We start from the raw sequence: 54,734 nt of genomic DNA, 5'->3' as shown, positions 1-54,734 counted from the left end.
CTCTTTGGACTCTATTGCTTCACCTGATCACGGCGATCATCCGGGGCGAAAGGACCCATCACCGCCATGCAGTGGCCGCCTGAGGAGTTGTTCAGAGCCGACTATGTAACGAAAGGACCCAGCATGAAAAGTTCTCTTTTAAGCGGTGCAGCCGGCGCAATCCTTCTTGCAATGGCGTCGCAAACCCAAGCAGCGACGATCGTCCTCGACTTTGAAGGCATCTATGAAACCTATCCATCCAACAGTTCTGCAACTGTAGGCGGCTTCTATAACGGCGGGACCAGTAGCGTCGGCACCTCGGGGACGAATTATGGAGTAGAGTTTTCGGGCAATGCCCTGGCGGTGTGCCTGAATACGCTTGAAACCTCATGCTCCAATGGCTCTCGGGGAGGTTTGGGCAACCCCGCCTCACAGCAAACCGCCCTGTTCTTCGTTGAAGGAACGGAAACCTTCATGAATGTGGCAGCGGGTTTCACGACCGGCTTTTCATTTTTCTATTCTTCCGTCAACGTCGCCGGTTCAATCAGCGTCTATGATGGTCTGAACGGCACTGGGGCCCTGCTGGCAACGCTGGCCCTTGGTGTGACCGCCAGCAACTGCAGTAGTGAATACAATGCCCCTTTCTGTCCTTTCGCCGCCTCCGGCATCGGGTTCGAGGGACTTGCGAAGTCGGTAAGCTTCGCAGGGGCGGGCAACCAGATCGCCTTCGACGACGTGACTTTCGGCAGCGTGACGCCGGATCCAGATCCCGACCCCTCGCCGGTTCCGGTGCCTGCGGCATTCCCGATGCTGGCGGGCGGCCTGGGGCTGCTGTCGATGCTTCGCCGCCGCAAGGTGAAATAGGACCAGGCCCGACCCCGCCGCAGCCGCGCGGCGGGGTTTCTCAGCCCCGGCTGGCGCTTTCGGGCAGGATCACCGTGAAGGCGCTGCCCTGGCCCTTGCTGCTGTCGATGCGCAGCCTGCCCCGATGGCGGTTCACGATATGCTTGACGATGGCCAGGCCAAGTCCCGTTCCGCCCTGCGCGCGTGATCGGTGGGTGTCCACGCGATAGAAGCGTTCGGTCAGGCGCGGCAGGTGCATCCCCTCGATCCCTTCGCCCCTGTCGCGGATCTCCACCGCCCAGGCGGGGCCGCGCAATTGCGGTTCGTGGTCGATCCGGCGCATCGTCACGCCCAGGTATCCGCCAGAGCCGCCGTATTTCAGCGCGTTCTCGATCAGGTTCTGGAAGACCTGCACCAACTGGTCGGGATCGCCGGGCACCATCTGGCTGCCGTCGAGGCCCCGGACCTCTGCCGTGACCCCGGCGGTCTGGGCCGCATGGTCCATAGTCGCAAGCACCCCCCGCAGCAGCAGGGGCAGATCGACCTGGCCGCCGGGGCGGCGGCGTTCCTCGGCCTGGACGCGGCTCAGCGACAGAAGGTCGCTGACCAGGCGGTTCATGCGGGCGGCTTCGCGTTCCATGATGTCCAGGAAGCGGTCGCGGGCCTTGGCATCGTCGCGGGCCGGGCCGCGCAGGGTCTCGATGAAGCCGATCATCGCGGTCAGCGGCGTCTTCAGTTCGTGGCTGACATTGGCGACGAAATCGCGCCGCATCTGTTCCGCCTCCTCGGCCGCCGATCGGTCGAGAACCGCGATCGTCGCCCCCTTCCCCAGGGGCGAGGGCAGGCGCGCCACTGTGATTTCAGCCGCGATGTCGCGCCCGTCCGCCCCGATCACGGCGTTCAGCCGGACCCCCCCCTTGGCCGAGGCGGGCAGCGAGGGGTCGGGCACCGGCGCGGGGTGGCGGTCGGGATCCAGCACCCAGTCCAGCGCCGCGACGACGGCCGGATGGCGCAGGATGGTGACAAAGGGCCGGTTCAGCAGATCGCCGCCGCCGAACAGGGCCACCGCCGCGGGATTGGCGGCAATGGTGCGCGCCCGGTCATCGACCGCCAGCATCGGCACGGGCACCCCGTCCAGCAGGTCGGACGCCCGGCGATGCGCGTCGGGGATCATCCGGCCTGCCGCAGGCCCGCGCGGAACCGCGCGGCATTGGCGCGGTATCGGGCGGCCGACTGCCGCAGGCCGTCAAGCGCCGCCTCGTCCAGCATCCGCACGACCTTGCCGGGCGCGCCCATGACCAGGGCGCCTGGCGGGATCTCCTTGTTTTCCGCGATCAGGGCGCCCGCGCCGATCAGGGCGCCCGCCCCGATCTTCGCGCCGTTCAGGATCGTGGCGCCCATGCCGACCAGGGCGCCGTCGCCGATGGTGCAGCCGTGCAGGATCGCGCGATGGCCGATGGTGCAATCTGCGCCGATGACCAGCGGGCAGCCCGGATCGGTGTGCAGCACGCACAGATCCTGGACATTGCTGCCCCGGCCCAGGCGGATCTCCTCGGTGTCGCCGCGCAGCACGGCCCCCCACCAGACCGAGGCGCCTTCTTCCAGCACCACCTTGCCCATCAGTTGCGCGTCGGGCGCGACCCAGGCGTCTGCCGCGACCTGGGGTGCGATGCCGTCCAGTTCCCAGATCATGCGTCCTCCTCCATCAGGTGCTTGACGAAGCGGCCAAGCCCGCCCTGCCGGTCGCGGCGCAGCCGTTCGGCGGTCAGGATGGCGCGCAGACGGCCTTCCGTCTCGTCCAGGTCGTCGTTGACCAGGACATAATCGTATTCGGCCCAGTGGCTGATCTCGGCCCGGCTTTTCGCCATCCGCGCCGCGATGACCTCGTCGCTGTCCTGCCCGCGTCCGCGCAGGCGGCGTTCCAGTTCGGGAAGCGACGGCGGCAGCACGAAGATGGACACGACATGCCCCCCCAGGGCCGAGGCGCGGATCTGCTGGCCGCCCTGCCAGTCCACGTCGAACAGCGTGTCGCGCCCGTCGCGCATCGCCGCCTCGACCGGGGCGCGGGGGCTGCCGTAAAGGTTGCCGAACACCTCGGCATATTCCAGCATCTGCCCTTGTTCGACCATCTGGTGAAAGGCGCCGGGGGTGGTGAAGAAGTAATGTTGCCCGTCCACCTCGCCCGGCCGGGGGGGACGGGTGGTGGCCGAGACCGAGAACCGCAGGCTGGGATCCCAGTCCATCAGCCGCCGGGCCAGCGTCGATTTCCCCGCGCCCGATGGCGATGACAGGATGATCAGCAGGCCGGTCCGGTCCATGGGTCGTCTTTCCTTGGCAATCTGACGGCGGGATGGACCAGCGGTGCCCGACGGTCAAGTCCCCTGCCTCCGGTCGGAGCGGGACTGCAGATGCCTTAACCATTCGTTAGGAAACGACTCGGCATGTGGCGAAGTTATGTTTATCATGATCTTGCAGTAATGGCGTATCTGCGTTCCTGGATGCGCGTGGTAACGAGGGTAAAGCAGTGTCGGAATGGAAGGACGACAAGATGTCGTGTCCGCCCGAAGCGGATCGGACAGGCCGGATTGTGCATCTTGCCGATTTCAACCTGACCCAGCCTGCCCGCATCATGGCCGACATGCGCGCCTATTGGGACAGCCTGCGACAGGGTCGGGCCGTGCCCGCCCGGTCCGACATCCAGCCCCAGGGGATCCGGCGCGCGCTGGATTACGCCTTCATCCTGGAACGGATCGCCCCCGGCGCCGCGCGGTTCCGCCTTGCCGGGCAGCACCTGATCGACCTGATGGGGATGGAGGTGCGCGGCATGGCCTTCTGTTCGCTGGCCCATTCAAGCTCGCGCGGGCGGTTGTCGGATGTGCTGGAATCGGTGTTCCGCGCCCCGCAATTGGCCCAGATGACGTTGCACGCGAAAGCCGAATATGCCCGACCCGAGCTTTCGGCGCGGATGCTGCTTCTGCCCTTGTCCTCGGATCTGGGCGACGTGACGCGCGCCTTGGGCTGCATCATCGCCGAAGGCCAGATCGGCGTCGCCCCCCGCCGGTTCGACCTGACCCATGACGAGGTTCTGCCCATCATCGAAGGGGGCAAGACCCTGGCGCCCTCCGCCTCGGACCCCGGACGAGAGGGATGGTCCGCCGGAAGCGCGCGGGCGGGAAAGCTTGGCCGACCCGCGGGCCTGGCCGCGCCGGAACGCAGCCTGGGGCGCGACGACAGCGAAGGCAGGCGGTCTCAGTTTCAACTGATCACCCTGCCCGGCCCGTCGCGTCCAACAGGCCGGACCGAATGATCAGGGCCTAATAATCACGCCAGCAGCCAGGGGCGCATCTTGCGTTGCCAGCGATAGATCGCGGCTGGCGCAGCCTCTCCGCGCCCGGCCGAGAACAGCATCTGGTCTTCCTCTCGCTGGAAACCGAGGTTCTTCAGCAGCCTGCGGGACGGCAGGTTGTCCAGGAACACGTCGGCCAGCAGTTCGGGCGGGTCGAAGCGGGCGATGATCTCGTCCAGGAAGGCGCGCGCCATCTCCTCTCCCAGTCCCTGCCCCGCCAGGGCGGGATCGAGGAAATAGAAGATGCGCCAGGGATCGCCCGCGCTGATGCCGATGGACCCGGCAACCCGCCCGCCATGCCGCACGGTCAGGCGCATGGGCGGCAGCAGGCCGTCTGACCGGAACAAGGGTTCCATCTCCTCGGGCGTCATGTGGGGATGGAACACCAGCAGCTTCGACGCGACCTGGGGGCTGGTGGCAATGCGGTGCAGATCGGGCAGGTCGGCGGGCCGGAATGGCTGGATCAGCAGGCGCGGCGTCGTCAGCACGATGGGATGACGGCGGGCGAAATCCTGTCGGGACAGGCGCAGCGACAGTCCGGGCAATTGCTGCTGCCGTGGCTGCGACCACAGCGTGACCGGGCCGGATGGCCGGAAACCCAGCCGCGCCAGCAGCGCGGCACAGCGGGTGTTGCCCTGGACATGGTTCGCCTCGGTTTCATCGGCGCCGCCGCGGAAACGGCGGGACAAGGCAAGGACCGACGCCCGTTCCGCAAGCCCCTGCCCCTGCGCGGCCGGCGCCATCCAGATCCCGAAGCTGGCCGAGGCGCGGACCATGCCCACCAGGCGGCCCTCGTGGCGGACGGCATGTTCGTCAAGACCCGCACCGGCAATGAAGGCCGCCGCATCGTCCGGCCGATAGGGCCAGGGCACGGCGGTCAGCCATTGGGCCAGATCCCAGCCGGACAGGGCATCGGCGATGGCGGCGGCATCCTCGGGCCATGGACGGGTCAGGACCAGGGCCGCCACCGCGTTCATCCCACCGGTATGACGCGCACCGCGCCGCCCTTGGCCGACAGCGCGATCTCTCCCTGCGCCAGGCGCAGGGCGTCGTGCCCGAACACCTCGGCCCGCCAGCCCTTCAGCGCGGGCAGGTCGCGTTCCCCCTGGGCGATGGCGTCCAGTTCCGACGACGACGCGATCAGCTTGGGCGCGACCCCCGATTCATCCGCCTTGGCCTTGAGAAGAACCCGCAGCAGGTCGGACAGCGCGGCATTGCCGGGCTTGCCCGGTTCCTCGGCCTTGGCCTGGGGCAGGTCCTTCGTCTCGATCCCGGCCTTGACGGCGGCCAGAATGCCGTTGGCGATGTCGCCCTTGCGCGCCTCGCGCAGCAGCAGGCGGGACCGGCCCAGATCGGCCTCGGTCAGGGGTTTGGTCGAGGCGACCTCGATCATGGCGTCGTCCTTGAAGACCCGCGACCGGGGAATGTCACGTTCCTGGGCGTAGGCCTCGCGGAAGCGGGCCAGTTCGCGCAGGATCGCCAGAAAGCGGGGCGAATTGGTGCGCGTGCGGATCTTGAGCCAGGCTTCTTCGGGGCGGGTGATATAGGTTTCGGGGTCTTCAAGGACCGCGATCTCCTCGGCCAGCCAGCTTTCGCGATTGTTCTTGCGCAGTTCGGCCGCCAGGAATTCATAGATGACGCGCAGATGGGTCACGTCGGCCAGGGCATAGGCCGCCTGCGCGTCCGACAGGGGACGGCGCGACCAGTCGGTGAAGCGCGACGACTTGTCCAGGTTGGCCTTGGCGATCTTGCGCACCAGGGTCTCGTATCCGACCTGCTCGCCAAAGCCGCAGACCATCGCGGCCACCTGCGTGTCGAACAGGGGCTGGGGGAAAAGGCCCGCGTCATGGAAGAAGATCTCGAGGTCCTGGCGGGCGGCGTGGAACACCTTGACGGTGCCCTCGTGGCGGAACAGGTCGTAAAGCGGCTCCAGCGACAGCCCTTCGGCCAGGGGATCGACCAGCACGGCCTCTCCGCCCGGGGTTTTGGGGGTCGATGCGGGCGGAATGGCAAGCTGGATCAGGCACAGCTTCGACCAATAGGTCCGTTCGCGCAGGAATTCCGTATCGACGGTGACATAGGGGGCTGACTTTGCGTTCTCGCAAAACAGCGCGAGGTCGTCGGTCCGGGTAATGGTGATGATGTCGTCGCTCATGAGGGCTTTCGCAGGGCGGTTCGTCCGCCGGATCCGGTTGACATAAGACCAAGACTTCGCCTTGGAAAGTCTTTTTGGTCAGCCAGCCTGACGGATCACAAGGCCAGGATGTCGCCCTCTGCGCGCATTGCGTGAAAATCAGCCACGAAATCGTCCAGCCGCCCTTGGGTGATCGCGTTGCGCAGGCCTTCCATCAGTTCCTGGAAATAATGCAGGTTGTGCCAGGTCAACAGCATCCCGCTGATCATCTCGCCCGCGCGGAAGACGTGGTGCAGATAGGCGCGGGAATACCCCGTGCAGGCCGGGCAGGTGCAATCCTGATCCAGCGGGCGCGGGTCGTCGGCATGGCGCGCATTCTTGATGTTGACCTGTCCCCGCCGCGTCCAGGCCTGCCCCGTGCGGCCCGACCGCGACGGCAGCACGCAGTCCATCATGTCCACGCCCCGCTGCACGGCACCCACGATGTCGTCTGGCTTGCCCACGCCCATCAGATAGCGCGGCTTGTCGGCGGGAAGGAAACCGGGCGCATAGTCGAGAACGCCGAACATCGCCTCCTGCCCCTCGCCCACGGCAAGGCCGCCGATCGCATAGCCGTCGAAGCCGATGGATTTCAAAGCTTCGGCGGACTCCTCGCGCAGATCACGCGTGACGCCGCCCTGCATGATGCCGAACAGCGCGTGTCCCGGCCGGTCGCCGAACGCGTCGCGCGACCGTTGCGCCCAACGCATGGACAGGCGCATGGACTGCGCCACGGCCTCCTCGGTTGCGGGCAGCGCGGGACATTCGTCGAAGCACATCACGATGTCGCTGCCCAGCAGGCGCTGGATCTCCATGCTGGTTTCGGGCGACAGCATGTGCTTGGACCCGTCGATATGGGACGAGAAGGTGACACCGTCTTCCGTCAGCTTGCGCAGGGCCGCCAGCGACATCACCTGGAATCCGCCCGAATCCGTCAGGATGGGCCGGTCCCAGTTCATGAAGCGGTGCAACCCGCCCAGCCGCGCGATGCGTTCCGCGCCCGGCCGCAGCATCAGGTGATAGGTATTGCCCAGCAGGATGTCGGCCCCGGTGGCGCGGACGGATTCCGGCAGCATCGCCTTGACGGTCGCGGCGGTGCCCACCGGCATGAAGGCGGGGGTGCGGATCTCGCCGCGCGGCGTGTGGATGGTGCCGGTGCGGGCTTGGCCGTCGGTCGCGTGAAGGGTAAAGTGGAAACGCTCGCTCATCGGGGGGCCTGTCGCTGGAACCGGGCGTGTCTAGCCGCTGCGGGCGGGGACCGCAATGCGGCCCGTCTCTGGACCTGAAGGGGGCAGAAGCCTATATCAGGGCAAATTCGACAGGAACACGCCATGACCGAACCGCAGGAAGGTGCGCCGCTGATCGCGCCCTCGACCACCGAGCATCCGCTGTATGAAAGCGTCGTCGAGGCTTGCAAGACGGTTTACGACCCGGAAATCCCGGTCAACATCTTCGACCTGGGCCTGATCTATACCATCGCGATCAACCCGGAAAACGAGGTGCGGGTCGTCATGACCCTGACCGCGCCTGGCTGCCCCGTCGCGGGCGAGATGCCGGGTTGGGTCGCCGACGCCGTCGAGGCCATTCCGGGCGTCAAGCAGGTCGATGTGGAAATGACCTTCCAGCCGCAATGGGGCATGGACATGATGTCCGACGAGGCGCGGCTGGAACTGGGCTTCATGTAGGCCGCCCTTGGCGGCGGTGGCCGGGGGACTTCACGTCCCCCGGACCCCCTGTGGGATATTTGACCCCAAGGCAAAGAACCTGCCCGTCTTGATGGAGGCAGGCCGGGGGATTATGTTCAGGGTGAACAGAAGGAACGCGCCCATGTTTGCCATTCCCGGATCCGTGCCCGTCACGATCACGCCTGCCGCCGAGCGCCAGATCGCCCGACTGATGGCGGGCAAGAACGCCTTCGGCCTGCGGATCGGGCTGAAGAAGGGCGGCTGCGCGGGCATGGAATACACCATGGATCTGGTCGAGACGGCGGAATCCAATGACGAGATCGTGGAACAGGGCGCAGCACGCGTGCTGATCGCGCCCAAGGCGCAGATGTTCCTGTTCGGGACCGAGATCGACTATGAGACCGGGGTGCTGGAATCCCAGTTCCGGTTCCGCAACCCGAACGTGACCGATGCCTGCGGCTGCGGCGAATCCGTGCGGTTCGAGCCGCTGGAAGGAAGCCGCGCCGCCGGTTGATGGGGCAATTTGCGCGGGGTTTCGTCGCTATCATCATTGCGAAGCCCGGACCCTGCCCCTAAGCCTCTGCAAACGCTTGGAGGAACAGCATGGCACCGCGCAAACTGGCTGCTGGAAACTGGAAGATGAACGGCGACCTGGCCGCCTTGGCCGAGATCGACGCCCTGGTCACGGCCCATCCGGCCCCCGGCTGCGAGGTCGTGATCTGTCCGCCTGCCGTCCTTCTGCATCCGATGAAGGCAAGGGCGGGCGATGCCATCGCCCTTGGCGGGCAGGACTGTCATGCCAACCGCTCGGGCGCGCATACCGGCGACATCGCGGCAGGCCAGCTTAAGGATGCGGGCGCGGCCTATGTGATCCTGGGACATTCCGAACGCCGCGCCGACTATGGCGAGACCGATGCGATGGTGGCGGCAAAGGCCGCGGCCGCCCATGCCGCCGGGTTGACGGCGATCATCTGCGTGGGCGAAACCGAGGCGCAGCGGGACGGCGACGAGACATTGACGGTCATCGCTTCGCAACTGGACGGGTCGATCCCCGAGGGGGCCACGGCTGCCAATACCGTCATCGCCTATGAACCCGTCTGGGCCATAGGCACAGGGCGCACCCCCACCGCCGACCAGATCGCCGAGGTTCATGCGCTGATGCGGGAACGCCTGGCGGGCAAGGTGCAGGACGCGGCGCAGGTGCGCCTGCTTTATGGCGGCAGCGTCAAGCCGGGCAATGCGGCCGAGATCTTTGCCGTTCCCGATGTGGACGGCGCCCTGGTCGGCGGGGCAAGCCTGAAGGCCGTCGATTTCGGACCGATCATCGCGGCCCTGGCAGCGGCTTGACGGCGGCGTCCACCGGCAGGGGCGCGATCGAGACGCGACCCTTGCCGGCCCGTTTCGACCGATAAAGCGCCACGTCGGCATCATCCAGCATCCGCTCGATGCCGTCCGGGCCATAGCCTGCGGACAGCACGATCCCCAGGCTTGCCGATACAGCGCAGTCTTCGGGCGAGACGGCCTCGATGCCCTGGACGATCCGCATGCCGATGGCGGTCAGCGCCTGGCAGGTCCAGCTTCCCCCCAGGATCAGCACGAATTCGTCCCCGCCGATCCGCGCGACGTGATCGCGCGACCGGACCGCCCGGCCCAGCACGCGGGCGACATTGCCCAGCAAGCGGTCGCCCGCGCCATGGCCCAGCCGGTCGTTGACCTGCTTGAAATTGTCCAGGTCCAGATGAACCAGGGCGAAACCCTGCATCCCGCCCTTGGGATCCAGGGCATTGCGCATCACTGCCTGCAGGCCCCGGCGGTTGAGCAGACCTGTCAGGGCATCGGTATGGGCCTCTCGCTCGGCATCCTGGCGGGCCAGCATCAGGTGGCGGTTGAAGCGGGCAAGTTCCTGCTGGATGGCCCGGTTCGCCTCTTGCAGGAACATCAGTTCAAGCGCGAGTTCCGTGGGGGCGAAGTCTCCCTCGGTCAGGCCGAAGGCGGCGACCGCGTCCGACAGCGACACCCCGAAGCCGAAATTCAGCAGCAGCCCACCGAACCCCGGCGCGACGACATGGCCGCGCAGCATCAACTGCCCGTGATGGCGCAGGCGCAGGGCCAGGCGGTCGCCAGGTTCCGCCGCGCGGATGGCGCCGATGACATGGCCGGTCGCGATGCCCCTTGCCTCGACGAAGATATCCTCGACGCCCTGGGCGCCGGGCGGCATCAGCTTGCGCATGGTCGGACCGGCAAAATGGATCTGCCCGCAATCCGCGATGCACAGATGCATGGGCATCAGGCGGTCCAGGGCGGCTTGCCCAAGGGTCAGGGCATGGGTCATCGCCCCTGCCCCCTGGCCGACAGGTGGAAGGTGCGCGCGGCGGCGAAGGCCAGGTCCGACACGTCGATGCACAGGCCCCCGTCCTGCCGGAAGATCACGCAAAGCGTGCCATAATCGTCGGCCATGGCCCGCAGCAGCCCGGCCAGCAGGGACGTCCAGATGGGCGATCCATCCGTGAACGTCACCCAGAGCAGCCCGTCATCGCCGCGCGACAGGCCGATTTCAGGAATATCGACATCATCCGTGATCAGCCGGATGCGGTCCGGCAACTCCTCGAGCCGCAGAAGGAAATCCAGGAAATCCCGGCCGCAGAAACGCAGCAGGCGCCAGATTTCCTCTTGCTGGACCAGCCATGCCCCCAGATCCTCGGCCAGTTCGTCGACGGGCTTGTCCAGGTTGCGCGCAGCATCATGCAGCAACTGGCCCGGAGGCAGGGTGCCCGCCCGGTCTTCAAGGGAAACCGATTGCTCGGTCAGGAATTTCTCGATCGCGCGGCTGACCAGATCGTGCATGTGTCACCTCCGCCGCCCGTGATAAGGGCAAGAGGTGAAGAAATTCCCAACGTCAGATTTCCCATCCGTAGCTGCCAGGGCCGGCCAGGGCCGTGCGGGCCTGCATCAGGTCGCCCGGCACGACCTGCAAGTCCGCCGCAGCTTCCAGCACCCGCTGGTCGTCTTCCAGCAGATAGTCCAGGACATGCAGGGCGATGTCGGGATTGCCGGCCGCCTGGCGCAGATCCTGGGGTTGAAGGCCGGTCGCCCCCAGAAAGCCGCCCAGCAGTTCGGGCCGTTCCACCATGTAGAGAAGAACGCCCATGGCCAGGTCCTGCGCGGATTCTCGCGTATATGTCATCACATGTTTCCCCGATGCGGCCAGTGATGCCTGTTTGGAAACCCTTTGTTAAGGAATCAATGCAATTCTTTGGAAAATTGTCGTAAAGGGGCGTTATCTGTGACTGCGCGTATCCTTATCGCGGAAAGCAGTGCAACCAGCCGGATCAGCCTCAAGGTCAGGCTGTCGGGCGCCTGTTACGATGTGCTGGCGGCCGCTTCGGCAACCGAACTTCTGTCGCAACTGCGCCTTGGGCGCCCGGATCTGATTCTGCTGGGACCGGGCTTCACCGATGTGCCGCTGCCCGATTTCTTTCGCATGGTGTCGGTGGAACGCCCCCGTACACCGGTCCTGGTTCTCGCCAACGGGCAGCGCCGGGTCGAGGCGCTGGAGGCGGGCGCGGCGGCCGTTCTGGATCCGCGGGTCGATGAACAGATGCTGCTGGCCCGCGTCCGCGGCCTTCTGCGGGACGCCGAGGCGGAGGATCCGCCGGACTTCGCCATGGCCGAACAGGCGGCGGGCTTTGCCCACGCGCCGTCGGGGAATGTCGTGCTGGTGGCCGACCAGCCCGCGCGGGCGCAACGCTGGCGCCATGCCCTGCAACCGCGCCTGAACTGCCGATTCGCCATTTCCAGCCCCGATGAAACGCTCAGCGCGGCGGCGCAGGGCGATGGCGCGGATCTCTACATCATCGCCGCCGACATCGACCGCAAGGGCGACGGCCTGCAGCTTCTGTCCGAACTGCGATCGCGCAACGGATCGAAGGAGGCGGGCTTTGCCGTCCTTGTCGCGCCCGAGCGCGAGGAGCTCTGCGCCATCGCGCTGGATCTGGGCGCGGGCGAGGTGCTGCCCCTGGACCCGGCCGAGGACAACAATGCCGAAATCGCCGCCCTGGCCTTGCGCAACCAGCTTGACCGCAAGCGCCGTGCCGACACCCGGCGCGAGGAGATGAAGCGCAACATGGCCTGGGCTATGTCCGATCCGCTGACCGGCCTTTACAACCGCCGCTATGCCCTGCCCCGCCTGGTCGAGATCGCGCGCGGCGCCATGCGGCGGCAATCGGGATTTGCCGTGATGGCGCTGGATCTGGACCGCTTCAAGGCGATCAACGACAGCTTCGGCCATGCGGCGGGCGACGCCGTCCTGTGCGACATCGCCCACCGGGTCGAGGAGATCGTGTCCAGCCGCGGCCTGACCGCCCGCTTGGGAGGAGAGGAGTTCCTGGTCGTGCTGCCCAACGCGACCGAGGCCGAGGCGCTTCGGATGGCCGAGGAAATCCGCCGCGCCGTCGAAGCGCAGCCCACGCTGTTGCCCCGCATCTCGGGCGGAGGCGAGGTTCAGGCCACGCTGTCGATCGGGGTGGCGCTGGAACAGACGCCCTTCTGCATCAGCCGCCCCGACATCCTGGCGGAAATCGCGCTTGAACGTGCGGACCGCGCGATGATCGCCGCCAAGTCGCTGGGGCGCAACCGCGTGCTAATGGCGCCGACGCAGCCGGTCTGCTGAGGCGTCGAAAGGCACGGGAACCGGTCTGGTATCCCGCCCGATCAGCCCCTACATTGGCAACGCCCGACCAACCCGGAGATTGCCATGTCGTCCCAAGCCGCACCGTCCGATATGTCCGAGCGTCCGACCGGACAGGCAGTGCTTCGCGGTTCCCGGGGCCGCTGCCCCGCCTGCGGCGAGGGGAAGCTGTTCCGGTCCTTCCTGAAGGTCGCCGATCATTGCCCGTCCTGCGGCGAGGCCTTGCATCATCAGCGTGCCGATGACGGCCCGGCTTATCTGACGATCCTGCTTGTCTCGCATCTGGGCGCGCCGATCCTGCTGGCCAGCTATGTCGCATGGCGGCCATCCGCGATGACGATGATCTGGACCTTCAGCCTGGGCGCCGTGATCCTGTCGCTGCTGCTGTTGCCGCGCATCAAGGGGGCCTTCGTGGGCCTGCAATGGGCCCGGCGGATGCACGGGTTCGGCGCGCGACCCGTGACCTCGGCGTGACCGACCCCACCCCCATCCGCGACGCGGCGACCGTCATCCTGCTGCGCAGGACGGGCGGCGGGACGGGGGGCGGCAGTTCGGTCCTGATGGGGATGCGCGGCGCGGGGGCGGTCTTCATGCCGTCGAAATACGTCTTTCCAGGGGGCGCGGTCGATGCCTCGGACGCGGCCGTGTCGCTGGCGGCGCCCCTTGCGGAGCCGCATCGAAGCCGCCTGGCACGGGAACCCCGCCCCGATTGCACGCCCCACCCCGATGCCATTGCCGCCGCCGCCCTGCGCGAACTGGCCGAGGAAACGGGCCAGTTGATCGGCCGTCCCGGCCGCTGCGACTGGCCGGGCTTTGCCGAGGCGGGGCTTGCCCCCGACGCCGCCTCCCTGACCTATCTGTTCCGCGCCATCACCCCGCCGGGCCGCCCGCGCCGGTTCGATGCGCATTTCTTCGTGGCCGACGCCGCCTGCCTGGCGACCGACCCCGACGACTTCAGCCGCGCCTGCGACGAGCTTTCGCACCTGCACTGGGTGCCCCTGGCCCAGGCGCGCGCTCTGGACCTGCCCTTCATCACCGAGGTCGTGCTGGCCGAACTGGCCGACCTGATCGCGGGCTTGGCGCCCGACGCGCCCTTGCCGGTGCCTGACACGGTGCCCTTCTTCGACAACCGGACCCCTGCCCCGCGTTTCGCGCAGATCGCCTAGCGTCCGGTGAACCGCGCCGGGCGCTTTTCCAGGAAGGCCGTCACCCCTTCGACGAAATCCGCTGTCCGGCCCGCCGCACCTTGCAGCCGCGCCTCCAGCGCAAGCTGCGCGTCCATGTCGTTCTGGGTGGATGCCGCGACGGCTTCGCGGATCGCCAGATAGGCGGCCGTCGGTCCTTGCGCCAGTTGCCGCGCCCGGGTGGCGATGCCTTCGGCGAAATCCGCATCCGGCAGCGCTTCCCAGATCAGCCCCCAATCGGCGGCCTGGCGGGCGCTGACGGGTTCGGCGAACAGCATCATACCCATGGCCCGCGCCATGCCCACGGCGCGGGGAATGACGAAGGTGCCGCCTGCATCCGGGACCAGCCCGATCCGCGCGAAGGCCTGGATGAAGCTGGCGCTTTCGGTGGCGATCACCACGTCGGCGGCCAGGGCCAGGTTCGCCCCCGCCCCCGCCGCGACTCCGTTCACCGCCGCGATCACCGGCGCGCGGCAGGCGCGGATCGCCCGCAGCATGGGTTCGTATTCGTCGCGCAGCGTGCCTTCCAAATCGGCTGCCGCGGCCCGATCGGTCAGATCCTGCCCCGAACAGAAGCCCCGCCCGGCGCCGGTGATGACCAGGCAACGCGCTTCGGGGGGCAGGGTCGTCACCGCCTCCGTGATCTCGGCCCGCATCCGACTGCTGAGCGCGTTCATCACCTGCGGGCGATTCAGGGTCAGCGTGGCGACGCCTTCGCTGACGGCGAATTCGATGGTTTCGTAAGTCATGGCGGTCCCCCTTTTGGCGGCATCATGACCGAAACCGCGCAGGGGGAAAGCGCGACCCGGCGTCAGTCGCGCATGATCTGGTCCAGCCGGTCGCGCTCGGCCTGGCTCAGCGCCGTGGTTTCCTCGGGGCGGGCCGTCGCGCGGGACCGCAGGAAGCGCCAGGCCCCCAGCAAGGCCAGCAGCGCCATGACCGGCCCGGCCAGCCACAGGACCAGGTTGCCGCCCCGGGCGCGGGGTTCGAACAGCACGAATTCGCCGAAGCGGTCCACGACGGCGTCGATTACCTCGTCGTTGCTGTCGCCCGCCACGATCCGTTCGCGCACATACAGCCGCAGATCGCGGCTGATCGGTGCGTTCGATTCGTCGATATTCTCGCCCTGGCAGACCGGGCAACGCAGTTTTTGGGAAATCTCGCGCGCCCGCGCCTCGGCCGCGGGATCGGGCAGCACCTCGTCGGGCTGCACCGCGAAGGCCGCCATGGGCAGCAGCAGGGCGAGTGCCAGGGCAAGCCGCCTCATTCCGCGGCCACCGTTCTGGCGGGCGTGCGCCGGGCGCCTGCGGCCACCCGATAGCGACGGTCGGACAGGCTGACGATCCCGCCAAGCGCCATCAGCAGGGATCCCGCCCAGATCCAGTTGGCGAAGGGCTTGATATAGGTGCGCACGGCCCAGCCCCCATCCGCCTGGGCATCCCCGATCACCAGATAGATGTCGCGGAAGATGCCGTTGTCGATCGCGGCCTCGGTCGTGGGCATGGCCTGGACGGGATAGACCCGCTTTTCAGGATGCAGCACCGCCACCGGTCGCCCATCCCGCGCGACCTCCATGGTGGCCGTAGTCGAGACGTAGTTCGGCCCCTCGACCTCATCGACGCTGGCAAGGGTGATGTCGTAATCGGCGACCCGGAACGGCTGGCCGATCTGCGCGACGCGGATATCCTCGACCTGCCAAGCGGTGAGAAGGGCGACGCCGATGAAGGTGACGCCCAGTCCGCCATGGGCGATGGCCTTGCCCCAGTCGGCGCGTGGCAGGCGCGCCAGGCGCGACAGGCCCGACTGGCCGGTGCGGTGGACCAGTTCGGCCACCGCGCCGAAGACGATCCAGGCGCCAAGCCCCGCCCCGATCACCGCAATCGCCGACCGTCCGGTCGAGACGGCAAAGATCAGCGCCATCACCGCCCCGGTCAGCAGCAGGGCCGGCCACAGGGGGCGCATGATCCGGCCGAGCGTCGCGCGTTTCCAGGGCAGGATCGACCCCAGGGGCAGCACCATCGCCAGCACCACCATGAAGGGCGTGAAGGCCTGGTTGAAGAAGGGCGCGCCCACCGACAGCTTGCGGTCCCACAGCATCTCGGCGATCAGGGGCCACATGGTGCCGATGAAGACCACGAAGGCCGACACCGCCAGCAGGACGTTGTTCAGGACCAGGGCGCCTTCGCGCGACACCGGCGCGAAGATCCCCTTGGCGGTCATCTGCCCCGCCCGCGCGGCGTAAAGCGTCAGCGCGCCGCCGGTGAAGAACACCAGGATCCCCAGGATGAACACGCCCCGCGCCGGGTCGCTTGCGAAGCTGTGGACCGAGGTGATGACGCCCGAACGCACGATGAACGTGCCGATCATGGAAAATCCGAAGGCCATGATCGCCAGAAGGATCGTCCAGCTTTTCAGCGCCTCGCGCTTTTCGACGACGATGGCGGAATGCAGCAGGGCTGCAGCCAGCAGCCAGGGCATGAAGCTGGCGTTTTCCACCGGATCCCAAAACCAGAAGCCGCCCCAGCCAAGCTCGTAATAGGCCCACCAGGATCCCAGCGCGATGCCGATGGTCAGGAACATCCAGGCGGCCAGCGTCCAGGGACGCACCCAGCGCGCCCAGGCGGCGTCCACCCGCCCCTCGATCAGGGCGGCGACGGCGAAGCTGAAGGCCATCGAAAGGCCGACATAGCCCAGGTAAAGGAACGGGGGGTGGAAGGCCAGGCCAGGATCCTGCAGCAGCGGGTTCAGGTCGCGCCCGTCGAAGGGCGGGCTTGCCAGCCGCAAAAACGGGTTCGAGGTGAAGATGATGAAGGCATAGAAGGCCGCGCCGATCGCCGCCTGCACCGCCAGCACCCGCGCCCGCAAGGCCGGGGGCAGGTTGTCGCCGAAGATCGCAGCCGCCGCCCCGAACAGCGCCAAGATCAGCACCCACAGCAGCATCGACCCTTCGTGGTTCCCCCAGACGCCGCTGATCTTGTAGATCATCGGCTTGGCGGTATGCGAATTCTCGTACACCAGCTTCACCGAGAAGTCCGAGGTGACAAAGGCCACCGTCAGCGCCGCGAAGGACAGCCCGACCAGCAGGAACTGCGCCACGGCGGCCGGGCGGGCGCTGTCCATCCAGCCCCCCCACCCTTTCGAGGCGCCGACCAGCGGCACGACCGTCTGATACAGCGACACCGCAAAGGCGAGGATCAGGGCGAAATGGCCGAATTCAGCTGTCATGGCGGCGATCCTTCCGTGTCCGCCCAGCATAGAGCCATGCAAAAGGGGGGAAAAGTCCCCCCTTGGTCGCCTTGGTCAGTTTTGCGTGCGCCGGGCTGCGGCCTATTCGCGCAGGCCGGCCACCCAGTCGCGCAGCGCGGCATTGTCGGCAAAGTCGTCGTTGGGCTTGACCGCCGTGACCTGCTGGGTGGTCGTCACGCTGGTCTTGACCTCTTGGGCGGGCCAGACGCGATGGCGGAAATGATGCGCCTCTCGCGCGCCGAAATAGAAGCCCACGATGGCCCCAAGCAGCCACCACAAGGGTTCGGGCACCTGTTGCAGGCCCATCATGCGCAGGCCGAACCCCTCGGGCTCGATCATGGCATAGACGAACAGGGCCATGGTCCCCAAGGCCAGAAGCGGTCGGGGAAGGCGGTTCAAACCGTTGACGAAGCTGTCGAAAAATCCCGGGCGGACGGTCTGGAATTCCTGTCCCAGCTGGTTGATCGCGCGGGCATAGGCTTCCTCCTCAAGCTCCATCTTGCGGGTGGCGTTCTGGGTGAAGACCTCGGCCATGCCGGTGGCGGCGCTGCCCAAGGCGGTGACGCCTTGGCCCAGGCCGATGAAGCGGTCGATCATGCCCATTTGGCGGTCCTTTCGCGATGCTCGGCCTCGGTCAGGTGATAGCGGGGGCTGATGAATTCCTCGGCCCGGGTGATCCAGCCGCCCTTCCCGCCTGCCTTGCTGCGCGCATATTTGCGGCTGGCGGGGCGCTGATCGGCCAGCGAATAGTAATAATTCCGCCGCGCGATCCCATAGGCATCGGCGAAATGGTCGGGCGCGGCGGCGGCGGCGTCATGGGCCGCGGCGATGGTCTGCGGGCCGATGACGCCGTCGGCCGTCGCGGCAAATCCCATGCGCGCGACCAGCCTTTGCAGGATCTTCACGGCATTGGTGCCCGCGTTCACATACATGTCGAAGACGCTGGCCTGCACCGCAGGGGGCAGTTCGGCCAGTCGCGGACGGCGGAAATAATGTTCCACGAAAATCTGCTGAGCCTGGGCGCGGGTCAGCATCTTGACGTCGGTCGCATCGACCCGCCCGTCCTTGTTCAGATCCAGACCCAGGGACTTCATCGTCCCGACCGTGACGCCGTAATTCGTGGCGCCGCCCGGATCGTCGGGATCGTTCACATATCCGCCTTCCCGCGCGACGATCTGCGCGGCGACTTCCTCAACGCTTGGCATGGATCACCCCCGTCCTGAACATCAGGCGGCAAGGGTGGCGGGCCTGCGTTAACGGGCCGTTAACCGTCCGTGCGTTGCTAGTCGCGCAGGGCGTCCATCAGCATCTGCAAGGCGTGATCCACGGTCGCGGCGCGGACATTGCTGCGGCCGATGGCCCCGAACTCGACCGTTTCGGTGCGGGTGCCGAAAGGCTGCGCGATGCCGAAGCAGACGCGGCCTTCGGGCTTGTGTTCGGAGCCGCCGGGGCCAGCGATGCCGGTGACGGAAACGGCGATGCCTGCCTGGGACAGGCGCAGGGCGCCCGCGGCCATTTCCGCCGCGACCTGTTCGCTGACGGCGCCATGGGCTTCCAGCGTTTCAGCGCGCACGCCCAGCATCTGCTGCTTGGCGGCGTTGGAATAGGTGACGAAGCCCCGGTCCACGGCGTCAGACGATCCCGGCACCTCGGTCAGGGCGCCCGCGATCAGGCCGCCGGTGCAGCTTTCGGCGGTGGCGATCATCACGCCGCGCGCGCGGGCGGCGTCCAGGATATCGGCGGCAAGGCTCACAGCATCGGCTCCAGCAGGGCGTGATACAGACCGGCAAGCGCGACCGATCCCAGCCCGGCGAACAGCCCGGCCCACAGATCGTCCATCATCACGCCGACGGCCCCGCCCTGCCGGTCGGCGCGGCCCACCAGCCAGGGCTTCCAGATGTCGAACAAGCGGAACAGCAGGAAGGGCACCACAAAGGCAGGCCAGGCGTCCAGGATCGAGATCCCGTGCCGGGACAAGGGAATCACCGTGAAGGACATGGCAAGCCACTGGCCCGCCACCTCGTCGATGACGATTTCGGACGGATCCTCGTCGGTCGTCATCCGCAGCGCCTGCGGCACGGCCCAGAACCCGATCAGTGCGGCGAGAACCGCGCCAAGGGGGATCAGCAGCGCCCCGCCCGCCTCATAGACCAGCACCGCCAGCAGGACGGCGGCCGCCGACCCCCAGGTGCCGGGCGCGGGGCGCAGCCTGCCAATGCCGAAGAAGGTCGTGATCATGGCGATCATCGCGTCACGCCTTGATCAGCGCGGCGGTGGCGATGGCCGCGATGCCTTCGCGCCGCCCGGTGAAGCCCAGCCGTTCCGAGGTGGTGGCCTTGACGCTGATGCGGCTGGCGTCAACGCCCATGATCTGGGCCAGGCGGGCCTGCATGGCCTGGGCATGGGGGCCGATCTTCGGCATCTCGCAGATGAGCGTGACGTCGGCATTGCCGAAGGTGAAGCCGCGCTCACGCGCCAGATCCGCCGCATGCGCCAGGAAAATCGCGCTGTCGGCGCCCTTCCATTGCGGATCGCTGGGCGGGAAATGGCGGCCGATATCGCCTTCGGCCAGCGCGCCATAGATCGCGTCGGTCAGCGCGTGCATTCCCACGTCGGCGTCGGAATGGCCGACCAGCCCGGCTTCATGCGCGATCTGCACGCCGCACAGCCAGACATGGTTGCCCGGCCCGAAGGCGTGAACGTCATAGCCATTGCCAAGGCGAATATCCATCGCAGTCCCCAGTATCCGTTCGGCCCGCGCGAAATCTGCGGGAAAGGTGATCTTCAGATTGTCCTCGGACCCCGGCGTGATCGCAACCGGGATCCCCGCCTTGAGCGCCAGTTCCACATCGTCGGCGGCGTCGTGGGGGTGGAGGCGGTGCGCATTGGATATTTGATCCAAGGCAAAGCCCTGCGGCGTCTGCGCCCGGAACAGCCCGTCGCGCGGGGTCGTGCCGGTGACAGCCCCGCCCGCACCCTTCCACAAGGCATCGCTGACGGGCAAGGCCGGGGCGGCGGCGGGCGCGCCGCCTTGCAGCGCGTCGATCACGCCCTGGATGACGGCATCGCCGACCAGGGGGCGGGCGCCGTCATGGATCAGGACGTGGGTCGCCTGCCCTTCCAGCGCGTGAAGCCCCGCCATGACGCTGGCCGCGCGGGTGTCGCCCCCGGTGACGATGGTCACGCCGCCCGCAAAGTCACGGATCGCGCGGGCCATGTCGTCGGGATGGACCACCAGCACCACGCGGTCAAAGCCTGCAAAGGCATCGAGCGAGCGCGCCAGGATGCTGCGCCCGGCCAGGTCGCGCCATTGTTTCGGCTCGCCCCCGCCCGCGCGGGTGCCGCGACCGGCAGCGGTGACGATGGCGGCATAGCCCGGAGGCGCCGTGACCGTCATGCGTGATCGGGCATGTCGCCCCGGATCGCTTGGGCGAAGGCGGTGCGGTAAAGCTGCGACAGATCCGCCAGATCGCCCGCGTCCTCGCCCATCTGCACGGCAAGGCCGCCGAAGACGCCCACTTGCGCAGCGGGCACGCCAGCGGCATCGGCCGCCTTCAACAGTGCCTCGGCCCCGGCGGCGTCGCAGGCGACCAGATAGCGGGCTTGGTCTTCGCCGAACAGCTGCGCGATGTCGCCGCTGTCCAGGCGGATGCCGATGCCCGCGGCCTCGGCCATCTCGAAGGCGGCAAGGGCAAGGCCGCCGTCCGACAGGTCGGTGGCGGATTTCAGATGGGCGCGGTTGGCGCGCAGGAATTCGCCATGCTTGCGCTCGGCCTCCAGATCGACATGGGGGGCGTCGCCCTTCTCGATGCCGAAGGCCTCGGCGGCGAGCGCCGACTGGCCCAGGTGGCCGCGCGTTTCGCCGATGACGATGGCCACATCGCCTTCGCTCGGCAAGCCCGCGATCAGGTTCGACAGGTCGTCGATCAGGCCCACGCCACCGATGGTGGGTGTGGGCAGGATGCCCTTGCCGTCGGTTTCGTTATACAGCGACACGTTCCCCGACACGATGGGGAAGTCCAGGGCCTTGCAGGCCTCGCCGATGCCTTTGATGGCGCCGACGAATTGGCCCATGATCTCGGGCTTCTCGGGATTGCCGAAGTTGAGGTTGTCGGTGGTGGCCAGCGGCAGCGCGCCCACGGCCGAGAGGTTGCGATAAGCCTCGGCCACGGCCTGCTTGCCGCCCTCGAAGGGGTTGGCCTTGACGTATCGGGGGGTCACGTCGCTGGTGAAGGCCAGTGCCTTGTTGGTGCCGTGGACGCGGACCACGCCCGCGCCCATGCCGGGGCGGCGGATCGTGTCGGCGCCCACCTGGGTGTCGTATTGTTCCCAGACCCAGGCCTTGTGCGCATAGGAAGGCGATCCGATCAGCGCCCGCAGCGCCTCGATGGGCGTGATCGCGGGCAGATCCGGCGCAGGACCGGCGGCGGGGGTTTCCACCCAGGGGCGGTCGTATTCCGGCGCGCTGGACGACAGCTTCGACAGCGGCAGGTCGGCCTTGACCTGATTGCCGTGCAGGATCAGGAAGCGGTCCTCGGCGATGGTCTCGCCCACGATGGCGAAGTCCAGATCCCATTTCTCGAAGATGGCGCGGGCCTCGGCCTCCTTCTCGGGCTTGAGGACCATCAGCATCCGTTCCTGGCTTTCCGACAGCATCATCTCGTATGCCGTCATGGCGGTCTCGCGCTGCGGGACGTTGTCCAGGATCAGCTTGATGCCAAGCCCGCCCTTGTCGCCCATTTCCACGGCGGAACAGGTCAGCCCGGCCGCCCCCATGTCTTGGATGGAAATGACGGAATCCGTCTGCATCAGTTCAAGGCAGGCTTCCAGAAGGCATTTCTCGGTGAAGGGGTCGCCCACCTGCACGGTCGGGCGCTTTTCCTCGATGCTGTCGTCGAATTCGGCGCTGGCCATGGTCGCGCCGCCCACCCCGTCGCGGCCGGTCTTGGCGCCCAGATAGACCACCGGCATGCCGATGCCCGAGGCGGCGGAATAGAAGATCCTGTCCGCATCGGCCAGGCCCGCCGCAAAGGCGTTGACCAGGCAGTTGCCGTCATAGCTGCGGTGAAAGCGGACCTCTCCGCCCACGTTCGGGACGCCGAAGGCATTGCCATAGGCGCCGATGCCTTCCACCACGCCCTTGACCAGATGCGGGGTCTTGGGATGTTCCGGGCGGCCGAAGGACAGCGCGTCCATCGCGGCAATCGGGCGCGCGCCCATGGTGAAGACGTCGCGCAGGATGCCGCCCACGCCGGTCGCGGCGCCCTGGTGCGGCTCGATATAGCTGGGGTGGTTGTGGCTTTCCATCTTGAAGACCACGGCCTGGCCGTCGCCGATATCCACCACGCCCGCATTCTCGCCCGGACCGCAGATCACCTGGGGGCCGGTCGTGGGCAGCGTGCGCAGCCATTTCTTCGACGACTTGTAGGAACAATGCTCGTTCCACATGGCGCTGAAGATGCCCAGTTCGGTGAAGGTGGGTTCGCGTCCGATGATGTCCAGGATGCGGTCGTATTCGTCGGGCTTCAGCCCGTGCGCGGCGATCAGGTCGGGGGTGATCGTCGGTTCCTGCATCGTGGTGCCTTCCTGCGGGGGTGGATGTGGCGCCTTTTAGGCACAGACGGCGCGCATGGGAAGGCCCGCGCCGACCCCTGTCGGAAGCGGGCCAAAAAAAAGCCGGGCACAAGGCCCGGCCTAAGTCCAACAGGGAGGTAGAAGGTGATGAGCGATTACGCTGATCATCGCCTTCGACGCCTGATCTATGGGCAGGTTGTTAACGATTCAAGGCCATTGACCCCATCCAAAGGTCATAGCGGCCATGCAGTTGCGGAATGGCTACACGCCAAAGTTGCAGATTTGCCCCAGCCTCTGCGACTTTAGTCGTTGCTTATGGCCTCTGACAGCAGGGCTTCGCTTTGCCGGCGGCGGAATGCCTGGATTTCCTCCAGCACGAAATCGCGGAACACGGCGACCCGGCGGGTTTGGCGCAATTCCTCGGGATAGGCCAGGAAGACCGGCACCTCGCCGGATTCGATGTTGGGCAGGACGCGGACCAGGCGCTTGTGATCGGCTGTCAGATAATCGGGCAACACGCCGATTCCCAGGTTCGCCAGCACGGCCTGCAGCACCCCGAAATAGTTGTTCACCGTCAGGGTCGATCCAATGTTCTGGGCCATGATCTCCTGCACCAGGCGCGCGCCGGCCGTCACCTGGGGCTGGTCGGGACGCTGGCAGATCAGGCGATAGGGGGACAGGTCGGCCATGGTTTCGGGCACGCCCGCCTTGTCCAGGTATTCCTGCGTCGCATAAAGCCGCATCCGCACGGATAGCAGGCGGCGCCGGATCAGGTCGGACTGGCTGGGTTCCTTCATGCGGATCGCCACGTCGGCCTCGCGCATGGGCAGGTCCAGGACCCGTTCCTCCAGCATGAGGTCGATCTTGAGGTCGGGATACTTGTCGTAAAGCTTGACCAGCTTGGGGGCCAGCCACAGCGTGCCGAAGCCCACGGTGGCCGTCACCTTCAATTCGCCGAAGACATGTTCCTCGCTGTCGCGGATGCGGGCCGATGCGGTATCCAGCTTGCGCGCCATCGAGGAGGTGGCCTCGAACAGCAGTTCCCCTTGTTCGGTCAGAATCAGCCCCCGCGCATGGCGGTGGAAAAGGGTGGTCCCAAGTGATTCTTCCAGGGCGCGAATCTGCCGGCTGACCGCCGACTGCGACAGGTGCAACGTGTCGCCGGCATGGGTCAGGCTGCCGGCATCGGCAACGGCGTGAAAGATTCTGAGCTTGTCCCAGTCCATGCTGTTACAATCCTGCCGTGGCTGCCATGCAATTTTTGCAGACCTAACCTGAATGCCCCATCTCGGCAAGCGAAAGGCAAACACGAAGTTTTTCCTTCGTCGGTCAGCAAAGCTGACCTATAATGCCCCAAGGCGGAGGAGACCACAGAATGAGCAAGCAGGAATTTTCGCTAGCCGACCGGTTCGACCTGACCAAGCCCCAGGTGCTGTTGAACGGCACGCAGGCCTTGGTGCGGCTGATGCTGATGCAGGCGGCGCGCGACAAGGCGGCGGGGTTGAACACGGCGGGCTTCGTGACCGGCTATCGCGGATCGCCGCTGGGGGGCGTCGATCTGCAGATGATGCGCGAAGGCAAGCGGCTGGGGGAACAGAACATCCTGTTCCAGCCGGGCCTGAACGAGGATCTGGCCGCCACCGCCATCTGGGGCAGCCAGCAGGCCGAGTTGCGGGGCGAGGGCAAATACGACGGCGTCTTCGCGCTGTGGTATGGCAAGGGGCCGGGCGTGGACCGGTCGGGCGACGTGATGCGCCATGCCAACATGGCGGGCACGTCGAAATTCGGCGGCGTGGTCATGGCCATGGGCGACGACCATACCGGCGAAAGCAGTTCCGTGCTGCACCAGTCGGACTGGGCGATGATCGACCGCTATATCCCCGTGCTGTCGCCCGCGGGCGTCCAGGAAATCCTGGATTACGGCCTTTACGCCTTTGCCTTGTCGCGTTTCGCGGGCGTCTGGACGGGGCTGAAGACCATGAAGGACACGGTCGAGGCGACCTCGGTCGTCAATGGCGATCCGTTCCGGCTGTCCTTCGTCACGCCCGACTTCCAGATGCCGGAAGGTGGGCTGAACATCCGCCTGCACGACACGCCCGTCGCCTCCGAGGCGCGGATGATCGACTATAAACGCTGGGCGGCCGAGGCGTTTTCGCGCGCCAACAAGATCGACCACAAGGTCTGGGGCAAGCCCGGCGCCAAGATCGGCTTCGTCGCGGCGGGCAAGAACTGGCTGGATCTGGTCCATGCGCTGTCGCTTCTGGGCATCGACGAGGCCGAGGCCGAACGGCTGGGCCTGTCCACCTACAAGGTCGGGCAGACCTGGCCCCTGGACATGAAGTCCTTCCAGGAATGGTCCGAGAACCTTGAACTGATCGTCTGCGTCGAGGAAAAGCGCAAGCTGATCGAGGTGCAGCTGAAGGAGGCGATCTTCGACAACCGCCACGGCCGCCGCGTCCATGGCTGGAAGCACGACCGCACCGGGGCCGAACTGTTCCCCACGCGCTACGCCCTTGATCCGGTGATGATCGCCCAGAAGATCGGCGAAATCCTGATTGAGGAAGGTCGCGGCACCGACCACATCAAGGCGGGCCTGACCCGCCTGGCCGAGGTGCGCCGCGCCGACAACGCCCCGGAAATCGCCACGCGCACGCCCTGGTTCTGCTCGGGCTGCCCGCACAACACCTCGACCAGGGTGCCGGACGGCAGCCGCGCCTATGCCGGGATCGGCTGTCACTACATGGTGCAGTGGATGGACCGGGAAACCACCGGCTTCACCCATATGGGCGGCGAGGGCGTGAACTGGGTGGGCGAGGCGCCGTTTTCCAAGACCAAGCACGTCTTCCAGAACCTGGGCGACGGCACCTACAACCATTCGGGGTCGCTGGCGATCCGCGCGGCCATCGCGGCGGGGACCACGATCACCTACAAGATCCTGTTCAACGACGCGGTCGCCATGACCGGCGGGCAGCCCAACGAAGGCGGCCTGACCGCCCCCCAGATCGCCGAGGAACTGGTGGCGATGGGCGTCAAGCCCCTGGTCGTCGTCTATGACGAAAAGGAAGACATCGACCGCAAGCAGTTCCCCACGGGCCTGCGCTTCGAGGAACGGTCCGAACTGATGGCCGTGCAGCGTGAACTGGCCGGGACCGAGGGCGTCAGCGCGATCCTTTATATCCAGACCTGCGCGGCCGAGAAACGCCGCCGCCGCAAGAAGGGCACCTTCCCCGATCCCGACCGCCGCGTCTGGATCAACCCCGAGGTCTGCGAGGGTTGCGGCGATTGCGGCATCCAGTCGAACTGCGTGTCGATCGTGCCCTTGGACACCGAACTGGGCCGCAAGCGCCAGATCGACCAGTCGTCCTGCAACAAGGACTTTTCCTGCCTCAAGGGCTTCTGCCCCAGCTTCGTCACGGTCGAGGGCGGCAAGCTGAGGAAGCCCAAGGCCGAGGCCTTCGAGATCCCCGACCTGCCAAGCCCCACCCTTCCCGCGATCACCGGCACGCATAACGTTGTCATCACCGGCGTCGGCGGCACCGGGGTCGTGACGCTGGGCGCGGTGCTGGCCCAGGCCGCCCATATCGACGGCAAGGGCGCCGGCATGATGGAGATGGCGGGCCTGGCCCAGAAGGGCGGCGCGGTCCATATCCACCTGCGCCTGGCGAACCGCCCCGAGGACATCAGCGCCATCCGCGTCGCCGTGGGCGAGGCAGACTGCATCATCGGCGGCGACCTGGTCGTGACCGCCGGGGCCAAGACCATCGGCCTGATGACCACGGGCCGCACCGGCGCCGTCGTCAACGACCACGAGATCGTGACCGGCGACTTCACCCGCCTGCGCGATTTCCGCGTGCCCTCGGACCAGCTCAAGGTCTCGCTTCAGGCGCGGCTGCGCGAAAAGGTGGCCTTCTTCGACGCCAACGACCTGGCGCTGCGGATGCTGGGGGATTCGATCTATTCCAACATGCTGGTGCTGGGCGCGGCCTGGCAGCAGGGGCTGATCCCCCTGACGCTGGACGCGATCATGCAGGCGATCGAACTGAACGGCGCCAAGGTCGCGGAAAACCAGCGGGCCTTCCAGATCGGCCGCTGGGCCATGGCCTTCCCCGAACAGACCCGCAAGCCCGCCCCGGTCACGCAACTGCCCCCCGATCCGGTGGCCTATCGCGAGGCGCGGCTGATCGGTTACCAGAACAAGCGGCTGGCAAAGCGTTTCCGCAAGCTGGTCGATGCCGCCCCCGCACCCCTGCGCGAAAGCGTCGCGCGCGGGTATTACAAGCTGCTGGCCTACAAGGACGAATACGAGGTCGCGCGGCTGCACCTGACCACGGCGCAGCAGATTGCGGAACAGTGGGATGGCGACACGAAGCTGAAGCTGCACCTCGCCCCGCCGATCCTGGGCGGCAAGAATGCCGAAGGCCGCCCGAGGAAACGCGAATACGGCGAAGGGATGCTGCGCGGCTTCAAGCTGCTGGCAAGGCTGAAGTTCCTGCGCGGCACGCCCTTCGACCCCTTCGGCTATGCCGCCGAACGCCGCAGGGAACGGGCTGCCATCCGCGAATACGAGGCGGACATGCGCGAAGTCCTGGCGAATGTCACCGATGCCACCATGCCCGTTGCCATCGAACTGGCGGAACTGCCGCTGACGGTGCGCGGCTTCGGCCCGGTGAAGGAAAAGGCCGAACAAGCCGCGGCCCTGCGCCGGACGGAACTACTGGCGCAGCTCCGCAGCGGCCAGGCACCCCTGCAGCAGGCCGCCGAATGACCACCTTTCGGGGGGTCACCTGATCTAAGTCATTTCCAAGAACCGCGATGCGCCCTAAAAAGGCACCTCGCGACAGAACAAGGGTGGCACGGATGGCGGTAGGCGTTTTCGATTCGGGACTGGGCGGGCTGACGGTCCATCAGGCCATCGCCGCGCGCCTGCCCGACCTGCCGCTGGTCTATCTGGGCGACAACAAGCATACGCCCTATGGCGTGCGCGATGCCGAGGATATCTTCAACCTGACCTGCGCGGGCGTCGAACGGCTGTGGCAGGAAGGCTGCGATCTGGTGATCCTGGCCTGCAACACCGCCAGCGCCGCCGCGCTGAAGCGGATGCAGGAAACCTGGCTGCCCGCCGACAAGCGCGTCCTGGGCGTCTTCGTCCCGATGATCGAGGCGCTGACCGAACGCCGTTGGGGCGACAATTCGCCGCCCCGCGAGGTCGCGGTCAAGCATGTGGCGCTGTTCGCCACCCCGGCGACCGTCGCCAGCCGCGCCTTCCAGCGGGAACTGGCCTTCCGCGCCGTGGGCGTCGATGTCGAGGCCCAGCCCTGCGGCGGCGTGGTCGATGCCATCGAGATGGGCGACGAGATCCTGGCCGAGGCGCTTGTGGCATCCCATGTCGAGGCGCTGCTGCGCCGGATGCCCCACCCCGAGGCCGCGGTGCTGGGCTGCACGCATTATCCCCTGGTCGAAGCGGCCTTCCAGAAGGCGCTTGGTCCCGATGTCAAGGTTTTCAGCCAGGCGGGACTGGTCGCGGAAAGCCTGGCCGACTATCTGCAGCGCAGGCCGGAATTCCTGGGTTCGGGCACCGAATCCAAGAACCTGACGACGGGCGATCCGGTCCGGGTGTCCAGCAAGGCCACCCAGTTCCTGCGCCGCCCCATCCATTTCGAGGCAGCATGAGGGTGATACCATGGCTGGCATGAAATCCCTGAAGAAACGCCGCCGCATCCAGGTGATCGTCGCGGCCGCCGTTGCCTTGCTGATCGCGGTGGGGCTGATCGGCTACGGCTTTCGCGACGGCATCAACCTGTATCGCTCGCCCACGCAGGTGACCGAGGCCGCGCCCGATCCCGACGAATATTTCCAGTTGGGCGGGCTGGTGAAGGACGGGTCCATCGTGGACCGCCACGGCGTCGAATTCGACTTCGTCATCACCGATGGCGCGGCGGAAATCCCCGTCAGCTATGTCGGCCGCGACCCGCGCCCGGACCTGTTCACCGAAGGCCAGGGCACCATCGCCAAGGGCTATTACCGCGACGGCCGCTTCGAGGCGCGCGACCTTCTGGCCAAGCATGACGAGACCTACATGCCGCGCGAGGTCATGGACACGCTGAAGGAAACCGGCGTTTACCAGGATCCGAACAGCTGATTTGGCAGGGGCCGACCCAGGCAAGACCCAAGCGGTGGCTTTCAGAGGCCACCTGCGCGGGTCGCGCCGGAAATGGCTGCCTGTTCGTTCCGCAGCCCCGCGATCTCGGCCATTTTGCTCCTTCTCCATTATAGCTAAAGTCACGCATCGACCCGTTCCGGCATCGCCTTCATTTCAGGTGAATCATGACCGCCCGTTCCCCCTGGCTCGTGCTGGCGATCGTTTCAAGCGCGCTGTTCCTGATCGTCATCGACATGACGGTGCTTTACACCGCGCTGCCGACGCTGACGCGGGATCTGGGTGCCTCGGCCACGGAAAAGCTGTGGATCGTCAATGCCTATTCGCTGGTCGTGGCCGGGCTGCTGCCCGGCGCGGGGGCGTTGGGGGACCGTTACGGTCACCGGCGGATGTTCGCCATCGGGCTGGTCATCTTCGGGCTGGCCTCGCTGGCTGCGGGCTTTGCGCCGTTGCCGGTCATGCTGATCGCGGCGCGGGCGGGCCTTGCCCTGGGCGCGGCGGCGATGATGCCCGCCACGCTGTCGATCATCCGCCAAACCTTCGAGGATCCCGATGACCGGGCCTTGGCCATCGGCATCTGGGCCGCCGTCGCCTCGGGCGGGGCGGCGCTGGGGCCGGTGATCGGCGGGGCGCTGCTTCAGCATTTCCACTGGGGCGCCGTGTTCCTGATCAACCTGCCGGTCGTGCTGGCGGCACTGGTCCTGACCATCGCCTTCGTGCCCAGGGGCAAGGCCCACGGGCATCATCCCTTCGACCCTGCGGGATCGGTGCTGATCCTGGTGGGCCTGATCGGCATCACGCTGGCCATCAAGGAAATCGCCAAGCCTGCGCCTTCCGCGACGGTGCTGGTCCTGTCCGCCCTGGTGGGCCTTGCCGCCCTTGCGCTGTTCCTGCGCCGCCTGCGCCGCAGCGCCAGCCCGATGATCGACCTGGCGCTGTTCCGCGATCCCCGTTTCGCGGGCGGGGTCATCGGCGCCGTCGTCTCCGCCGCCGCGCTGCTGGGGGTGCAGCTTGCCATCACGCAGCGCCTGCAACTGGTCCAGGGCCTGTCGCCCCTGGAAGCAGGGCTGTTCAGCCTGCCCATCCCGTTGGCGGCCTTCGTGGCCGGACCGGTCGCGGGCCTGATGATGGCCCGCATGGACGCGGGGCGCCTGCTGGCCTGGTCGCTGGCGGCCAGCGGGGCGGGCATCCTGGCCTATGGCATGGGCTTCGGCCATCCGGCCTTGGCGCTTGGCAGCTTCGCGGTCATGGGGGCAGGCATCGGCGCGGCCATGACCGCCGCCTCCTCGGCCATCATGCTGAACGCGCCCGCGGACCGCGCGGGCATGGCGGCCTCGGTCGAGGAGGTGTCCTATGAACTGGGCGGCGCGCTTGGCATCGCGATCCTGGGCAGCCTGCTTGCGGGCATCTACAGCGCCAGCTTCGCGGGTGCCGGGGGATCAGGACGCGAGGCCACGGATTCGCTGGACGGCGCCCTGGCCCTGGCCGCGACCCTGCCCGCGCCGCAGGCGGACCGCCTGATCGCCACGGCCAACGCGGCCTTCGACCATGCCACGGGCATGGTGGCGCTGGCGGCGGGGCTGGTGCTGCTGGCGGCGGCATGGTGGATCGGCCGGATCAACCGCGCCGCACGCGGGGTCCAGCAGGGCGCTTGACGGCCTGACGGGCGCGGGGCAAGCAGTCGCCATGATCGACCTTCGCCCCGTGGCCCATCCGATCGGCAAGATCATCGTGACCCTGGGGGTTTCGATGCTGGCGCCCATGCTGGTGGACTGGTGGCACGGCGACCCGCACTGGGTGGTCTTCCTGCAATGCGCGGCATTGACGGCCGTCGCGGGCACGCTGGTCTCGGTCGCGACCTGGGGCGAATACAGAAGCCTGTCGATCCAGCAGGCCTTTCTGCTGACCTCGGGCCTGTGGGCGGTGCTGCCGGTCTTCGGCGCCCTGCCCTTCATGCTGGGCCAGCCCGGCGCCCCCTTCGTCGATGCCTATTTCGAGGCGATGTCGGGCGTCACCACCACCGGCACCACGGCATTCCCTGAACTGGACGGCCTGCCGCGCGGCACGCATCTGTGGCGGGCCATCCTGCACTGGATCGGCGGCCTCGGTATCGTCGTCGTCGCCATGGTCTTCCTGCCGATCATGAAGGTGGGCGGCATGCAGTTCTTCCGGTCCGAGGGCTTCGACACCCTGGGCAAGATCATGCCCCGCGCCGGAGAGATCGCGGCCGAGATGACGCGCATCTACATCATGCTGACGGCGTTCTGCACCGTCACCTATCTGCTGCTGGGCATGAACGGCTTCGATGCCATCGTGCAGGCTTTCGGCACGGTCTCGACCGGCGGCTTCTCGAACTATGACGCCAGCTTCGGGGCCTTCCTGGGACCGCTGGAATGGGCGGCGTCCTTCTTCATGATCCTGGCCTCGATCCCCTTCATCCGGCTGGTGCAGGGGATGCGCGGGGACCTGACGCCCTTCTGGCAGGATCTGCAGATCCGCGCCTATCTTCGCTGGATCGTCTATGCCTGCGCGATCATCATCGCCTATCGCGTGATCTTCCTGCAGCATCAGGGCAACATCATCGACATCACGCGGGAAACCGTGTTCAACACCGTGTCCACCTTTTCCGGCACCGGGTTCTTTTCGACCGACGTGATGACCTGGGGCCACCTGCCGCTGGCGATCCTGATCATCTGCGGGCTGATCGGCGGCTGCACGGGATCGACCGCCTGTTCGGTCAAGGTGTTCCGATACCTAGTGCTGTTCCAGGCGGTGCGCGCGCAGTTGCGCCGGATGCATTCGCCCCACCGCGTCTATGCCCTGCGCTATGAAGGCCGCCCCCTGGACCAGGACGTGATCGATTCCGTCATGGCCTTCTTCACGCTGTTCATGCTGACCTTCGGGCTGCTGATCGTGGGCCTGTCGCTGGCCGGGCTGCATCCCCGCACCGCCCTGACCGGCGCCTGGACCGCCATCGCCAATATCGGCCCCGTCTGGGGACCCGAGATCACCGCCAACGGATCGGTCGCCGAATTTCCGGACGCGGCCAAATGGCTGATGACGCTGGGAATGTATCTGGGCCGCCTGGAACTGGTATCGGTGCTGGTCCTGCTGCTGCCGCGCTTCTGGCGGGGTTAGGGATTTCCCAAGGCGGGCGTGGCAGACTGGGCAGGCTGGGGCGCGTCATTCGCCGCCGGACCCCTGCGCGCGAAGCTGTCCGACATTTCTGCCGCGATCCGCGCCTGGCCCTGCGCGTCGGACGCAGGCCAGATCAGCACGAAGCCCTCGGCCCGGCCGTCGCGGACCCAGCCTTCGGCGCGGCCGATATGGGCGTCGTTTGCGCCTTCCAGCAGGACACGGCCCGGCTTGATGTCGCGCACCGGCTGCGGCACCCAGCCAAGCGCGGTGACGAGGCCCGACATGTCCAGCAACTCCTGCTGACCGCCGGGCTGGCTGAACAGGATCAGCGCCGCGCCCGACCCGTCCTTGGGGCCATAGATCGACAGCGCCCGTTCCGCCCGGTCGAATTCCAGCCGGTCCATCGGCGCCATGACCGACAGCCCCGTGGCCTTGTCTTCCAGCGTTGTCAGCCCGACTTCGGCCCGCCAGGCCTCGCGCCGGGCGATCAGTTCGGCCATGGCCGTGCCGGGATCGGTGGACAGGCGCTCGGCCAGGATCTCGGCCTGGATGGCGTCGCGGGTGCGCGGACCGGTCTTGCCGTCGATTTCCCCATCATACACGCCCGCCCAGCGAAGCGCGCGCTGAACCTGGTCCATGGGCGGCATCTCGGCGGCGGTGGCAGGCGGCGGGGGCAGGTCGGGGGTTTCCCCCGCCTCGATCACCGCGCCCAGTTCGGACGCATCCGACACCACGGCATCGTCCGGCACCACGTCGCCATCCTCGAAGACATCCAGCCAGGCATCCGCCGTCGCCCGGTCCATCGGACCCAGCACCACCCCGAACCGGCCGTTCGGCAATTCCGTCATCCCCGCCTCGGGGAAGGTCTTGCGCCATTCCGCAAGCGCGGCATCGGCTTCGGCACGGTCCTGCACCGATTGCAGGCGGATATAGGTTCCCGGCGCGGGCAGGTCCGGCTGCGGCGCGGCAGGTTCCTCGGTCACAGGTTCCGCAACCGCAGGCGCCGCACCCACCGGCGTCAGAACCACATCCGGGCCCGGCACGGTGACGAAGCTGTCCTGCGGGATCTGGCGCGCCTCCTTCAGCGCCCCGATCCGTTCGCCCGCTTCCTCGGGCGTCAGGGGACCGATGGCGATGGCCGTCCAGCCGCGCGGCAGGGGAAAGGTCACCACCTCGCCCAGTTGGCTGGCCCAGCGGGCGGCGGCTTCGGCCACGTCGTCGCCGCGCTTGGCCTCGATGCGGATCACGGCGTCCTGCGCCCAGGCCGCCATCGGCAATCCCGCCGCCATCACCAAGAAAGCCAAGCGCCGCATCCCCGTTCCCCTTCGCTGGCCGTTCTTGCGGCCTTTATTGACCCTGTTCCCCGCCCCGCCTAGAAGGCGCGCAAGCATGTGCTGATCTATGCAAAGGACGGCCCCGATGACCAGCCCCAACCGACCCCGCAGCTTCCAGGACATCATCCTGCGGTTGCAGAATTACTGGGCCGCCCAAGGCTGCGCCGTCCTGCAGCCCTATGACATGGAAGTCGGCGCGGGCACCTTCCACCCCGCCACCACGCTGCGCGCCCTGGGCGGGCGGTCCTGGGCCGCGGCCTATGTCCAGCCCTCGCGCCGCCCGACCGACGGGCGCTATGGCGAAAACCCCAACCGCCTGCAGCATTATTACCAGTATCAGGTCATCATCAAGCCAAGCCCCGCGAACCTGCAGGATCTGTATCTGGGCAGCCTGCGCGCCATCGGCCTGGACCCGCTGGTCCACGACGTACGCTTCGTGGAAGACGACTGGGAATCCCCGACCTTGGGCGCCTGGGGCCTGGGATGGGAGGTCTGGTGCGACGGGATGGAGGTCAGCCAGTTCACCTATTTCCAGCAGGTCGGCGGCCATGACTGCCGCCCGGTGTCGGGCGAGCTGACCTATGGCCTGGAACGGCTGGCGATGTATGTGCTGGGGGTGGAACATGTCATGGACATGCCCTTCAACGACCCCGACGCGCCGATCCCGCTGACCTATGGCGATGTCTTCCGCCAGACCGAACGCGAATATTCCCGCTGGAACTTCGACGTGGCCGATACCGACACGCTGTTCCAGCACTTCAAGGACGCCGAGGCCGAATGCGCCCGCATCCTTGCCGCCGATCCGGTGGACGCGGCGGGCCGCACCATTCCCATGGCGCACCCGGCCTATGACCAGGCGATCAAGGCCAGCCACATCTTCAACCTGCTGGACGCGCGCGGCGTGATCTCGGTCACGGAACGGCAGGCCTATATCGGCCGGGTCCGCGCGCTTGCGAAGGCCTGCGCCGACCTGTTCGTCACGACCGAGGCCGCGCAAGCATGAACGGCAAGATCGTCGGCATAGGGCTGCTGGCCATCGGCGTGATCGCGGGCGGGGGCATGTGGTATCTGCAGGAATACCATTTCTACGACCGCATCCCGCCTGCCGACACGCTCGCCGTGCAGACCGCCGGCGGCCCCGTCACCCTGCCCGTCCGCGACTTCCAGGGCATCGACGCAGACAGCTCGCCCCTTCGCTGGCGGGCCTGCGCGGTGCTGGACCAGCAGCCCGCCGATCCCGTCCCTTTCGGCGGCGCGACGCCGCTGGGCGCCCCCGGCTGGTTCGACTGCTTCGACCACGGGCAACTGACCGCCGACCTCGCCTCCGGCGCAGCTCAGGCCGTCCTGGGCCAGGCCGAGATCCGCCCGGACGTGGACCGCGTGCTGGCGATCTATCCCGACGGCCGCGTCTATGGCTGGCACCAATACAACGACAAGACCCCGGAACGCGGAGTGATGGACTGATGCCCGACCTGTTGATCGAACTGTTCTCCGAGGAAATTCCCGCCCGGATGCAGGCCCGCGCGCGCGAGGATCTGCGCAAGCTGGTCACGGACGGACTGGTCGAAGCCGGGCTGACCTATGCCAGCGCCGGGGCCTTTTCCACGCCCCGCCGCCTGACGCTTGCGGTGGAAGGGCTGACCGCCCACAGCCCCACCACGCGCGAGGAACGCAAGGGCCCCCGCCTGGATGCCCCCGAAGCCGCGCTGGAGGGCTTCCTGCGCTCGGCCGGCCTGACCCGCGACCAGTTGACGGCGCGCGACGACAAGAAGGGCCAGGTCTGGTTCGCCACGGTCGAAAAGCCCGGTCGCCCCGCATCCGAGATCGTGGCCGAGGTTCTGGACGCCGCCATCCGCAACTTCCCCTGGCCCAAGTCGATGCGCTGGGGCGCGGGTTCGCTGCGCTGGGTGCGCCCGCTGCATTCGATCATCTGCCTGCTCTCGGACGAGGCCGGCGCCACCGTGGTCCCGCTGACGGTCGAAGGCATCGCCGCCGGCAACAGCACGCGCGGCCACCGCTTTCTGTCCCCCGACGCCTTCACCGTTTCAGGCTTCGACGACTATGCCGCGAAACTCCGCCGCGCCCATGTGATCCTGGACAGCGCCGAGCGCGAGGAAACGATCCGCCAAGGGGCCGAGAACCTCGCCTTCGCGCGCGGCTGGCAGATCGTGCCCGACGACGCCCTGCTGGCCGAAGTCGCGGGCCTTGTCGAATGGCCCGTCCCCCTGATGGGCGTGATCGAGGAACGCTTCCTGGACCTGCCGCCCGAGGTGCTGCAGACCTCGATGAAGGAACACCAGAAGTTCTTCTCGGCCCGCAACCCCAGGACCGGCCGGATCGAGGGCTTCGTCACCGTCGCCAATATCGAGACCCCCGACGACGGCGCGACGATCCTGGCCGGCAACCAGCGGGTGCTGGCCGCGCGTCTGTCGGACGCGGCGTTCTTCTGGCAGAACGACCTGCGCGAGGCGAAGGCCGGGATGCAGGCCTGGGCCGAGGGGCTGAAATCCGTTACCTTCCACAACAAGCTGGGCTCGCAGGCGGATCGCATCGAACGCATCGCCGCCCTTGCCCGAGAGATCGCGCCCTTGGTCGGCGCCGATGCCGACCAGGCCGAACGGGCCGCAAAGCTGGCCAAGCTGGACTTGCGCAGCGCCATGGTCGGTGAATTCCCCGAACTGCAAGGCACGATGGGTCGCTACTACGCGCTTGCGGCTGGCGAGGATGAGGCCGTGGCAGATGCCGCCCGCGACCACTACTCGCCGCTCGGGCCGTCGGATGCGGTGCCAACCACGCCTGTGTCGGTGGCGGTGGCACTCGCGGACAAGATCGACACGCTGACCGGGTTCTGGGCGATTGATGAGAAGCCTACGGGATCGAAGGATCCCTTTGCGCTACGGCGGGCCGCGCTGGGGGTCATTCGGCTCATTCTCGGAAGTGACGTCCGTATGAGGTTAGAGACCACATCGAAACTTCCATTGATCAGAAACCTGGCAGCGGCCGTGAAAGAATCGATGCTTGATCAATTTGCACAGACGCTCAATACAACACGCAACGCCTCAAGGGATAGTAATCTAACAGAAGCAGAACAGAAGCTTCTCTTAAGTCTGTTCGATGCGCATACGTTCGGAGAAAACTTCGATCCCGAAGCCACGGCAGAAAATATTGCTGTCGGACTGGATTCGAAAGCTGCCGACCTCCTCTCCTTCCTCCACGACCGCCTCAAGGTCTATCTCCGCGACCAAGGCATCCGCCACGACATCATCGACGCCGTGCTGGCGCAACCCGGCAACGACGACCTCGTGCTGGTGGTGAACCGCGCCACCGCCCTGAACGCCATGCTGCAGACGGATGACGGCCGGAACCTGACCCAGGGCCTCAAGCGCGCGGGCAATATCCTGGCCCAGGCCGAGGAAAAGGACGGCGTCGAATACAGCTTTGGCGCCGACGTGAAGTTCGCCGAAACCGACGAGGAACGCGCCCTGTTCGCCGCCCTCGATACCGCCGAACCGGCCATCAGAGCCGCGATCAAGGCCGAGGATTTCCCCGCCGCCATGACCGCCATCGCAGGCCTTCGCGCCCCCACCGACGCCTTCTTCGAGGCGGTGCAGGTCAATACCGACAACCAGATCGTCCGCCGCAACCGCCTGAACCTGCTGCACCGCATCCGCGCCGCAGGCCAGCAGATCGCGGATTTCACCAAGGTCGAAGGCTGACCCTTCCAATATGCTAAAACCAAAAGGGCCGAAGCATCACTGCTCCGGCCCTTCTTCGTTGCCCAAATACCCCGGGGGTCCGGGGGCTGGCCCCCGGCCACTGCGGGACGCGGATCACACCATCCGATCGACCATCATGTGCTTGATCGAGGCAATCGCCTTGGCGGGGTTCAACCCCTTGGGACAGGTGTTGGTGCAGTTCATGATCGTGTGGCAGCGATACAGCTTGAAGGGATCCTCCAGCTCGTCCAGCCGCTCGCCCGTGGCCTCGTCGCGGCTGTCGATGATCCAGCGATAGGCGTTCAGCAGCGCGGCCGGGCCAAGATAACGGTCGCCGTTCCACCAGTAGCTGGGGCAAGAGGTCGAGCAGGAGGCACAAAGGATGCATTCATAAAGCCCGTCCAGCTTCTTGCGGTCCTCGATGGACTGCTTCCATTCCTTTCCGGGCGTGGGCGACTTGGTGATCAGGTAAGGGTTCACGGATGCAAGCTGGGCATAGAAATGCGTCAGATCTGGCACCAAGTCCTTGACCACCGGCATATGCGGCAGCGGATAGATGGACACGTCGCCCTTCACCTCGTCGATGCCATAGATGCAGGCCAGGTGGTTGCCGCCGTCGATGTTCATCGCGCAGGACCCGCAGATCCCTTCGCGGCAGGACCGGCGGAAGGACAGGGTCGGGTCGATCTCGTTCTTGATCTTGATCAGCGCGTCCAGGATCATCGGCCCGCACTTGTCCAGATCGACGAAATAGGTGTCCAGCCGCGGGTTTTCGCCCGTGTCGGGATCCCAGCGATAGATCTTGAACTTGCGGACATTGGTGGCGCCCGCAGGCGCGGGCCAGGTCTTGCCGACCCGGATCTGGCTGTTCTTGGGCAGGGTGAACTGGACCATGGGGTGCTCCTCTCAGGAAGTGCCTTGCGACGTCACGTCCGCCGCGAAAAGATGTTCGGCGCGCGCGACCAGATCGACGATCCGGCCATGCGCGTGGGGGTTCAGCGACAGGCCGTTCAGCCTGCGCAGGAATTCGGTCGCGCCGTCGTTCAGGCGGCTGTTCGCCTCTCCGTCCAGGGGCTGAAGCGCGTCGATCAGGGCGTCATCCAGCCCGGCATGACGCAGAAGCTGGCGGCCGGGGCGCAGGGGATCGCCCTCGTCCTCAAGCCGGAAGCGGGTCACGCGCCCGCCCAGTTCGGCCGTCATGCGGCGGATCAGGTCGCCCCACCGGGGAAGATCGGCAGTCTCGGCCTCGAATTCAACCAGGCTGCGGGTATAACCGTCGGTCCGCACCGCCTGCGCCCAGACCGAGGGACGCCAGCTTTTCTGGTTGCGCGTATAGATCACGAAATCGGTCGCGAATTCCCGCGCTTCTTCTGCCAGAAGGCCGGCGATCCCGGGCAGGTGCGGGAACAGCCCCGTCTCGCCGCCATTGCCGGGCATGGCGCCCGCCAGGTTCTCGTGGCTGACCAGAACCGGAACATCGCTTGCCGGCAGGGTGTCCAGCACGTCGCGAAAGGCAAGCCTCAGCGCCTGCGCACGGACATCCGAAGGCGCCAGGCTGAAGGCAATCGCCGCGCGGCCCAGCGGGCGCATGGGCGATCCTTCCTCGGGCGTGCGGACCACAAGGTGATGCGCCAGCGTGTCGGCATTGCGGCGCAGGTGCCGCTGGATCGAGGTGCTGCCGGTCTTCTGGACGCCCAGATGAACGATCAGGCGCCGCGCCCCCTGCCCTGTCCCTGCCTGCCCCGCCATGGCTCAGCCCGTCCAGCCCGGCTGGTCGATCAGCGGCCGGCGCGGCGGCTGGCCCGAACGGCGCTGCACGCAGCGGTCATAGACCTGCGACGGGTCGCGGCCCATCAGGTAGTCGCCCGACAGATCGACCGACACGCTGCCGAAGCCGCGCGTGCCGGACGATCCGGTGCCGATGCCGACCGCCACATTGGTCTGCGGGCGGACGGCCAGTTCGGCGTCGCGCAGGCAGGTCACCTCGGCCTGCTGGACCGGGACGGGGCCGCAGGCGGCCAGCATCCCGATCAGCGCCAAGGCCATATGTCCCGCCCGCGCGCGCATCACATCAGGCCGTGCGTGCCGCCGCGGCGATGCACTGCGTGGTCGCCGGGCGCGAGACAATGGCCGCCACGCTGTCCGCCGTGCCCGACACGCCCGCGCGCGAGGCCTGGGCGATGTCGATCAGTTCCGCCGTGGTGGCGTTGTTGACCACGCAGTCGGTATAGGGCGCGACATTGGCGCCGGGCAGGCGCTTCTCCATCTCGGCGTTGATGACGGTCCGGGCAACCTGGCGCGAGGCCGCGTCCAGCACGGTCGGCGTGGTGACGACCGCGGGGGGCACGGTGACGGTGGTCGCCGGCGGCATCGGTGCGGCGCAGGCCGCAAGCGTGGCGGCGGCAAGACCCAGGGCGGCGAGAGTTTGGAAGCGCATCAGTAAACCCTTTTCTTGGGAGCAATCTTCTTCAGGTCGATCCCGCCATCCTCTTCCTTGGTCAAGGGGTCCAGATGGACGGGGCGGTAGTCCAGTTTAACCGCGTTTCCATCGACCCATGCAAGCGAGTGCTTCCGCCAGTTGGCGTCGTCCCGCTCGGGCCAGTCCTCATGGGCATGTGCGCCACGGCTTTCCTTGCGCGCCTCGGCCGCGACAATGGTCGCCAGCGCGTTGGGCATCAGGTTGGTCAGTTCCAGCGTTTCCATCAGGTCGCTGTTCCAGATCAGGCCCCGGTCCGTGACCTTGATGTCGTCCATCTTGGCCGCGATCGCCGTCATCTTCTCGGCGCCCTCGGCCAGGGTCTTGTCGGTGCGGAACACCGCCGCATCGGCCTGCATCGTGCGCTGCATTTCCAGCCGCAGTTCGGCCGTGCTGACGGTGCCCTTGGCGTGGCGCAGACCGTCGAAGCGGGCCAGGGCCTTGTCAACCTCGGCCTGGTTGGTCGAGGGGATATGACCCTCGCGGTCGATCACCTGCCCGGCGCGGATGGCGGCGGCGCGGCCAAAGACCACCAGGTCGATCAGGCTGTTCGATCCCAGGCGGTTCGCGCCATGGACGGATGCGCAGCCCGCCTCGCCCACGGCCATCAGGCCGGGGAAGATCGCATCGGGGTTTTCCGCCGTCGGCGCAAGGACTTCGCCCCAATAGTTCGTGGGAATGCCGCCCATGTTGTAATGGACCGTCGGCAGGATGGGGATCGGCTGCTTGGTCACATCGACGCCTGCGAAGATCTTGGCCGATTCACTGATGCCGGGCAAACGTTCGGCCAAGGCCTCGGGCGGCAGGTGCATCAGGTTCAGATACATGTGGTCCTTGTCGGGACCGACGCCGCGGCCTTCGCGGATCTCGATGGTGATGCAGCGGCTGACCACATCGCGGGACGCCAGATCCTTGTAGGTCGGCGCATAGCGTTCCATGAAACGCTCGCCTTCCGAATTGGTGAGGTATCCGCCCTCGCCCCGTGCGCCTTCGGTGATCAGGCAGCCCGAGCCATAGATGCCGGTCGGGTGGAACTGCACGAACTCCATGTCCTGCAGGGGCAGGCCCGCGCGCGCGACCATCCCGCCGCCGTCGCCGGTGCAGGTATGGGCCGATGTCGCGCTGAAATAGGCCCGGCCATAGCCGCCGGTCGCCAGCACCACCATCTTGGCGTTGAAGACGTGGATGGTGCCGTCGTCCAGCTTCCAGCAGACCACGCCGGTGCAGGCGCCGTCCGTGACGATCAGGTCGATCGCAAAGTATTCGATGAAGAATTCCGCATTGTTCTTCAGCGACTGACCGTAAAGCGTGTGCAGGATCGCGTGGCCGGTCCGGTCGGCCGCGGCGCAGGTGCGCTGCACCGGGGGGCCTTCGCCGAACTCGGTCGTGTGGCCGCCGAAGGGACGCTGATAGATCTTGCCCTCCTCGGTCCGGCTGAAGGGAACGCCGTAATGTTCAAGCTCGTAGACGGCCTTGGGCGCCTCGCGCGCGAGGTATTCCATCGCGTCCGTGTCGCCCAGCCAGTCCGACCCCTTCACGGTGTCGTACATGTGCCACTGCCAGTTGTCCGGGCCCATGTTCGACAGAGACGCGGCGATGCCGCCCTGCGCCGCGACGGTGTGGGACCGGGTCGGAAAGACCTTGGTCACGCAGGCCGTGCGAAGGCCCTGTTCGGCCATGCCCAGCGTCGCGCGCAGGCCGGCGCCCCCGGCCCCCACCACGACCACGTCGTAATCATGCGTATGGATATCGTATGCTGCCATGGTGCCCTCAGATCGCGACGGTGACCAGCGTCATCTTGGCCAGCGCAAAGACCGCCGCCGCGATGACCGCCCAGGAAAAGACCACCGAGACGATGATCGCCACCTTGCGCGCCGTGTGTTGGAAGTAATCGTCGATCATGATCCGGGTGCCCTTGATGAAGTGCACCATGCCCACGACGATGAACAGCGCCGTGATCAGCGCCGGATAGGGACGGCCGAAATAGGCCACCAGTTCGGGATGCGACATGCCGATGGCATTGCCGATCACCAGCATGAAGGCCGGGACCAGCAGGACGAGGGCGCAGGAACTGACGGTCAGGAACCAGTGGTCGGCCGTGCCGCTGTGGGCGGAACCCAGGCCCATGGCTGCCTTGCGGGGGGTGATATAGCGCATGGTTGCCTTACCCTTATGCAAAGAAGAACAGGATCAGCGACAGCAGCGTCAGCACCACCGACCCGATGATGATGGCCCAGCTTGCGCGCTCGGCCTCCTCGATCCGCAGAAGCTGGCCGGAATCGTAGAACAGGTGCCGGATGCCCGCCAGCGTGTGGAACCACAGCGCCCAGGCCGATCCGGTCAGCACGATGAAGCCGATCCAGGACCGCACCACCCAGTCGGCGGCGGCAAAGGCTTCCGGGCCGGTTACGGCGGCGACCAGCCACCAGACCAGCAGCAGGATACCCGCGACCAATGCGTGCCCCGTGATCCGCGTCATGATCGACGTCACGGCGGCCATGGGCAGGCGATAAACCTGAAGATGGGGGGAAAGCGGCCGGTTGCCCCGGTTCACGTCGGCCATGATGCGGCGCTCCTTCAAACGGTTCTGGCTTGACCCGTCGCAGGTGCTTGGCTGACCGCGCGGGCTGGCAATTGACGCGTTACTGTCGCCATTTGTTTCATCTGTCACCCAGTCATCACCGTCTTTTCGCGGATTTGACTTGGTCGGCGGAGTTTGTGATCACGACCTGGCGGGCTGTGATCACAACACATGCTGCGGATGCGAAACGGCCGAGTCGCTTTGTCAGACCGGCATCAGTGCCCAGTAATCCAGATCCAGCAGGACATCGGGATGATAGCGGCCCTCGGCGTCCTTCAGCCTGAACGCGCCGCTGTCGCCCTTGGTGGCGACCAGCCGCAGCCGGATCGCGCCGACGCCGGGCGCGGGCGTTTCGGCCTTGTCCAGAACCTCGGACCATGCGCGAACGGTATCGCCCGCGAAACAAGGGTTGGCATGGGTGCCGCCGTTCAGCGCGACGATCATCTGCGCATTCGCCAATCCGTTGAAGGACAGCGCGCGGGCCATGCTGATGACATGGCCGCCATAGATCAGCCGCCGCCCATCCTCTCGGTTCGTGGCGTCGAAATGGACCTTGGCGGTGTTCTGCCACAGCCGGGTCGCCAGCATATGCTCGGCCTCCTCGATGGTGACGCCGTCCACATGGTCGATCTTCTCGCCCAGTTGGTAATCGCCCCAGCGATGCGGCTCGCCGGCCAGATCGAAGTCGTAGTCGCTGAAATCCAGCCCTTCCGGAAACACCAGATCCTCGGGCATGACAACGGGGGCCAGGTCGGGCACGACCGTTTCGGGCGCGGGGGCATCAGGGTCGCGCTTGCGCACCATCACCCAACGAACATAGTCCAGCACGGGCTCCTCCATCTGGTTCAGACCCTCGGTACGGACCCAGACCACGCCGGATTTGCCATTGCTGTTCTGCTTCAGCCCGATCACCTGCGATTCCGACCGCAGCGTGTCGCCCGGCCAGACCGGGGCTAGCCAGCGCCCCTGCGCATAGCCCAGGTTCGCCACCGCGTTCAGGCTGACATCCGGCACGGTCTTGCCGAAGACGATGTGAAAGGCCAGCAGGTCATCCATCGGGCTGCTTTCCAGCCCGCAATTCGACGCGAATTCATCGCTGGAATAAAGCGCGTGGCGCGCAGGATACAGCGCGTGATACAGCGCCCGTTCCCCTTCCGCGACAGTGCGGGGAACGGCGTGGCGGATCACCTGGCCGATGCGGTAATCCTCGAAGAAGCGGCCCGGATTGGTCTTGGTCATTGCTGCCCCAGCTTCATGTCGGGATGGTATTCGGCCTGAACCTGCTTGGTCACGGCCTGCCCCATCCGCATCACGCCCTTGACGGGATCGAAGGCCATGGTCGGGCTGCCATGCAGGGACCAGCCCTTGGACAGCGCCTCGCTGACACGGTGGCAGAACTGGACGGTGTCGTCCTCGGTGATGCAGCGGTAAAGGGTGGTCACGTCAGCCTCCGAATGGCCAGGGTCCGATCCAGCCGTGGATCAGGCCCACGACCAGCATGACGACGACCGCGCCCACGGCCGCCATGATTTCCTTGCGGACCGGGAAGGGCCCGCTGCGCCGCTTCCAGGCGCCCGCGCGGTTCAGCAGGACGATTTCCACAAGCGCCCAGGCCAGCAGCCCGCCGAACAGGATCAGCGAGGCCAGATCCCCGTTCACCAGCAGATGCGCCACGGCCCAGAGCGAGAAGCCGGTCAGCTGCGGATGCCGGATCCAGGCGGTGACGCGCGTGCCCATCCCGTCGGCAGCATAGAGATAGAAGGCCAGCAGCATCAGCAGATTGTTGATGCCCGTCGTCGCGGGCGAACGGCCCCACCAGACGGGGCCATCGACCTGTCCATAGCCCCGCGCCATGATGAAGACCGACAGGATCAGCAGGACCGCGACCAGGCCCTTGCCCTTATCGCCCAGGGCGGCACGCCGTTCCGGTGCCACGCGCTTGAACAGATGGGCCGCCCACCACAGAACCAGTCCCGATATCAGCAGAACCATCTGGCTTTCCCTTCGCTGGATGTCTTGTGCCGCACCCTGCCCTTATCCGGCCATGGCCGCAATCGCCTTGGCGCGGTCCAGCGTCTTGCGCGCGGTTTCGACATGCAGGTTTTCCACGATCCTGCCATCGACCACGGCGACGCCCTTGCCTTCGGCGCTTGCCGCCTGGAAGGCGTCGATCTGGCGGCGGGCCAGGTCGATTTCCGCGTCCGTGGGGGCGAAGGCGTCGTTGGCGATGGCAAGCTGGGCGGGGTGGATCAGCGTCTTGCCGTCAAATCCCATGTCGCGGCCCTGTTCGCATTCGGCGCGCAGCCCGTCCTCGTCCTTGAAGGCGTTGAAGACCCCGTCCACGATCACCTTGCCATGGGCCTTGGCGGCCAGCAGGCACAGGCCCAGCCCCGCCTGCATCGGCAGCCGGTCGGGGCGGAAGCGGCTGTTCAGTTCCTTGGCAAGATCGTTGGTGCCCATCACCATCCCCTCCAGCCGGGGATGGGCGGCAATGGCGACGGCGTTCAGCATCCCCAGCGGCGTCTCCATCATCGCCCACAAGGGCGCGTCGGGAATGATCGCGGCCACCCGGTCCAGGTCGGCGGGGCCGTCCACCTTGGGGATCAGCACCGCATCGACCGCCAGCCCCGCGCAGAAGCGCGCGTCGTCCTCGCCCCATTCCGTCGCCAGACCGTTGATCCGCACGATCCGCGCGCGCGGGCCGTAATCATTGCCCAGGGCTGCCGCCAGGGCATCCCGCGCGGCAGGCTTTTCCGCAGGGGCGACCGCGTCCTCCAGATCGAAGATGATCGCGTCGGCGGGAAGCGTCTGCGCCTTTTCCATCGCCCGCGCATTGGCGGCGGGAATATACAGAACCGAACGATAGGGACGCGCCATCAGATCCTCCTCGCAACAATCTTGCGCGACGCTGCCCTGTGGCGCTAGAATTGGCAAGCGCAAAATTGCTGCGCTGCGGCGTCAGGCAAGCGCCTGCCAGATCAGCCGCAGCGACACCGCCAGCAGGCCCCAGGTGATCAGCTTGTAGAACAGCGCCTCGGGGATGATCTTGACCAGCCGCAGGCCGGCCCAGACCGACAGCAGCGCGACCGGCATCAGCACGGCGGCGGCCCGAAGGTTGCCGGGCGACAACTGCCCCAGCGCGGCATAGGGGATCAGCTTGACCCAGTTGCAGACCGCGAAGAACCAGGTGGTCGTTCCCGCATAGGTCAGCGCGGACAGCCGCAGCGGCTGCACATAGACCTGCCAGGGCGGCGCGCCCGCATGGCTGACGAAGCTGGTATATCCCGACAGCAGCCCCCAGCCCGTGCCCCGGGCATAGGACGGGGATCGCCTTTCGTCCTTTAGCGGGGGCCGGATCAATGCGTTCAGCGCGAAGATCGTCCCGACCGCGCCGACGATGAAGGTGACGCCATCCACGGGCACCACATGCGCGCCCGCCCAGCCGATGCCGATCCCGGCAAGGGCGCCGGGCAGCGCGGTGGCCAGCACGCGCATGTCGAAGTTCCGCCGGAACGCCAGCAGCCCGCCCACGTCGGACACCACATAGATGGGCAGCATCAAGCCCGCCGCCTGTACCGGCGACATCACCAGCGACAGCACCGGGACCGAGATCATGCCGACCATCGCCAGCCCGCCCTTGGCAAGCCCGACCGAGGCTGCGGCGATCACGGCCAGAACCCAGCCCCCAACGGTCAATTCCAGCATGGTCCATTCCCCTGTCCGCCCGGCAGGAATGCGGCCCCGCGCCCGCTTTGGCAAGTGTCAGCGCCAACAGTGGCTTGCGATTTCTTGCGCGACCCCGTAACCACCCCGCAACAATCATCCCATTGATCGGAGGTTATCCATGGCCCGACCCAAAATCGCACTGATCGGTGCGGGGCAGATCGGCGGCACGCTGGCGCATCTGGCCGCGATGAAGGAACTGGGCGACGTCGTCCTGTTCGACATCGCCGAGGGCACGCCCCAGGGCAAGGCACTGGACATCGCCCAGTCGGGTCCGTCCGAAGGCTTCGACGCCGTCATGAAAGGCGCCAACGATTACGCCGACATCGCGGGCGCGGATGTCTGCATCGTCACCGCCGGCGTGCCGCGCAAGCCGGGGATGAGCCGCGACGACCTTCTGGGCATCAACCTCAAGGTCATGAAGTCGGTGGGCGAAGGCATCGCCAAGCACGCCCCGAACGCCTTCGTGATCTGCATCACCAACCCGCTGGACGCGATGGTCTGGGCGTTGCGCGAATTCAGCGGCCTGCCGCGTGAAAAGGTCTGCGGCATGGCCGGCGTGCTGGATTCGGCCCGCTTCCGCCACTTCCTGTCGCTGGAATTCGGCGTCTCCATGCGCGACGTGACGGCCTTCGTGCTGGGCGGGCATGGCGACACGATGGTGCCGCTGGTTCGTTATTCCACGGTCGCGGGCATCCCGCTGCCGGATCTGGTCAAGATGGGCTGGACCACGCAGGAGAAGTTGGACAGCATCGTCCAGCGCACCCGCGACGGCGGCGCCGAGATCGTCGGCCTGCTGAAGACCGGCAGCGCCTTCTATGCCCCCGCGACCAGCGCGATCGAGATGGCGGAAGCCTATCTCAAGGACCAGAAGCGCGTCCTGCCCTGCGCGGCCTATGTGGACGGCGCCTATGGCCTGAACGGCATGTATGTGGGCGTGCCCACCGTGATCGGTGCGGGCGGCGTCGAAAAGGTCATCGACATCACGCTGAACGAAGACGAACAGGCGATGTTCACCAAGTCCGTCGATGCGGTGAACGGCCTGGTCGAGGCCTGCAAGGGCATCGACGGCTCGCTGGCCTGAAACGGCCCGACATGAACAAGGCGCGCCCGGTGGGCGCGCCTTTGCATTTGATGTTATGCGTTTTTCGGCTTCCGCTTTATCATCGCCCCGTTCCTTGCAACCGGAGGCGACCATGAACCGGACCGTTCTGCCTGCTGCCCTGTTTTCCGCCATTGTCCTGACCGCCTGTCAGGCGCCGCCCACCAGCCCCCGCCCGACCGACCAGTTGCCGTTCATGGGCACATGGGATTGCGGCGCGACCACCATGACATTCACGCCGACCTCCTATATCCCCTCGGTCGATGCCGCGCCGATCACGATCCGCAGTTTCTCGACCCAGAACCGCGCAACCACGATGACCCTGGCCGACGGCGCGGTGATCCAGGTTCAGTGGCAAAATGACAACCGGATGACCTGGACATCGGAAACCACCGGCGACAGCTTCGATTGCGCCCGCGTCGCTGGCTGAGGGTCAGGCGAATCCCGCGGCATGTCCTTTGTGATCACGGCATTTGAAGCTGTGATCACAATCGGCATGTTCCTGCAAGTTTAGGCGTTTTCCCGATCAAAACGTTTCTCGTTCTCCCCTCGGATGTGGCAAGAGGCCCCGAAATCTGCCGAACCGAAAAAGGGGGTCAGGATGAATATCCACGAATACCAGGCCAAGGCGCTGCTGCGTCAATACGGCGCGCCGGTCAGCGACGGCCGGATCGTGATGAAGGCCGACGAGGCCAAGACCTGCGCCAGCGAGATGGACGGCCCGTTGTGGGTCGTGAAGGCTCAGATCCACGCGGGCGGCCGCGGCAAGGGCAGCTTCAAGGAAGCCGAAGCCGGTGAAAAGGGCGGCGTCCGCCTGGCCAAGTCGGTCGAGGAAGCCGAGGAACTGACCCGCCAGATGCTGGGCCGCACGCTGGTCACGCACCAGACCGGTCCCGCCGGCAAGCAGGTCAACCGCATCTATATCGAGGACGGCAGCGACATCGCGCGCGAACTATACCTGGCGCTGCTGGTGGACCGCCAGACCTCTCGCGTCAGCTTCGTCGCCTCGACCGAGGGGGGCATGGACATCGAGGAAGTCGCGGCCCACACGCCCGAAAAGATAGTCAGCTTCAGCGTCGATCCGGCATCCGGCCTGTCGGACTTCCACGGCCGCCGCGTGGCCTTCGCCCTGGGGCTGGAAGGCTCGCAGGTCAAGCAGTGCGTGGCGCTGGTCAAGAACCTGTATCGCATGTTCATCGAAAAGGACATGGAGATGCTGGAGATCAACCCGCTGATCGTCACGCCCGAAGGCAACATCAAGTGCCTGGACGCGAAGATGGGCTTCGACAACAACGCGCTTTACCGCCAGCCCGACATCATGGCGCTGCGCGACGAGACCGAGGAAGATCCCAAGGAACTGGCCGCCTCCAAGTTCGACCTGAACTACATCGCGCTTGACGGTGAGATCGGCTGCATGGTGAACGGCGCGGGCCTGGCGATGGCCACGATGGACATCATCAAGCTGTATGGGGCGGAACCCGCGAACTTCCTGGACGTGGGCGGCGGCGCCACGAAGGAGAAGGTGACGGAAGCCTTCAAGATCATCACCTCGGACCCGAACGTCAAAGGCATCCTGGTCAACATCTTCGGCGGCATCATGCGCTGCGACATCATCGCGGAAGGCATCATCGCCGCTGTGAAGGAAGTCGGCCTGCAGGTTCCGCTGGTCGTGCGCCTGGAAGGCACGAACGTCGAACTGGGCAAGGAGATCATCGCCAAGTCCGGTCTGAACGTGATCGCCGCCGACGACCTGTCGGACGCGGCCGAGAAGATCGTGAAAGCCGTTAAAGGTTGAAACACAGGGCGCGTGATTTCACGCGCCTTCCCCTGAACAATGGTGCGTGGGACCACGCACCCTACGTCAAGGAAAGCCGTAATGGCCGTTCTCGTTAACAAAGACACCAAAGTCATCTGCCAGGGGATCACCGGATCCCAGGGCACCTTCCACACCGAACAGGCGATCGCCTATGGCACGCAGATGGTCGGCGGCGTGACCCCCGGCAAGGGCAGCAGCGAACATCTGGGCCTGCCGGTCTTCAACTCGGTCCACGAGGCCGTGGCGAAGACGGGCGCCAATGCGACCGCGATCTATGTCCCGCCCCCTTTCGCGGCGGATTCGATCCTGGAGGCCATCGACGCGCAGATCCCGCTGATCGTCTGCATCACCGAAGGCATCCCGGTGCTGGACATGATGCGCGTCAAGCGCGCCCTGCAAGGGTCGCAGTCGCGCCTGATCGGGCCGAACTGCCCCGGCATCATGACGCCGGACGAATGCAAGATCGGCATCATGCCGGGCAGCATCTTCCGCCGCGGCAGCGTGGGCGTCGTGTCGCGTTCGGGCACCCTGACCTATGAGGCCGTGAAGCAGACCTCGGACGTGGGCCTGGGCCAGTCCTCGGCGGTGGGCATCGGCGGCGATCCCATCAAGGGGATGGAGCATATCGACGTGCTGCAGATGTTCCTGGACGACCCGGAAACCGAGTCGATCATCATGATCGGCGAGATCGGCGGTTCGGCCGAGGAGGAAGCGGCCGAGTTCCTGGCCGAGCAGAAGAAGAAGGGCAAGTGGAAGCCCACCGCCGGCTTCATCGCGGGCCGCACCGCCCCTCCGGGCCGTCGCATGGGCCATGCCGGCGCCATTGTGTCGGGCGGCAAGGGTGACGCGGAATCGAAGATCGAGGCGATGAAGCGCGCCGGGATCGTCGTGGCCGACAGCCCCGCAGGCCTGGGCGAGGCCGTGCTGAAGGCCATCAAGGGCTGACGCAACCCCCGGCGCGGCGCGCGCGTTCCACGGGCAAGAGCAATCGCTCTGTAACCACAGGAGATTAAAGATGAAGATGCTTTCTGCTGCCATCATCGCCTCGACTGTCGTTCTGGGAGCCTGCGCGCCCGAGCCGATCACGCGCGTCGAAACCTCGGTGTCGGTGGCCTCGGTTCCCTCGGGCGCGCTTGGCGCGGCGACGGGCCTGCCGGCCGATGCCGTGGTCGCCGCCTCGCGCACCGGCAACCAGTACACGGTCTTCTATCGCGGCGACGCGGTGACGGCCGACCAGGTTGCCGCCGCACCCGCGATCATCTGTTCCAACACCGCCTCGCAGGTCTTTTCGGCCGAGGCGGTGGATACCTCTGCCCCGCAGTTCGGCAGTGGCGTTCAAAGGATGACCGTCACCTGCGGGTGACGCGATTGAAAGCCGGTGCCTCGGACATAAGTATGGGGCATCGGAAACCAGGGGGATGACGTGGACGACCAGCCGCAGCGCGCAGCAGCCAGATCTTCGGACGGGGCAAACGCCCGGACCGGCGGCTGCATGGCGCCCTTGTCCCTGGCCGCCCTTCTGGCGCTGACGGCCTGTGGCCGCGCGCCCACCGACGACATCCTGCGCGGCGGCATTCCCGCCATCACGAACCTGCACCAGGCCAGCACCCTGCCCCCCGACTCCGTGCGCACCGTGGCGCGGCGCGATTTCGGCTGGCGGCTGATCTATCACCCCACCCGCGCGCCCGCCGGGGCCGACCAGGGCGCGGCCCGCGCCTTGTGCGGGCTGGAACGCCGCGGGGTTGCCCGGATCGAACGCATCCCGCGCGCGGATCCCTATGCCGATCCCGGCGCGGCCATCATCGACGTTTATTGTGCCTGAGGCGGTCATGACACCCAGATATCCTGCCAAACCTTCCGTTCTTGCCCGCCTGTCGGTGCTTCTGCCGGCCGCGCTTCTGGCGGGTTGCGTGCAGGTGACACCAGCGGCCCAGCAGCCTGCCCCCGTGGCCCCTGCCCCGGCGCCCGCTGCCCCGCCAGTGGCCAGCCTGCCCGTTCCGCCATCGCCGCCGGTGGTTGCGCCCCCCGCCCCGGCCCTGCCGACCGGCCCCGTGGACAGCCGCACCGGCCTGCACCAAGCTTCGGTCATCGCCGTCACAGGCGATGCCGACAGCCGCTTCACCGTGCTGTTCCGGCCCGCCCAGACCGACGCCGGCAAGATCGAGGCCGCACCCGCGCAACTGTGCCGCAGCGCGGGACGCGGCTTGGAAAACAGCCGCACCAACAAGCCTGGCGCGGGCAGCGCGATGCCCGGTGTCCAGATGATGATCGTCACATGCAGCGCCGCCTGACGCCGCATATCCCCGTTCCCATTCTTCCATTGCGTCAAGGACGCGAGACACAATGACCGACCAACCCAAGAACGCCGATTTCCACGACTCGTCCTTCCTGCAAGGGCACAACGCGGCCTATATCGAGCAGCTTTACGGCCAATGGGCGCAGAACCCGGGCGCCTTCGACGCGGCCTGGGACGCATTCTTCCGCAGCCTGGGCGATGCCGGAGAGGATGCCGCCCGCGAGGCGGAGGGCGCAAGCTGGAAGCGCGCCGACTGGCCGCCCATGCCGTCGGACGAGACCACCGCCGCGCTGACCGGCGAATGGCCGATGGCCTCCAAATCCGAAGCCGCCGCCGCGATGAAGAAGATCGCCGCCAAGGCCGAGGAAAAGGGCGTCAGCCTGACCGAGGACAAGATGCGTCAGGCCGTGCTGGATTCGATCCGCGCGCTGATGCTGATCCGCGCCTTCCGCATCCGGGGCCACCTGCACGCGAACCTGGACCCGCTGGGCCTGCGCGACGTGCCCGACCACGGGGAACTGAACCCCGAAACCTATGGCTTCGGTCCCGGCGACATGGACCGGCCGATCTTCATCGACAACGTGCTGGGCCTGGAGATCGCCTCGATCCGCCAGATCACCGAATTGATGCAGCGGACCTATTGCGGCACCTTCGCGATCCAGTTCATGCATATTTCCAACCCCGAGGAAGCCGCCTGGCTGAAGGAACGGATCGAGGGTTACGGCAAGGAAATCCAGTTCACCCGCGAAGGCCGCCGCGCCATCCTGAACAAGCTGGTCGAGGCCGAGGGCTTCGAGAAGTTCCTGCATGTGAAATACATGGGCACCAAGCGCTTCGGCCTTGACGGCGGCGAGGCGCTGATCCCCGCGATGGAACAGATCATCAAGCGCGGCGGCGCGCTTGGCGTGAAGGAAATCGTCATCGGCATGCCCCACCGGGGCCGTCTGTCGGTCCTGGCCAACGTGATGTCCAAGCCCTATCGGGCCATCTTCCACGAATTCCAGGGCGGCAGCTTCAAGCCCGAGGACGTGGACGGTTCGGGCGACGTGAAATACCACCTGGGCGCATCCAGCGACCGCGAATTCGACGGCAACACCGTCCACCTGTCGCTGACCGCCAACCCCTCGCACCTGGAGGCCGTGAACCCGGTCGTGCTGGGCAAGGCGCGCGCCAAGGGCGACCAGCTGGGCGACCAGCATGACCGCAGCGCGGTCCTGCCGATCCTGCTGCATGGCGACGCGGCCTTCGCGGGCCAAGGCGTTGTGGCCGAATGCCTTCAGCTTTCGGGCATCAAGGGCCATCGCACCGGCGGCTGCCTGCACATCGTGGTGAACAACCAGATCGGCTTCACCACCGCGCCGCATTTCAGCCGCACCTCGCCCTATCCGACCGACATCGCCCTGATGGTCGAGGCGCCGATCTTCCACGTCAATGGCGACGACCCCGAGGCCGTGGTCCATGCCGCCAAGGTCGCGACCGAGTTCCGCCAGAAGTTCCAGAAGGACGTGGTGCTGGACATCTTCTGCTATCGCCGCTTCGGGCACAACGAAGGCGACGAGCCGATGTTCACCAACCCGGCGATGTACACCCAGATCAAGGGTCACAAGACCACGCTGCAGCTGTACACCGAACGCCTGGTCGCCGACGGCCTGATCCCCGAGGGCGAGATCGAGGACATGAAGGCCGCGTTCCAGAACCACCTCAACGAGGAGTTCGAGATCGGCAAGAACTACAAGCCGAACAAGGCCGACTGGCTGGACGGCAAGTGGTCGGGCCTTGATCGCGAGGGGGCCGAATACGTCTCGGGCGAAACGGGGATCGAGCCGTCGACGATGGCCCAGATCGGCCGCGCGCTGACCACCGTTCCCGAAGGCCACAACCTGCACAAGACCGTGGGCCGCCTTCTGGAATCCAAGCGCCAGATGTTCGAGACGGGCGAAGGCTTCGACTGGGCCACGGGCGAGGCCCTGGCCTTCGGATCGCTTCTGCTGGAAGGCAAGGGCGTGCGGCTGGCAGGACAGGACAGCACGCGCGGCACCTTCAGCCAGCGTCATTCGGCCTTCATCGACCAGAAGACCGAGGATCGTTACTATCCGCTGAACCACATCGCGGAAGGCCAGGCGAATTACGAAGTCATCGATTCGATGCTGTCGGAATACGCCGTGCTGGGCTTCGAATACGGCTATTCGCTGGCCGAACCGAACGCCCTGGTGATGTGGGAAGCTCAGTTCGGCGATTTCGCCAACGGCGCACAGATCATGTTCGACCAGTTCATCTCCTCGGGCGAGAAGAAATGGCTGCGCATGTCGGGCTTGGTGATGCTGCTGCCCCACGGTTTTGAGGGTCAGGGGCCGGAACACAGTTCCGCCCGCCTGGAACGCTTCCTGCAGATGTGCGCCGAGGACAACTGGATCGTCGCCAACTGCACGACGCCGGCCAACTATTTCCACATCCTGCGCCGCCAGATGCACCGCCGCTTCCGCAAGCCGCTGGTGCTGATGACGCCGAAATCGCTGCTGCGCCATCCCAAGGCCACCAGCCGGGCCGAGGATTTCCAGACCGGATCGACCTTCCACCGCGTGCTGTGGGACGACGCGCAGCAGGGCAGTTCGGACATCACGCTGGTCCCGGATCACCGCATCCGCCGCGTCGTGATCTGTTCGGGCAAGGTTTATTACGACCTGCTGAAGGCGCGGGACGAGGCCGGGATCGACGACATCTATCTGCTGCGGCTGGAACAGTTCTATCCCTTCCCCGCGCAGTCGATGGTCAAGGAACTGGCCCGCTTCAAGGACGCTGAGGTCATCTGGTGCCAGGAGGAACCCAAGAACCAGGGCGGGTGGAGCTTTGTCGAGCCCTACCTGGAATGGTCGCTGGACCGGCTGGGGGCGCGCCACAACCGCGCCCGCTATGTCGGGCGCAACGCCGCCGCATCGGTCGCCACGGGTCTTGGATCGCGCCACAAGGCCGAACAGGAAGCTTTGGTGAACGAGGCGCTGTCGCTTGAAGGATGACCTGATGCCCACCGAAGTCCGCGTGCCCGCCCTGGGCGAATCCGTCACCGAGGCGACCGTCGCCACCTGGTTCAAGAAGCCGGGTGACGCGGTGGCGGTGGACGAGATGCTGTGCGAGCTGGAAACCGACAAGGTGACGGTCGAGGTTCCCAGCCCCGCGGCGGGCATCCTTGCCGAAATCGTGGTGGCGGAAGGCGAAACCGTCGGACCCGACGCGCTGCTGGCCCAGATCGGCGAGGCTGGCAGCGTCACCCCAAACACACAACAGCAGGCCGAGACGGCCCAGAAGACCCCGGAAGGACAGAAACAGATGAGCGGCAAATCCGTGGATGTGATGGTGCCCGCGCTTGGCGAAAGCGTGACCGAGGCGACCGTGGCCACCTGGTTCAAGAAACCCGGCGACACCGTCGCCGTGGACGAGATGCTGTGCGAGCTGGAAACCGACAAGGTGTCGGTCGAGGTTCCCAGCCCCGCCGCGGGCGTCCTGGCCGACATCCTGGCCGAGGAAGGCGCGACCGTCGATGCCAAGGCGCGCCTGGCGATCATCACCGAAGGCGCCGCCGGCAGCGCGGGCGCCTCGGCCCCGCAGTCTTCTTCCGAGAGCAAGGGCGACAACAAGGGCGCCTATGGCAATGCCGAGGCCCCCGTGGGTTCCGCCTCGGGC

At 66.7% G+C, this 54,734-nt stretch carries 57 protein-coding genes (1 of these 57 cut by a window edge); 25 read left to right on the top strand and 32 right to left on the bottom strand.

Features of this window, described 5'->3' with window-relative positions:
• Positions 1–123 precede the first annotated feature (123 nt).
• Entirely contained in the window at positions 124–843 is a 720-nt protein-coding gene (locus tag IEX25_RS12435) for a PEP-CTERM sorting domain-containing protein (protein WP_188715308.1), read from the top strand.
• Between the two features lie 40 nt (positions 844–883).
• Here IEX25_RS12435 and IEX25_RS12430 read toward each other — a convergent pair whose 3' ends face one another.
• From IEX25_RS12430 to gmk, 3 genes are read right to left on the bottom strand one after another with little or no spacing between them, the layout of a single operon-like run.
• Positions 884–1,996: a sensor histidine kinase gene (locus tag IEX25_RS12430; protein ID WP_188715307.1), complete on the bottom strand. Its 1,113-nt coding sequence runs from the start codon at positions 1,994–1,996 to the stop codon at positions 884–886.
• Complete coding sequence (locus tag IEX25_RS12425) at positions 1,993–2,514, bottom strand: gamma carbonic anhydrase family protein (RefSeq protein ID WP_188715305.1); 522 nt, start codon at positions 2,512–2,514, stop codon at positions 1,993–1,995. Before IEX25_RS12425 ends, IEX25_RS12430 begins: the two co-directional genes overlap by 4 nt.
• Complete coding sequence (gmk, locus tag IEX25_RS12420) at positions 2,511–3,140, bottom strand: guanylate kinase (RefSeq protein WP_188715303.1); 630 nt, start codon at positions 3,138–3,140, stop codon at positions 2,511–2,513. Before gmk ends, IEX25_RS12425 begins: the two co-directional genes overlap by 4 nt.
• Before the next feature lie 230 nt (positions 3,141–3,370).
• Between gmk and IEX25_RS12415 the strand changes: the two genes are divergently transcribed.
• Entirely contained in the window at positions 3,371–4,129 is a 759-nt protein-coding gene (locus tag IEX25_RS12415; RefSeq protein ID WP_188715301.1) for a PAS domain-containing protein, read from the top strand.
• A 14-nt stretch (positions 4,130–4,143) separates the two neighbouring features.
• On the opposite strand, the gene IEX25_RS12410 is transcribed toward IEX25_RS12415, so the two are convergent.
• The 3 genes from IEX25_RS12410 to tgt all read right to left on the bottom strand — a co-directional run bounded on the left by IEX25_RS12410 (position 4,144) and on the right by tgt (position 7,549).
• Positions 4,144–5,145, bottom strand: coding sequence for a GNAT family N-acetyltransferase (locus IEX25_RS12410; protein ID WP_188715299.1), 1,002 nt, complete (start codon positions 5,143–5,145; stop codon positions 4,144–4,146).
• The gene (gene rnd / locus IEX25_RS12405; RefSeq protein ID WP_103171684.1) at positions 5,142–6,311 is read right to left on the bottom strand and encodes a ribonuclease D; all 1,170 of its coding nucleotides are present in this window, start codon (positions 6,309–6,311) and stop codon (positions 5,142–5,144) included. The genes IEX25_RS12410 and rnd overlap by 4 nt, the downstream gene beginning before the upstream one ends.
• Positions 6,312–6,418: 107 nt before the next feature.
• A complete protein-coding gene (gene tgt / locus IEX25_RS12400) occupies positions 6,419–7,549 on the bottom strand; it encodes a tRNA guanosine(34) transglycosylase Tgt (protein WP_188715297.1) in 1,131 nt (376 codons plus the stop codon).
• Positions 7,550–7,672: 123 nt separating this feature from the next.
• On the opposite strand from tgt, the gene IEX25_RS12395 reads away from it, so the two are divergent.
• From IEX25_RS12395 to tpiA, 3 genes are all read left to right on the top strand, one after another.
• Positions 7,673–8,026, top strand: a complete 354-nt coding sequence (locus IEX25_RS12395) for an SUF system Fe-S cluster assembly protein (protein ID WP_103171398.1) — start codon at positions 7,673–7,675, stop codon at positions 8,024–8,026.
• A 142-nt stretch (positions 8,027–8,168) separates the two neighbouring features.
• On the top strand, positions 8,169–8,540 hold the full coding sequence (locus tag IEX25_RS12390) for a HesB/IscA family protein (RefSeq protein ID WP_103171397.1): 372 nt from the start codon (positions 8,169–8,171) through the stop codon (positions 8,538–8,540).
• Positions 8,541–8,629: 89 nt separating this feature from the next.
• Positions 8,630–9,373 carry a triose-phosphate isomerase gene (gene tpiA, locus IEX25_RS12385; protein WP_188715295.1) on the top strand — a complete coding sequence of 248 codons (744 nt, stop codon included), beginning with the start codon at positions 8,630–8,632 and terminating at the stop codon, positions 9,371–9,373.
• Here the strand turns inward: tpiA and IEX25_RS12380 are convergent.
• From IEX25_RS12380 to IEX25_RS12370, 3 genes are read right to left on the bottom strand one after another with little or no spacing between them, the layout of a single operon-like run.
• On the bottom strand, positions 9,348–10,358 hold the full coding sequence (locus IEX25_RS12380) for a GGDEF domain-containing protein (protein WP_188715293.1): 1,011 nt from the start codon (positions 10,356–10,358) through the stop codon (positions 9,348–9,350). The genes tpiA and IEX25_RS12380 overlap by 26 nt on opposite strands.
• Positions 10,355–10,870: a heme NO-binding domain-containing protein gene (locus tag IEX25_RS12375; RefSeq protein WP_103171394.1), complete on the bottom strand. Its 516-nt coding sequence runs from the start codon at positions 10,868–10,870 to the stop codon at positions 10,355–10,357. The genes IEX25_RS12380 and IEX25_RS12375 overlap by 4 nt, the downstream gene beginning before the upstream one ends.
• A gap of 52 nt (positions 10,871–10,922) precedes the next feature.
• Positions 10,923–11,210 carry a DUF3572 domain-containing protein gene (locus IEX25_RS12370; RefSeq protein ID WP_188715290.1) on the bottom strand — a complete coding sequence of 96 codons (288 nt, stop codon included), beginning with the start codon at positions 11,208–11,210 and terminating at the stop codon, positions 10,923–10,925.
• Positions 11,211–11,309: 99 nt separating this feature from the next.
• On the opposite strand from IEX25_RS12370, the gene IEX25_RS12365 reads away from it, so the two are divergent.
• From IEX25_RS12365 to IEX25_RS12355, 3 genes are all read left to right on the top strand, one after another.
• On the top strand, positions 11,310–12,695 hold the full coding sequence (locus tag IEX25_RS12365; RefSeq protein ID WP_188715289.1) for a diguanylate cyclase: 1,386 nt from the start codon (positions 11,310–11,312) through the stop codon (positions 12,693–12,695).
• A gap of 84 nt (positions 12,696–12,779) precedes the next feature.
• Entirely contained in the window at positions 12,780–13,187 is a 408-nt protein-coding gene (locus IEX25_RS12360) for a DUF983 domain-containing protein (protein ID WP_103171391.1), read from the top strand.
• On the top strand, positions 13,136–13,879 hold the full coding sequence (locus IEX25_RS12355; RefSeq protein WP_188715287.1) for an NUDIX hydrolase: 744 nt from the start codon (positions 13,136–13,138) through the stop codon (positions 13,877–13,879). Before IEX25_RS12360 ends, IEX25_RS12355 begins: the two co-directional genes overlap by 52 nt.
• Here IEX25_RS12355 and IEX25_RS12350 read toward each other — a convergent pair.
• The 10 genes from IEX25_RS12350 to IEX25_RS12305 all read right to left on the bottom strand — a co-directional run bounded on the left by IEX25_RS12350 (position 13,876) and on the right by IEX25_RS12305 (position 23,943).
• Positions 13,876–14,646: an enoyl-CoA hydratase-related protein gene (locus IEX25_RS12350; protein ID WP_188715285.1), complete on the bottom strand. Its 771-nt coding sequence runs from the start codon at positions 14,644–14,646 to the stop codon at positions 13,876–13,878. The two genes, IEX25_RS12355 and IEX25_RS12350, sit on opposite strands and share 4 nt — an antisense overlap.
• A gap of 62 nt (positions 14,647–14,708) precedes the next feature.
• A complete protein-coding gene (locus IEX25_RS12345; protein WP_188715283.1) occupies positions 14,709–15,164 on the bottom strand; it encodes a cytochrome c-type biogenesis protein in 456 nt (151 codons plus the stop codon).
• On the bottom strand, positions 15,161–17,122 hold the full coding sequence (locus IEX25_RS12340; RefSeq protein ID WP_188715281.1) for a heme lyase CcmF/NrfE family subunit: 1,962 nt from the start codon (positions 17,120–17,122) through the stop codon (positions 15,161–15,163). Before IEX25_RS12340 ends, IEX25_RS12345 begins: the two co-directional genes overlap by 4 nt.
• 102 nt (positions 17,123–17,224) lie before the next feature.
• Positions 17,225–17,746, bottom strand: coding sequence for a holin family protein (locus tag IEX25_RS12335; RefSeq protein WP_103171386.1), 522 nt, complete (start codon positions 17,744–17,746; stop codon positions 17,225–17,227).
• Positions 17,737–18,348 (bottom strand): holin-associated N-acetylmuramidase, encoded by a 612-nt coding sequence (locus IEX25_RS12330; RefSeq protein WP_188715279.1) that lies wholly within the window; start codon positions 18,346–18,348, stop codon positions 17,737–17,739. The genes IEX25_RS12335 and IEX25_RS12330 overlap by 10 nt, the downstream gene beginning before the upstream one ends.
• Positions 18,349–18,425: 77 nt before the next feature.
• The gene (locus tag IEX25_RS12325) at positions 18,426–18,896 is read right to left on the bottom strand and encodes a CinA family protein (protein WP_188715277.1); all 471 of its coding nucleotides are present in this window, start codon (positions 18,894–18,896) and stop codon (positions 18,426–18,428) included.
• Positions 18,893–19,390, bottom strand: coding sequence for a phosphatidylglycerophosphatase A family protein (locus IEX25_RS12320; protein ID WP_188715275.1), 498 nt, complete (start codon positions 19,388–19,390; stop codon positions 18,893–18,895). The genes IEX25_RS12325 and IEX25_RS12320 overlap by 4 nt, the downstream gene beginning before the upstream one ends.
• 4 nt (positions 19,391–19,394) lie before the next feature.
• A complete protein-coding gene (locus tag IEX25_RS12315) occupies positions 19,395–20,540 on the bottom strand; it encodes a bifunctional 2-C-methyl-D-erythritol 4-phosphate cytidylyltransferase/2-C-methyl-D-erythritol 2,4-cyclodiphosphate synthase (RefSeq protein ID WP_188715274.1) in 1,146 nt (381 codons plus the stop codon).
• Positions 20,537–22,717, bottom strand: coding sequence for a phosphoribosylformylglycinamidine synthase subunit PurL (purL, locus tag IEX25_RS12310; protein ID WP_188715272.1), 2,181 nt, complete (start codon positions 22,715–22,717; stop codon positions 20,537–20,539). The genes IEX25_RS12315 and purL overlap by 4 nt, the downstream gene beginning before the upstream one ends.
• A 302-nt stretch (positions 22,718–23,019) precedes the next feature.
• Complete coding sequence (locus IEX25_RS12305) at positions 23,020–23,943, bottom strand: LysR family transcriptional regulator (protein WP_103171380.1); 924 nt, start codon at positions 23,941–23,943, stop codon at positions 23,020–23,022.
• A gap of 149 nt (positions 23,944–24,092) precedes the next feature.
• Between IEX25_RS12305 and IEX25_RS12300 the strand changes: the two genes are divergently transcribed.
• From IEX25_RS12300 to IEX25_RS12280, 5 genes are all read left to right on the top strand, one after another.
• Positions 24,093–27,482 (top strand): indolepyruvate ferredoxin oxidoreductase family protein, encoded by a 3,390-nt coding sequence (locus IEX25_RS12300; protein WP_103171379.1) that lies wholly within the window; start codon positions 24,093–24,095, stop codon positions 27,480–27,482.
• Between the two features lie 92 nt (positions 27,483–27,574).
• Positions 27,575–28,387 carry a glutamate racemase gene (locus tag IEX25_RS12295; RefSeq protein WP_103171378.1) on the top strand — a complete coding sequence of 271 codons (813 nt, stop codon included), beginning with the start codon at positions 27,575–27,577 and terminating at the stop codon, positions 28,385–28,387.
• 19 nt (positions 28,388–28,406) lie between these two features.
• Entirely contained in the window at positions 28,407–28,856 is a 450-nt protein-coding gene (gene ccmE / locus IEX25_RS12290; protein WP_103171683.1) for a cytochrome c maturation protein CcmE, read from the top strand.
• 185 nt (positions 28,857–29,041) lie between these two features.
• Positions 29,042–30,529: an MFS transporter gene (locus tag IEX25_RS12285; RefSeq protein WP_188715270.1), complete on the top strand. Its 1,488-nt coding sequence runs from the start codon at positions 29,042–29,044 to the stop codon at positions 30,527–30,529.
• A 31-nt stretch (positions 30,530–30,560) separates the two neighbouring features.
• The gene (locus tag IEX25_RS12280) at positions 30,561–32,012 is read left to right on the top strand and encodes a TrkH family potassium uptake protein (protein WP_103171376.1); all 1,452 of its coding nucleotides are present in this window, start codon (positions 30,561–30,563) and stop codon (positions 32,010–32,012) included.
• Here IEX25_RS12280 and IEX25_RS12275 read toward each other — a convergent pair.
• Positions 32,009–33,325: a peptidoglycan-binding domain-containing protein gene (locus IEX25_RS12275; protein WP_229665155.1), complete on the bottom strand. Its 1,317-nt coding sequence runs from the start codon at positions 33,323–33,325 to the stop codon at positions 32,009–32,011. The genes IEX25_RS12280 and IEX25_RS12275 overlap by 4 nt on opposite strands.
• A 106-nt stretch (positions 33,326–33,431) precedes the next feature.
• On the opposite strand from IEX25_RS12275, the gene IEX25_RS12270 reads away from it, so the two are divergent.
• Genes IEX25_RS12270 through glyS form a run of 3 tightly spaced genes read left to right on the top strand, consistent with a single transcriptional unit; the run spans position 33,432 to position 37,062 of the window.
• Positions 33,432–34,349, top strand: a complete 918-nt coding sequence (locus IEX25_RS12270) for a glycine--tRNA ligase subunit alpha (RefSeq protein WP_103171375.1) — start codon at positions 33,432–33,434, stop codon at positions 34,347–34,349.
• Entirely contained in the window at positions 34,346–34,810 is a 465-nt protein-coding gene (locus IEX25_RS12265; RefSeq protein WP_103171374.1) for a DUF6446 family protein, read from the top strand. Before IEX25_RS12270 ends, IEX25_RS12265 begins: the two co-directional genes overlap by 4 nt.
• On the top strand, positions 34,810–37,062 hold the full coding sequence (gene glyS / locus IEX25_RS12260; protein WP_188715268.1) for a glycine--tRNA ligase subunit beta: 2,253 nt from the start codon (positions 34,810–34,812) through the stop codon (positions 37,060–37,062). The genes IEX25_RS12265 and glyS overlap by 1 nt, the downstream gene beginning before the upstream one ends.
• Before the next feature lie 114 nt (positions 37,063–37,176).
• On the opposite strand, the gene IEX25_RS12255 is transcribed toward glyS, so the two are convergent.
• The 12 genes from IEX25_RS12255 to IEX25_RS12200 all read right to left on the bottom strand — a co-directional run bounded on the left by IEX25_RS12255 (position 37,177) and on the right by IEX25_RS12200 (position 45,824).
• Positions 37,177–37,956 carry a succinate dehydrogenase iron-sulfur subunit gene (locus IEX25_RS12255; protein ID WP_103171372.1) on the bottom strand — a complete coding sequence of 260 codons (780 nt, stop codon included), beginning with the start codon at positions 37,954–37,956 and terminating at the stop codon, positions 37,177–37,179.
• A 12-nt stretch (positions 37,957–37,968) separates the two neighbouring features.
• A complete protein-coding gene (locus IEX25_RS12250; protein ID WP_103171371.1) occupies positions 37,969–38,811 on the bottom strand; it encodes a hypothetical protein in 843 nt (280 codons plus the stop codon).
• Positions 38,812–38,814: 3 nt separating this feature from the next.
• Positions 38,815–39,129: a hypothetical protein gene (locus tag IEX25_RS12245; protein ID WP_103171370.1), complete on the bottom strand. Its 315-nt coding sequence runs from the start codon at positions 39,127–39,129 to the stop codon at positions 38,815–38,817.
• Positions 39,130–39,133: 4 nt separating this feature from the next.
• Positions 39,134–39,499 carry a hypothetical protein gene (locus tag IEX25_RS12240; RefSeq protein ID WP_188715266.1) on the bottom strand — a complete coding sequence of 122 codons (366 nt, stop codon included), beginning with the start codon at positions 39,497–39,499 and terminating at the stop codon, positions 39,134–39,136.
• The gene (gene sdhA / locus IEX25_RS12235; protein ID WP_103171369.1) at positions 39,499–41,301 is read right to left on the bottom strand and encodes a succinate dehydrogenase flavoprotein subunit; all 1,803 of its coding nucleotides are present in this window, start codon (positions 41,299–41,301) and stop codon (positions 39,499–39,501) included. The genes IEX25_RS12240 and sdhA overlap by 1 nt, the downstream gene beginning before the upstream one ends.
• A gap of 7 nt (positions 41,302–41,308) precedes the next feature.
• Positions 41,309–41,695, bottom strand: a complete 387-nt coding sequence (locus tag IEX25_RS12230) for a succinate dehydrogenase, hydrophobic membrane anchor protein (RefSeq protein ID WP_103171368.1) — start codon at positions 41,693–41,695, stop codon at positions 41,309–41,311.
• Positions 41,696–41,708: 13 nt separating this feature from the next.
• Positions 41,709–42,101, bottom strand: a complete 393-nt coding sequence (gene sdhC, locus IEX25_RS12225) for a succinate dehydrogenase, cytochrome b556 subunit (RefSeq protein ID WP_103171367.1) — start codon at positions 42,099–42,101, stop codon at positions 41,709–41,711.
• Between the two features lie 222 nt (positions 42,102–42,323).
• Positions 42,324–43,358, bottom strand: a complete 1,035-nt coding sequence (locus IEX25_RS12220) for a MaoC family dehydratase (RefSeq protein WP_103171366.1) — start codon at positions 43,356–43,358, stop codon at positions 42,324–42,326.
• The gene (locus IEX25_RS12215) at positions 43,355–43,561 is read right to left on the bottom strand and encodes a DUF1737 domain-containing protein (RefSeq protein WP_103171365.1); all 207 of its coding nucleotides are present in this window, start codon (positions 43,559–43,561) and stop codon (positions 43,355–43,357) included. The genes IEX25_RS12220 and IEX25_RS12215 overlap by 4 nt, the downstream gene beginning before the upstream one ends.
• Before the next feature lies 1 nt (position 43,562).
• Positions 43,563–44,111 (bottom strand): NnrU family protein, encoded by a 549-nt coding sequence (locus IEX25_RS12210; RefSeq protein ID WP_103171364.1) that lies wholly within the window; start codon positions 44,109–44,111, stop codon positions 43,563–43,565.
• A gap of 42 nt (positions 44,112–44,153) precedes the next feature.
• The gene (locus tag IEX25_RS12205; RefSeq protein ID WP_188715265.1) at positions 44,154–44,996 is read right to left on the bottom strand and encodes an HpcH/HpaI aldolase/citrate lyase family protein; all 843 of its coding nucleotides are present in this window, start codon (positions 44,994–44,996) and stop codon (positions 44,154–44,156) included.
• 81 nt (positions 44,997–45,077) lie between these two features.
• Positions 45,078–45,824 (bottom strand): sulfite exporter TauE/SafE family protein, encoded by a 747-nt coding sequence (locus IEX25_RS12200; protein ID WP_103171362.1) that lies wholly within the window; start codon positions 45,822–45,824, stop codon positions 45,078–45,080.
• Positions 45,825–45,963: 139 nt separating this feature from the next.
• Here IEX25_RS12200 and mdh point away from each other — a divergent pair, with 139 nt between their 5' ends.
• The 9 genes from mdh to odhB form a co-directional block, all read left to right on the top strand.
• The gene (mdh, locus tag IEX25_RS12195; RefSeq protein WP_103171361.1) at positions 45,964–46,926 is read left to right on the top strand and encodes a malate dehydrogenase; all 963 of its coding nucleotides are present in this window, start codon (positions 45,964–45,966) and stop codon (positions 46,924–46,926) included.
• 112 nt (positions 46,927–47,038) lie between these two features.
• Positions 47,039–47,374 carry a hypothetical protein gene (locus tag IEX25_RS12190; RefSeq protein WP_103171360.1) on the top strand — a complete coding sequence of 112 codons (336 nt, stop codon included), beginning with the start codon at positions 47,039–47,041 and terminating at the stop codon, positions 47,372–47,374.
• Between the two features lie 171 nt (positions 47,375–47,545).
• Positions 47,546–48,739: an ADP-forming succinate--CoA ligase subunit beta gene (gene sucC / locus IEX25_RS12185; RefSeq protein WP_103171359.1), complete on the top strand. Its 1,194-nt coding sequence runs from the start codon at positions 47,546–47,548 to the stop codon at positions 48,737–48,739.
• Between the two features lie 81 nt (positions 48,740–48,820).
• Complete coding sequence (sucD, locus tag IEX25_RS12180) at positions 48,821–49,705, top strand: succinate--CoA ligase subunit alpha (protein ID WP_103171358.1); 885 nt, start codon at positions 48,821–48,823, stop codon at positions 49,703–49,705.
• A gap of 70 nt (positions 49,706–49,775) precedes the next feature.
• A complete protein-coding gene (locus IEX25_RS12175; RefSeq protein WP_103171357.1) occupies positions 49,776–50,123 on the top strand; it encodes a hypothetical protein in 348 nt (115 codons plus the stop codon).
• A 60-nt stretch (positions 50,124–50,183) separates the two neighbouring features.
• Positions 50,184–50,582, top strand: a complete 399-nt coding sequence (locus tag IEX25_RS12170; protein WP_103171356.1) for a hypothetical protein — start codon at positions 50,184–50,186, stop codon at positions 50,580–50,582.
• A gap of 7 nt (positions 50,583–50,589) precedes the next feature.
• Positions 50,590–51,051 (top strand): hypothetical protein, encoded by a 462-nt coding sequence (locus tag IEX25_RS12165; protein ID WP_188715263.1) that lies wholly within the window; start codon positions 50,590–50,592, stop codon positions 51,049–51,051.
• A 52-nt stretch (positions 51,052–51,103) separates the two neighbouring features.
• Entirely contained in the window at positions 51,104–54,070 is a 2,967-nt protein-coding gene (locus IEX25_RS12160; protein WP_103171354.1) for a 2-oxoglutarate dehydrogenase E1 component, read from the top strand.
• A 4-nt stretch (positions 54,071–54,074) separates the two neighbouring features.
• A protein-coding gene (gene odhB, locus IEX25_RS12155) for a 2-oxoglutarate dehydrogenase complex dihydrolipoyllysine-residue succinyltransferase (protein ID WP_103171353.1) crosses the window boundary here: on the top strand, positions 54,075–54,734 show its 5' end (the start). Its footprint extends 945 nt past the window's final position; the window shows 660 of its 1,605 coding nt (coding positions 1–660); the start codon lies at positions 54,075–54,077; its stop codon lies beyond the right edge, outside the window.

The organism is Paracoccus acridae (genome assembly GCF_014642735.1).
GTDB classification, from domain to species: domain Bacteria; phylum Pseudomonadota; class Alphaproteobacteria; order Rhodobacterales; family Rhodobacteraceae; genus Paracoccus; species Paracoccus acridae.
Note: the sequence above shows the minus strand (reverse complement) of the source record. Positions and strands in the feature narration are given on the sequence as shown.

Excerpts from the sequence above, each read along its gene's own strand:
- IEX25_RS12435 (WP_188715308.1), top strand. The coding sequence starts at position 124 with ATGAAAAGTTCTCTTTTAAGCGGTGCAGCCGGCGCAATCCTTCTTGCA.
- IEX25_RS12430 (WP_188715307.1), bottom strand. The coding sequence starts at position 1,996 with ATGATCCCCGACGCGCATCGCCGGGCGTCCGACCTGCTGGACGGGGTG.
- IEX25_RS12425 (WP_188715305.1), bottom strand. The coding sequence starts at position 2,514 with ATGATCTGGGAACTGGACGGCATCGCACCCCAGGTCGCGGCAGACGCC.
- gmk (WP_188715303.1), bottom strand. The coding sequence starts at position 3,140 with ATGGACCGGACCGGCCTGCTGATCATCCTGTCATCGCCATCGGGCGCG.
- IEX25_RS12415 (WP_188715301.1), top strand. The coding sequence starts at position 3,371 with ATGTCGTGTCCGCCCGAAGCGGATCGGACAGGCCGGATTGTGCATCTT.
- IEX25_RS12410 (WP_188715299.1), bottom strand. The coding sequence starts at position 5,145 with ATGAACGCGGTGGCGGCCCTGGTCCTGACCCGTCCATGGCCCGAGGAT.
- tgt (WP_188715297.1), bottom strand. The coding sequence starts at position 7,549 with ATGAGCGAGCGTTTCCACTTTACCCTTCACGCGACCGACGGCCAAGCC.
- IEX25_RS12395 (WP_103171398.1), top strand. The coding sequence starts at position 7,673 with ATGACCGAACCGCAGGAAGGTGCGCCGCTGATCGCGCCCTCGACCACC.
- IEX25_RS12390 (WP_103171397.1), top strand. The coding sequence starts at position 8,169 with ATGTTTGCCATTCCCGGATCCGTGCCCGTCACGATCACGCCTGCCGCC.
- tpiA (WP_188715295.1), top strand. The coding sequence starts at position 8,630 with ATGGCACCGCGCAAACTGGCTGCTGGAAACTGGAAGATGAACGGCGAC.
- IEX25_RS12380 (WP_188715293.1), bottom strand. The coding sequence starts at position 10,358 with ATGACCCATGCCCTGACCCTTGGGCAAGCCGCCCTGGACCGCCTGATG.
- IEX25_RS12375 (WP_103171394.1), bottom strand. The coding sequence starts at position 10,870 with ATGCACGATCTGGTCAGCCGCGCGATCGAGAAATTCCTGACCGAGCAA.
- IEX25_RS12370 (WP_188715290.1), bottom strand. The coding sequence starts at position 11,210 with ATGACATATACGCGAGAATCCGCGCAGGACCTGGCCATGGGCGTTCTT.
- IEX25_RS12360 (WP_103171391.1), top strand. The coding sequence starts at position 12,780 with ATGTCGTCCCAAGCCGCACCGTCCGATATGTCCGAGCGTCCGACCGGA.
- IEX25_RS12355 (WP_188715287.1), top strand. The coding sequence starts at position 13,136 with ATGGGCCCGGCGGATGCACGGGTTCGGCGCGCGACCCGTGACCTCGGC.
- IEX25_RS12350 (WP_188715285.1), bottom strand. The coding sequence starts at position 14,646 with ATGACTTACGAAACCATCGAATTCGCCGTCAGCGAAGGCGTCGCCACG.
- IEX25_RS12345 (WP_188715283.1), bottom strand. The coding sequence starts at position 15,164 with ATGAGGCGGCTTGCCCTGGCACTCGCCCTGCTGCTGCCCATGGCGGCC.
- IEX25_RS12340 (WP_188715281.1), bottom strand. The coding sequence starts at position 17,122 with ATGACAGCTGAATTCGGCCATTTCGCCCTGATCCTCGCCTTTGCGGTG.
- IEX25_RS12335 (WP_103171386.1), bottom strand. The coding sequence starts at position 17,746 with ATGGGCATGATCGACCGCTTCATCGGCCTGGGCCAAGGCGTCACCGCC.
- IEX25_RS12330 (WP_188715279.1), bottom strand. The coding sequence starts at position 18,348 with ATGCCAAGCGTTGAGGAAGTCGCCGCGCAGATCGTCGCGCGGGAAGGC.
- IEX25_RS12320 (WP_188715275.1), bottom strand. The coding sequence starts at position 19,390 with ATGATCGCCATGATCACGACCTTCTTCGGCATTGGCAGGCTGCGCCCC.
- IEX25_RS12315 (WP_188715274.1), bottom strand. The coding sequence starts at position 20,540 with ATGACGGTCACGGCGCCTCCGGGCTATGCCGCCATCGTCACCGCTGCC.
- purL (WP_188715272.1), bottom strand. The coding sequence starts at position 22,717 with ATGCAGGAACCGACGATCACCCCCGACCTGATCGCCGCGCACGGGCTG.
- IEX25_RS12305 (WP_103171380.1), bottom strand. The coding sequence starts at position 23,943 with ATGGACTGGGACAAGCTCAGAATCTTTCACGCCGTTGCCGATGCCGGC.
- IEX25_RS12300 (WP_103171379.1), top strand. The coding sequence starts at position 24,093 with ATGAGCAAGCAGGAATTTTCGCTAGCCGACCGGTTCGACCTGACCAAG.
- IEX25_RS12295 (WP_103171378.1), top strand. The coding sequence starts at position 27,575 with ATGGCGGTAGGCGTTTTCGATTCGGGACTGGGCGGGCTGACGGTCCAT.
- ccmE (WP_103171683.1), top strand. The coding sequence starts at position 28,407 with ATGAAATCCCTGAAGAAACGCCGCCGCATCCAGGTGATCGTCGCGGCC.
- IEX25_RS12285 (WP_188715270.1), top strand. The coding sequence starts at position 29,042 with ATGACCGCCCGTTCCCCCTGGCTCGTGCTGGCGATCGTTTCAAGCGCG.
- IEX25_RS12280 (WP_103171376.1), top strand. The coding sequence starts at position 30,561 with ATGATCGACCTTCGCCCCGTGGCCCATCCGATCGGCAAGATCATCGTG.
- IEX25_RS12275 (WP_229665155.1), bottom strand. The coding sequence starts at position 33,325 with ATGCGGCGCTTGGCTTTCTTGGTGATGGCGGCGGGATTGCCGATGGCG.
- IEX25_RS12270 (WP_103171375.1), top strand. The coding sequence starts at position 33,432 with ATGACCAGCCCCAACCGACCCCGCAGCTTCCAGGACATCATCCTGCGG.
- IEX25_RS12265 (WP_103171374.1), top strand. The coding sequence starts at position 34,346 with ATGAACGGCAAGATCGTCGGCATAGGGCTGCTGGCCATCGGCGTGATC.
- glyS (WP_188715268.1), top strand. The coding sequence starts at position 34,810 with ATGCCCGACCTGTTGATCGAACTGTTCTCCGAGGAAATTCCCGCCCGG.
- IEX25_RS12255 (WP_103171372.1), bottom strand. The coding sequence starts at position 37,956 with ATGGTCCAGTTCACCCTGCCCAAGAACAGCCAGATCCGGGTCGGCAAG.
- IEX25_RS12250 (WP_103171371.1), bottom strand. The coding sequence starts at position 38,811 with ATGGCGGGGCAGGCAGGGACAGGGCAGGGGGCGCGGCGCCTGATCGTT.
- IEX25_RS12245 (WP_103171370.1), bottom strand. The coding sequence starts at position 39,129 with ATGCGCGCGCGGGCGGGACATATGGCCTTGGCGCTGATCGGGATGCTG.
- IEX25_RS12240 (WP_188715266.1), bottom strand. The coding sequence starts at position 39,499 with ATGCGCTTCCAAACTCTCGCCGCCCTGGGTCTTGCCGCCGCCACGCTT.
- sdhA (WP_103171369.1), bottom strand. The coding sequence starts at position 41,301 with ATGGCAGCATACGATATCCATACGCATGATTACGACGTGGTCGTGGTG.
- IEX25_RS12230 (WP_103171368.1), bottom strand. The coding sequence starts at position 41,695 with ATGCGCTATATCACCCCCCGCAAGGCAGCCATGGGCCTGGGTTCCGCC.
- sdhC (WP_103171367.1), bottom strand. The coding sequence starts at position 42,101 with ATGGCCGACGTGAACCGGGGCAACCGGCCGCTTTCCCCCCATCTTCAG.
- IEX25_RS12220 (WP_103171366.1), bottom strand. The coding sequence starts at position 43,358 with ATGACCAAGACCAATCCGGGCCGCTTCTTCGAGGATTACCGCATCGGC.
- IEX25_RS12210 (WP_103171364.1), bottom strand. The coding sequence starts at position 44,111 with ATGGTTCTGCTGATATCGGGACTGGTTCTGTGGTGGGCGGCCCATCTG.
- IEX25_RS12205 (WP_188715265.1), bottom strand. The coding sequence starts at position 44,996 with ATGGCGCGTCCCTATCGTTCGGTTCTGTATATTCCCGCCGCCAATGCG.
- IEX25_RS12200 (WP_103171362.1), bottom strand. The coding sequence starts at position 45,824 with ATGCTGGAATTGACCGTTGGGGGCTGGGTTCTGGCCGTGATCGCCGCA.
- mdh (WP_103171361.1), top strand. The coding sequence starts at position 45,964 with ATGGCCCGACCCAAAATCGCACTGATCGGTGCGGGGCAGATCGGCGGC.
- IEX25_RS12190 (WP_103171360.1), top strand. The coding sequence starts at position 47,039 with ATGAACCGGACCGTTCTGCCTGCTGCCCTGTTTTCCGCCATTGTCCTG.
- sucC (WP_103171359.1), top strand. The coding sequence starts at position 47,546 with ATGAATATCCACGAATACCAGGCCAAGGCGCTGCTGCGTCAATACGGC.
- sucD (WP_103171358.1), top strand. The coding sequence starts at position 48,821 with ATGGCCGTTCTCGTTAACAAAGACACCAAAGTCATCTGCCAGGGGATC.
- IEX25_RS12175 (WP_103171357.1), top strand. The coding sequence starts at position 49,776 with ATGAAGATGCTTTCTGCTGCCATCATCGCCTCGACTGTCGTTCTGGGA.
- IEX25_RS12165 (WP_188715263.1), top strand. The coding sequence starts at position 50,590 with ATGACACCCAGATATCCTGCCAAACCTTCCGTTCTTGCCCGCCTGTCG.
- IEX25_RS12160 (WP_103171354.1), top strand. The coding sequence starts at position 51,104 with ATGACCGACCAACCCAAGAACGCCGATTTCCACGACTCGTCCTTCCTG.